This is a genomic window from Streptomyces sp. NPDC031340 (assembly GCF_055569945.1).
Map to the genome: position 1 here is coordinate 1 of NZ_JBVIIE010000040.1, position 56,789 is coordinate 56,789.

Consider the following 56,789-nt stretch of genomic DNA (forward strand, 5'->3'; position numbering starts at 1 on the left):
TTTGGACCGCAGCTTCGCAGACGAGCCCCCGGACCTCGGCAGACTTTGATGTTTACCGCCGCCCCCAGATCCACAGGTATTGACTATTCCTCCCGCAAACAGCACGTCTATGTTGAGGCCCAAGACATCGTGAGTGTGCGGTCCGACCGGCATGAGGTGAGCGAGTTCTGGCTTCGGTATGGGACGCTGCGGACGCAGCCCCTCAGCACCGAGGAGTCCTGGCGTCTCATCAAGCGCATGGCAGGGGAGCTATGAGCATCGACCAGCACATTGTGCAGCCCGGCGACCTCGCATGGTTCAAGAGCAGCTACAGCGGGACGAGCGGTGGCGACTGCGTCGAGGTGGCCGCCGGAGCGGGCACCGTGTACGTACGGGACTCCAAGGCCGTGGGCGACGGCCCCGTGCTGCGGGTGGGCCGGGCCGAGTGGGCCGCCTTCGTGGCACTCGCGGCCGGGTAGTTCCGGAGCGTATAGCGGCGGAGGCTGCCGAACGTCGGGGGCTTCACGCCTCGATGCGCAGCCAGGTGTCGCCGGTGCGGAGCCAGAGGGTGCCGTCGCGGCCCTGGCCGCAGCGCAGGACGACCCGGCCGGGTACGTCGAGTGTGCGGCGGTCGGTCACCGTCCAGGCGGTGCCGTCGAGCTCGGCGCGGGTGAGTTCGACGGTCCGCTTGTTGTGGTGGCGGCGGGTCAGTACCGCCCGGTCGCCGCGGACTGCGAAGCCGTCGGGGTTGCGTACGGGGCTGCGGTGGCTGGTCACTTCACCGGTGGACGGAGTGATCCGGGTCAGGTGGGTGCCGGACCGGCTGCCGGAGTACCAGACAAGCCACACGTGGTCGTCCTCGGTCGCCGCCGTGCAGCCCTCCAGCGGGTGGTCGGGCAGCCGGCCGCGAGGGTGCCAGGTCGCGCGGCCCTCGGTGTTCCAGCCCGCGAGGCCGGCCGCGGATTCCGGGTGTCCGCCGTAGATGCCCTCGTCCCCGTAGGCGGTCCAGATCCCTCCGCGGCGGTCGGTCACCAGGGCGGGGATGTCGTCGCCGACGCAGAACTCGCCCTCGGGCGTTCCCGAGGCGGAGTACACCACGGCGTTGGGCTCCCAGGCGCCTTCGGTCCCACCCCGCCGCGTACGGCCGCTCACCAGCAGGAACCGCGACTCCGGGAGCAGGGCCAGGTGGCTGGGCCAGATCCGGATGTCCCCGACGAGGGTGCGCCGCTCCCCCTGCCCCGTGACGGTGAGCAGCTCGCCGGTGAACGGGGCCTTCGGCCGCCACCCGACCCACCCTTTGATGTAGGGGCTGCGCTCCAGGTACCGCCGGTGAACCAGCATGACCGCCAGCTCCCCGGCCGGCCCGACCGTCCACCACAGGGCCTCGTACCCCCGCGAGGCATAGACGGAGGGCAGGCTCCACGCCTCCTGCACGGCGGCATCGGCGTGGTCGTTCATCGCGTGACGTGACATCGGGAACGGTCACCTCGGGGACTCCGGGGGCCGACGCCGCCCGAAGATCCCCACCTTACCGATGGCGAGTCCGGTGTCATACGGGTTTCTGTACGGCCGTTGTACGGGTCCCGAGGCGTGTCCCGGCCCTCGCGACCCGCGTTGGACAAGGCCCTGGGGGTGGTGGGGGCGGGTGGGTGTACTTCGGAACGAAGGGGCGTGAGGGCGGTGCAGGAGACGCGAGAAGCGCGGGAGCCGCGGAACGGTCGTACGGTGCGGACGAAGGACGAGGGACGAGGGACGCGACCTGCCGGGAGCGTGGTCGGCCTACGGCAGGCTGCTCCAGCACCTGCGCAAACGGGCCGGGATGAACCAGCAGGAACTCGGGGAGGCGATCGGCTACTCGCAGGAGCAGGTCGCCTCGGTCGAGCAGGGACGCCGGCCGGCGAAGGCGGCGTTCACGAGGGCGGCGGACCGGGCGCTGGAGGCGAGGGGTGTACTGGAAGTCCTCCAGGACGAGGTGGACCGAGCGAAGCTGCCCCGGTTCTTCCGTGACTTCGCCCTCATCGAGGCGGAGGTGCTGAGCCGCTTCTCCTACGACCCGCTGCTGGTGCCTGGGCTGTTGCAGACGGAGAGGTATGCGCGAGCGGTGTTCGCGGGCCACTGCCCGCCGCTGAGCGAGGAGATCATGGACCAGCACACGGAGGCCCGGCTGAGTCGACAGAAGCTGCTGACGCGGGTGCCGATGGCGGAGTTGTCGTTCATCATCGGTGAGGAGGCGCTGCGCGATCCGGTGGGCGGTCCAGAGGTGATGCGCGAGCAGTGGCACTGGCTGCTGGAGGTCACTGCGTTTCGGAACGTCGAAGTTCAGATCATGCCTGCCGGGCGGGGGTTCCACCCCGGCAAGAACGGTCCGTTCGTGGTGGTGGAGCCGGAACAGCATCGGCACATCGGGTACTTCGAGTCCCAAGGTGTCGGGTGCATGGTCCAAGATCCTGCCGACGTCAGCGCGTTCGCGTTGCGCTATGGCAAGCTGCGATCGCAGGCCCTGAACGTCGAGGAGTCTGCGCGGCTCATCAAACGGCTGGTGGGAGAGACATGAGCATGGAGCTGGTGACCGGTAACAAGGACGGGCTGCGCTGGTTCAAGAGCAGCTACAGCGGGTCGGACGGCGGTGACTGCGTGGAGGTGGCTGCCGACCTTGACGCCGTGTACGTGCGGGACTCCAAGGCTGCGGGCGTTGGGCCCGTGCTGCGGGTCGACCGGGACCGGTGGGCGGCTTTCGTGACGCTCGCGACGAGGTAGGGCATAGGGGAGACGGGCTTGCTCGGGCCACTTGGGGTGACCCGAGCAAGCCCGTTGTCATGCCAGCGGTTCAGAAGAGGGCGCCCTCAGCGCCCTCACCGAAATCCGAACCACCCCGTGCGGCCAGCTGCTCCTTACGCTTCCGGATGGCCTCCGGGGAGGGCGGGGGCAGATCGGGGTGCTTCTCCCTCGCCTTCTCCTCCGTTACTCCCTTGTGCAGGCCGAGGTGGACCTCGTCGGCGTACGCCTGGTGGTTCAGCTGGCGCAGCCGGTCGATGATCTCGGTCCGGGCGAGCAGGCCGATGGTGTAGCGGGTGCCCTGGTCGGTCTCATGGAAGCCGTGGTCGAGCGGGAACGTCTCGTGAGTTGGATCGGCGGGCGGTGTCTGCCCGGAGCCGTCCAAGAGGTCGTGCCAGCCGTACGCCTCGACAGTGAACCTGTCAATCTCCTCGTGCGTCCGACGCAGCTCTGTAACATCGTCATCCGAACAGTCGGGGTCATGAAACAAGTTGTAAGAGGCAGTGAGACCGATATTCCGCCGTCTCATCAGATCGCGACGGAGACTATCGAGGCGCCCCCCAAGGATTCGAAGGTTCGAATGCACAGCCGGACGAACCAGCGTATCAAACACATCCGATGGGGCATAATTTGGCACTTTAGGTTGTGCAATTCCCCGATCAATCGCCCACCAATAATGCACCGAACTAGACAAGAAGCACAACTCACCCAGATCGTCCGTGGCAAATGCGATCACTTTTTCAGAGAAGATTTGCTTCGCTGACACGAGGGCAGGCATTACCAGGTCACTCGATCTCGCCAGAACGACACACCGGTCCAAATTGCGCAGCGCGCGGTAAAGATTGGGCCGATGGGCGGCGAATCGCCACCAATACTCACGGTAAGCTTTGATCGGATCCTTGTCTCGCTGAGGCTTAACCAGCGATCGCACTCTTTCCAGGAGCTCTGGGTACTTCTCGGCTTTTTCCAGAGGCCAATCCCAGAAGGAGATCACCCATCTACTGGCCATTGAGTCGATCCGCGAATTCAGATCTTGGCCATTCAAGTAACGGAAGAGAACCGCCGAATTTCTTCCATCGACCGCAGTGTAGCTTGCAGCCTCGCCCGGAGAGAGAGTGAAACCTGTACCCAGCAGGTTGGATCCCTGGAATGCGATTCCTTGATTGCACAACAACCGACCCACGAGCCCTGAGGAACGCGTCATCGGACTCAGAGACGCGTCAATACCTGCGACTGGTGCACCATCCAGGACACGGCGCAGTAGGCTGGAGAGTCGAGCTTTAGTCAACCACGCAATACAGTAATGAAGCGCTGCCGAGCGGGATGGCCAGGGCCTACTTCTGACGGCAGCTCTTATTTGGAAACCGTCATCCACCAACTGCTGAAGACCAACGGCTCGAGAATCGCCTTGCGCCAACGTATTGGTGGAGATTACCGCCACCTGCCCCTTTGTATTGAGCAGGCCAGCCTGCCTGAGCAAGAAGTATGCAACCAGGTCAGCGGTGCCTCGAACGCCTCGAACGCCACGGCCAACTGTCTCAACCAAAAAATCGCGGTACGCTTCACCGAAAGAAGTCTTCAATTTAAGTCCGCCAAGGAATGGCGGGTTACCTACAATCGCATCGAACCCTCCCCTCCGCGTAAACACCTCCGGAAACACCAACGGCCAATGCACCGGCCGCCGCTCCAGCGCCCCCTCCGGCAGCTCAGCGCCCAGCCACTCCTCCGCCTTGGCCCGGGCCTTCCGCACCACCTCGGAGTCGTCCTCGACTCCGTCCTCCATAACCTGCTGCACGATCCACGCCGCCTGCGGGAACAGGTCCCGGACGCGCTCGCCGCCGTCCTCCGCGTACCAGGGCACCCGACCCGCGGCGCACGTCGCCAGTGCCGCCCCCGCGATCAGGTCGCCCACCAACCGCAGGCGCCGCGAGTGCCGGTTAACCTCCTCCAGGCGCTCGCGTTTCCTCTTCAGCGCCGGCAGGTCCACGCCCTTGATGGCGGTGATCGCCAGGCGCTCCCGCGTGAGCTGGTCCACCAACTGCCGGGCCTGCTCAGCCAGGATGTCGGTCTGCTGCTCCGGCTTCATGTGGACGCCCTGGATCTGCTCCATACTGTGCACGCCCAGCAGCGAGTCGCCGCACACCAGCCGGTCGTCCAGGAACGTGAACGGGCGCCCCGGGTCCATCGACACCAGCCACAGCGACAGCTTGGCCATCTCCACCGCCATGGGGTTGATGTCCACGCCATACAGGCAGTGCTCGATGATCTGGCGGCGGGCCTCGATGACCACCGGGTCCTGTTCCGCGTCGGCAGCCGTCACGGCCTCCACGGCGCGCCCCGCCCGGTAGGCCATCGCGTCGGTGCGGCCCTCGTTCTCCCAGGCCTCTATCAGGCGGTCGCCCAGGTAGCGGCAGGCCGCCACCAGGAACGCCGCCGAACCCATCGCTATGTCCGCGACCTTGAGGTCCAGGATCTGCTCGGAGGACTTCAGCCGCCACTCCGCCGTGTCCGCCGTCTGGAGCGGGCCCGGCTCGTACACCAGGGGCTCCAGCGCGTGCAGCACGACCTCCTCCGCGAGGAAGCGGGGGGTGTAGTGCGTGCCGGTGTTCTTCCGGAGGGAGGACTCGGTGACGTACAGGGCGCCGTTCGGGATGACCGTCGGGAGGCCCCGCAGGTCGTCGCGGAGGATGCCGGCGAACGGCAGCAGCCGCTCCGTCAGGCCGGCGTGGCTCTTGGTCACCGCGTTCAGGCGGCGACGCGTCTCCGCCGCGGCCTCGGCTCCCACCGGGGCGAGCTTCTTCTCCAACTGGCCCGCCGTCGCGGGCGGCTTCGGGTCCTTCCACTTCTCGTGGATCGCCTTCGCCAGCGCCTTCAGCGAACCGCCGGACTTCGCAGCCAGGGACTCCAGCTCCCGCAGCGGGACCTCGTGCTCCAGGCCCTCGGGGCCGATCAGCCCGACCATGTGCTCGGTCGCGCGGCGCCCGTCGTAGGACAGCAGACCCTCGTAGACGTAACCGATCTGCTCCACATCCAGCGCGCGGAAGCTGAGCGTGCGGACCTCGCGGTCCTTGCCCTTGCCGACGCGGACCTCCTGCACGGCCTGGAGCATGTGCAGGACCGTGCGGTCGTCTATCGGGAGGAGCGGGGTGGTGCGCTCCAGCCAGGGGTAGGCGTCGGGGTCGAAGATCGAGCCGTCGTACGCCGGGAGGTGGAGTCCGGAGCCGGGGTGGTCCACTCCCCCGTGCACGGCGTGGAACAGGGCTATCAGGCGGTGCCAGGCCGACCTGGTGTGCTCCAGCGACGCCTCGCCCTCCTCGTCCGCCCGTGCCTTCAGCTCGTCGCGCAGGAAGCGGGCGGAGTACGACCGGGCGTACACCTCGTTGTCCGCCGGGAGCAGACCGCGTTCCTCGGCGAAGAGCAGGAACACTATGCGCATCATCACGGCGACCGAGGCTCGGTACACCTCGCCGGCGCTGACACCCGTGGCGTGCAGGCCGGGGGCGCCGTCCTCCATCGCCCGTACGTCCGCGCGGCCGATCGCGTCCACCAGCAGTTCCACCGCCTGGCGGACCTGGACGCCGAGTGCCTCGGTGACGTCCTCGCCCGCCGCCAGGCTCTCCTTGAGCAGGCCCACCAGCGTCTCGGGCTCGTCGTACTCGAAGAAGCGGCGGCGGCGCAGCAGCGAGACGAAGGCGCGGACGACGTTGCGTTCGGCGGCCTCGTTCCAGCCGATCGCGTCGAAGACAGCGGTGGTCGTGACGCCGCCGAGCGGGGCCCATACCAGGCACCACCAGCGGCCGTCCGTCACCAGGCCGAGCGGCACGCCGTGGTGGCGGAGCAGGCGGGCGAGGCGGTCGGCGGGGGCCGCCGCCCAGTCGCCGCCACCGCCCGCGCGGGCGGTGGGCGCAGTGCCTGCCGGGACCGTCATGCCGAGCAGCCGGACCCGCTTGGCGGCGGCCTCGGTGCTGGGTTCGGTGGCGAGGTCGGTGCCCGGGTCGGCGAGGGCGAAGTCGGGGCGGACCTCGGTGTTGTGCTCGGCGACGCGCAGGGTGAGACGGTCGAGGCCATCGTGCTCCGACTCGCCCACGCGGAGCGTCAGGGCGTCGTTCCAGCCGAGGAGGCGGCTCAGGATGTACGCCACCCACTCGTCGCGGCCCGCGGTGGTGTCGGTCTGCCAGTCGGCGTGGCGGGCGCGCAGCCTGGCCCGCTCGTCCTTCTCCAGCGCGTCGAGCTGGGGCCAGGCGCGCAGCAGGACGGGCATGGTGAGGAAGGGGCCGGATACCTCGGTGAGGTCCAGCCACTCCTGGTGCTGGCGGCGGCCGTCGGCGGCCTGGGCCTTGGCTGCGGCTATGCCGGAGCTCGCGGTGCGGCGGGGGCTCATCGGCGGGCCTCCTTTGCGGGAACGACGAAGACGACGGCGGCGGGGAAGAGGTGCGAGCGGGGCTCGCGGTAGCGGGCGGCGATGGCGGCGAGTTCGCGCTCGCGCTCGGCGGGCAGGCCTTCTAGGCGTTCCCGCCAGCGGCGGCGGTCGTCCTCGAACTGGCGGCGCTCGTGGCCGGTCAGCTCGTGGGTGGACAGCAGGGCGAGCTGTTCGCCGTCGCCGTCGCCCTCCTCCTTGAGCTTGGCGCGCAGGGTGGCCTCGAAGCGGTCGAGGGTGGCGGTGATGCGGCGCTCCTCCTCGGCCCGGCGGTCGGCGAGCCGGCTCTCCAGCTGGCGGCCGAGTTCGGCGGCGCGGGCTTCCAGGGACTTGTAGAGGCGGTCGCGGAGCACCGGCCAGGCCTCGGTGAGTTCCTTGCGCAGGTGCGGGGCGGCCTCGGTGCCCTCGGTGAGCGCCTGGGAGAGGACCCGGCCCTGTTCGTTCACCGACTCCCAGCGGCGGAAGCGGCCGGTGTCGCCGAACCAGCCGCCCGCGTAGAGGACTTCCTCGTGCAGGCGGGTGCCGTCGGTGCCGACGAGCACGTAGCGGGCGTAGGCGGAGACCAGGGTGGTGGTCACCGCCGGGTCGTCGGTCACGACGGCGGTGACGCGGCTGAGGCCGACCGAGTCGGCGTTCCAGACGGCGGCGGTGAGCAGGCGGGTGGACAGGGCGACCAGCGGGTGCTTCAGGTGGGCGAGGACCACGTCGTCACCGGCCTGCGCGGCCACCACCGAGGAGAACGTGAGCGGGCGCTGCTCGCCCTCGCGGAGTTTGTGGGCGAGGCCGCGGGTGGCGCGCTCCCAGCTTCCGGAGAGGGGCTGCACCTCGAAGAGGTCGCCGGGCTCGAACTGCTCGGCGCGGAAGTCGGAGGGCAGCAGCGGCGGCTGGTGGTCGAGGGCGAGGGCCGTGTCCACGACGCGCTTGACGTTGGCCGGGGTCAGGCCGAGGGCGGTCACGGTGCCCTCGTACTGGTCGGCGAGCCGCTTGGTCTGGGCGGTGACGTTCTGCTCGGGCGCGACCTCGCCGCCGGTGCGGCGGCCCTTGATCGGCTTCGGCCTGGCGTTCTCGATGTCGACGGGGGCGGTGTCGCCGGTCATGCGGCGCTGTACGGCGTCGGCGAGGACGGCGTTGACGGAGCCGAGGTCGTGCTCCATGCGCGCGACCTTCTTGGCGACGCGGGAGAGGAATTCGAGGTCGGCCTCGTAGGAGCCGGCCTGGGCCTGCTGCCAGCCGGAGCCGATGAAGTGGGTGATCTCCGGGTCCTGCTTCTGGCCCCAGCGGTCGATGCGGCCGATGCGCTGTTCGAGCTTGTTGGGGTTGAAGGGTATGTCGTAGTTGATCAGGCGGTGGCAGTGGTTCTGGAGGTCGATGCCCTCGCCGGCGGCGTCGGTGGCGAGGAGGATGCGGACCTTGCCCTCGGGCTGGGCGGGGTCGGCCTGGAAGCCGAGGCGGATGCGTTCGCGCTCCTCGGCGGACAGGCCGCCGTGGAGGCGTTCGACGCGGCCGCCGTCGGTCAGTTCCTCCTGCTGGAGGAGGTCGTGGAGCCATTCCTGGGTGTCGCGGTACTCGGTGAAGACGACGACCCGTTCGTTCGTCCAGTGCTTGCCGTCGGGCGTGCGGCATATCGCCTTGAGCGCGCGGATGAAGGCCTCCGCCTTCGAGTCGGGGGCGGCCTCGTGGGTGAGGGCCCAGCGCTCCATCTCCCGCAGCAGGTCCAGTTCCCGGCCGTCCTCGGCGGGGGTGAGCGAGGTGGAGCGGGTCAGGGCGTCGTCCTCGGCGTCGACGAGGCCGGTGTCGTCCAGGTCGGCGACGAGGTCGGCGAACTCCTCCAGCCACTCGGGGACTTCGGCGGCGGCCGCGCGTCCCTTCGCCGGGCCGGCGTCCTCCAGGTGGGAGAGGTAGACCCGGACGGTGTGCAGGAAGGCGGCCGGGGAGGAGAACAGACGCTTCTTCAGCAGCAGGGTCACCAGGTCGGCGGCGCGGCGCCCGCCCCGGGCCTTCGGGGTGAGCTTCCTGCGGCGCTGCTCGGCGAACTCCCCGAGCAGCCCGTGGATCCCACGCTCCTGCGGGGTGTAGTCGACGGCGAGTTCGCGGGTGCGGCGGGAGCGGAAGCGGAGCGTCACACCGTCGCGTTCGGTGATGGTGGACTTCAGGCGCCGTACGACGGTGTCCTTCAGGGCTTCCTTGTCGGGGTCGACGCCGCGGGCGAAACGCTGGTCGTCGATGAGTTCGAGCAGGGCCGTGTACGACTCGGGGTAGCCGTTGTGCGGGGTGGCGGAGAGGAAGAGGCGGTGCTCGAAGTGCGGGGCGAGGCGCCGGATCAGCTTGGTCTGCTGGGAGTCGACGGCGTACACCTGCTTGGGCGCGGCGGGCGCGACGTGGTGGGCCTCGTCGAGGACGAGCAGGTCGAAGAAGCGCTTGTGCTCGCCGTCGGGGCTCTCCTCGGGGGCGCCGATGACCTCGTCGAGGAGGCGCTGGGCCTTCTGGCCGCGCAGCCAGGGCAGGGAGACGATGGTGAGCGGGTGGACGCGGAAGGGGTTCGCGGCCGTGCCGTGGGTGCGGCGCAGGCGGGCACAGTGCTCGGAGTCGACGATGGTGAACTCCAGGCCGAACTTCTCGGCCATCTCGTCGCGCCACTTGAGGGTCAGGCCCGCCGGGCAGACCACCATGGCGCGGCGGGCCCGGCCGCGCAGCAGGAGTTCCTGCACGACGAGACCGGCCTCGATGGTCTTGCCGAGGCCGACGTCGTCGGCGAGGAGGAGGTTGACGCGGGGGGCGCCGACCGCGCGTGACACCGGCTCGAGCTGGTACGGCTCCACGGCGACACCGGAACGGAACGGCGCCTGAAGGGTCCTGGCGTCGGCGGAGGCGACGGCGGACCAGCGGACGGCGTCGAGGAAGGCGGCGAGGCGGTTCGGGGGATCGTAGGAGTCGGTGGAGGCGTCGGGGAGGGAGCCGGCGGGCAGGACGCGGCGGCCGGGCTCGACCTCCCAGATGACGGAGAGGGTGTCGCCGAAGCGGCCGTCGGCGACGGACTGGAGGTGGACCAGGGTCGCGCTTCGGCGGTCGTTGTCTCCGTCTCCGGCTCGCGGGGAGGGCTCGACCCGGGCCACCACCCATGACTGTCCGCGGACTTCGACGAGCTTGCCTTCCTCGGGGAGCTCTTCGGCCCCCGTCCGCTCGGTCGCACGCTGAACTGCCGACGTCATGAGCGCTGTTCCCCTCGGTGTCTGCTGCGCCGTCCGTAGACCGTGATCTGTCTCCCCGATCTGTCTCCCCACCGGAACGGCGCCACGGAGCGTAACACGATCCGTCAACTGTGAACAGAGCTAACACATTTGGGCTGCGGCTGAGGCGACGCCGCGTCAGCCCATCCTCCGCAGGCGCTCCAGCAGCGCCCGGCTGCGCCCGTGCCCGGTGGCGGAAGCGGGCCGGACCGCGTCCTCCTCGTCGACCAGGCGGCGCAGCAGTTCGGCGGCGGCGTGCCGTTCCCCGGCACGGATCAGCAGCACGGCGATCTCGTAGCGGGTGTCGAGGACGGCGGGGTGCCCGGACCCGAGCAGGCTGCGCTGTTCGGCGAGGACCGACCTCAGCTCCTCCAGGGCCTCCTGGGTGCGTCCGAGCGCGCCCACGCACAGGGCGGCTCCGGCGCGTGCGGCGAGCAGGCCCGCGCGGTCGAGGCCGGGGGCGGCCATCAGGCTCTGGTACTCCTCCAGGGCGCGGGCGGGGCTTCCGGACCGGCGCAGGGCCTCGATCTCCGCGAGGCGCGGGTGAGCAGGCGGGGCCTCGGTGGCGGGCGCCGGCCGGGGCGCCCACGCGGCGAGCAGGGCGGCCACCTCGGCGGCGGAGGCGGGCCGGTCCTCGGGCTTCTTCTCCAGCAGCCGCTCGACCAGGGCGCGCAGGCCGTCCGATACGCCGGAGCGGCGGTCGGCGAGCGGCGGGACGGGCTCGTTGGCGTGCCGGTGGTAGAGCATGAACGGGCTGCCGTCGGTGAAGGGCGGTGCGCCGGTGAGCATCTCGTACAGGACGCAGCCCAGCGAGTAGAGGTCACTGGCGGGGACGGTGCGGCCCACGGCCTGTTCGGGCGCCATGTAGACGACCGTGCCGGGGGTGGCGTCGGAGGCGGTGAACCGGGTCTCGCCGGGCTGGGGCTCCAGAGCGGCGGCGACCCCGAAGTCGAGGACCTTGACGTCACCTTCGGGGGTGATCATCAGGTTGGACGGCTTGAGGTCGCGGTGCACGACGCCCTGACCGTGGGCGTAGGCGAGCACCTCGGCCGTGCGGCGGGCGATGTCCGCCGCCTGCCCGACGCCGAGCGGGCCGTCGTTCTTCAGGACGGCGTCCAGGGCGCGGCCCGGGACGAGGTCCATCACCAGGTAGAGCTCGCCGTCGTGGTTGCCGTGGTCGAGGACGGCCGGGATGCCCGGGTGGAGCAGGCGGCCGGTCAGGTGGATCTCGCGCAGGAAACGGCGTTCCAGCGTGCTCGGTTCGGCTCCCCTGCCGCGGGTCGCGAGGAGCTTGACGGCCACGTCCCGGTGGTGGTCGCGGTCTCGGGCGGCCCAGACGACCCCCATGCCGCCCCGGCCCAGTTCGTGCGTGAGCTCGTACCGTCCAAGGCTTCGCCGCATCGCGCCCCGTCCCCAGTCCCGGCGCCTGCCGCGCCCGCCGCCTCCCGGCTGCCGGGAACGCCACGGCACCCGGCCGACAGGGCCATTCTGTCACCGGTCACGGCAGTCCCATGCCGCACCGGAGCACAAAGGTGGCCCCCGCAATCATCTCGTGACCGCAGCTGTGTTCAGCCGGCCCGGCTCACCGGGGAACCGGGCCCTGCGGGACCCAGAACGGGCGGCGGGGATCCTCGGGGACCGTACGCCTGACGGCCAGTTCGGGACGCGGATCCGGCAGGTGCGGCGCGAGGGCCGCGTAGACCTCGGCGGCGGAGGAGGGGCGGTCGTCGGGTCGCTTGGCGAGCAGGGCGGTGACCAGGTCCTGAAGGTCGCCGGGTACGTCCACCCCGAAGTCGGCGACGCGGGGCGGGGGCGAGGCGAGATGGTGGGAGGCCAGGAGGGCCGGCTGACGGCTGGGGAAGGGTGTCTCGCCCGTCAGCATGTGGTGCAGCAGGCAGCCCACGGCGTACAGGTCGCTGCGGCCGTCGAGTTGATCCCGCCCCGCCAGCAGTTCGGGAGAGGCACAGAAGAGGTTGCCGACGCCCTCACCGGTCGCCGTCAGGCGAGGGTCCGCGTCGGTGAGCACTTTGACCAGTCCGAAGTCCAGGATCTTCACGACGCCGTCCCGGCGGACCATGACGTTCTGCGTCTTCAGGTCGCGGTGGACGAGGCCGGCCGCGTGGACGGCGGACAGTCCCGCGCACATCTGGGCGGCGACGGCGACCGCCGAGGGGACGTCGAAGCGTCCGTCCTCCTGCTGGTCGAAGAGGTACTCGAGCGTGGTGCCCTCGATCAGTTCCATCACCAGGCAGCAGGTGTCGTCCGTGAGTGACGCGTCGAAGACGGTGGCGACGTTCGCGTGGTCCAGCCGCGCGGCCGCCCGGGTCTCCCTCCTGAACCGTCTGAGGGCCGCGTCGCGGCTGCTCGGCACGGCCAGCAGCTCCGTGGCGACGGTCTTCACGGCCACCGGCCGGTCGAGCGGCAGGTCGCGGCCCTGCCACACCTGCCCCATCACGCCCCGGCCCAGGATCGACTCCAGCCGATAGCGGTCGCAGAGCACCGATCCCGGCACCAGACCCGGCATCCTTCTTGACCTCCACATTCCCCACACATCACAGTGGAACGTGAATCTTGTGAACAGAGTCAATGAGGGTAGTAGCCTTCCCAGCAACACGGCGACCGGGACGCCGACCGGCCCAGCCGCCCAGTACCTCGGAGACCGATCGATGAGTACCCCCGACGTCGTACCCGTCAGCCTGGCCGAGATCGCCCGGATCGCAGGCGTCGGCCGGGCCGCGGTGAGCAACTGGCGCCGGCGGCACGACTCCTTCCCCACGCGGATCGGGGGCACCGACGTCAGCCCGCAGTTCTCCCTGGCCGAGGTCGAGAAGTGGCTGCGGGACAACGGGAAGCTGAAGGACATCGGGGGCCGGGAGCTGCTCTGGCCGCGTTTCGAGGCGCTGGGCAGCAGGAACGAGTCCGGTCTGGCCGTCGCCGAGGCGGCTTGCCGGATGCGTTCCTCCCGAGCGCGCATCACCCATCCCGAACTCTCCTTGCAGGCACGTGACTTGGTGGCCGATGCGGCGAAGCTGGGGCGTGCGGAGGGGCCGCGCGGGACCTTCGAGTTCCTGCTGCAACGGTGGCTGGAAACCCATGTCCGGCAGCTCAGCACCACGCCGCCGCCGCTCGCCACACTGATGACCCGGATCGCCCTCACCGTCCGTCTAGGTCCGCGGGACGGCGGACTGACCGTGTTCGATCCGGCGTGCGGCACGGGACACCTGGCCGCGGCGGGCGTGCAGGAGTACGACGGCCCGGGCCTCGAACTGCTCGCGTGCGAGCGTGATCCGGCGCTGGCGGCGCTGGCGTCCGCCCGGCTCGGCTTCGTCACGGACGGCCGTGACATCCGCACGCGGGTCGCCACGGCCGACGCGCTGCGGGAGGACCCCTTCCCCGGAGCCAAGGCCGACATCGCGCTGTGCAACCCGCCCTTCAACGAGCGTGACTGGGGATACGAGGAACTCGCCACCGATCAGCGGTGGGCGCATGGGCTGCCCCCTCGGACCGAGCCCGAACTGGCCTGGGTGCAGCACCTCCTGTCTCATCTCAAGCCCGGGGGCGTCGCCGTGGTCCTCCTTCCGCCCGCGGTCGCGTCACGCAAGGCGGGCCGGCGCATTCGCGGCTCGCTGCTGCGCACCGGAGTGCTTCGGGCGGTGGTGTCCTTGCCTCCGGGCAGTGCCCAACCGCACAGTGTTTCCCTGCAGTTGTGGGTCCTGCGAGCAGCGGCGGACGGCCCCGCCGCCCCTTCCCCCAGTCAGGACGCCCTCCTGGTGGACGCCACGGGTTTCGCACGACCGGGAACGCGTGAGCCGAGCCCCGACTGGGACGTTCTCGGTTCCTTCGTGCTCACCGCGCTGTCGTCCCTCGACCACCCTGTCCGGGAGCCGTTGGAGAGCGCCGTGCGCGTTCCCCTGCTCGACCTCCTGGACGACGAGGTGGATGTCACCCCGGGGCGCTACACCGCTTCGGCGTCGGAACCGTCCTCGAAGGAACTCGCTAGGAAGTGGGACGAGTTCGGAGCCCTGCTGACCGATCTGGCCGATCACGCGCGGCGTCTTTCCGCACTCGACGTCGAGACCGGCACCCAGCAGACCACGACGACGGTCGGAGACCTGGTCAAGGCAGGCGCCCTGACGCTGCGCGCCGGTCAGCAGCCCCCGGAGACGACGGCACCTGTCAGTGGCAACGCCGTGCCGCTCCTCACCGTCGGCGACCTGCTGGCCGACAGTGCTCCCGGCGGACTGCTGCGCACCGGCTCGGCCCACACCGTCGCCGAAGAGGGCGACGTCGTGGTAGCCGGGGTGATCCGGGCCTTCACGGCGTGGGTCCACGAAGGACCACCGGTGGCTCTGGGCCCTCAGCTCTACGCCTTGCGGGTGGATCCCGAGAAGCTGGACGCCCACTTCCTCGCCGGATGCCTGCGCGCGCCGGCCAACGGACGCCAGGCGGGCACGCACGCCTCCAGTTCGTCCCGGGTCGACGTCAGACGTCTCCAGGTACTGCAGCTCCCCTTGGAGAGGCAGGCGGCCTACGCCGAGACGTTCCGCCGTCTCAGGGCGTTCGAAGCGCTCGTCACCAGGGCCGGGATTTCCGGCAAGGGGCTGGTGTGCGACATGAGCGATAGCCTTGCAGCAGGCGGGCTGACCATCTGACCCTTGTCGGCCGGTCGGCCCAGGCACAGCGGGCGCGGCGGACCGGCTCGCGTCACGTCGGTCGTGGCCGTGCCAGGCCGTCCGCGCTGCCGTGCGTCCTCGCGAGACAGGAGCGCCCTTCATGAGTCGTCTTCGCCTCCCCGGAGCGGGCCGTTCGGCGGCCCTGCGTGCGGGGGTCCCGCTCGTGAGCATGATGCTGGCCGCGACCGTCTGCGGCGCACCCGGCGCCCGGGCGCAGGCCCTGCGCCCGGTGGCCGGACCGGCGGCCGATCCCGCCGTCGCCGCGGCCTCCTGCGCCGACAGCGTGTACAACGACATGACCCAGGCGCAGCGCATCGGGCAGTTGTTCATGGGCGGGGTGTCCGCGAGCAGCCCCAGCACGACCGACCTGCGGACGCTCCGTGACCAGCATGTGGGCTCGGTCATGCTGACCGGGCGCAGCAGCGCCGGCGTCACGGCCACGCGCAACGTGGTGGACGGCATCCGCGGCCAGGCGGACACGGTCTCCGGGAAGCGGGTGGGGCTCTTCGTCTCCACCGACCAGGAGGGCGGCCAGGTGCAGGTGCTGAGTGGTCCCGGCTTCTCGACCATGCCGAACGCGCTGACCCAGGGCGGCTGGTCGACCTCCACGCTGCGCAGCCGGGCCGCGGGCTGGGCGAGCCAGCTGAAGTCGGCCGGGGTGGACCTCAATCTCGCGCCTGTCGCGGACGTGGTGCCGGCCAGTCTCGGCACGCGCAACCAGCCCATCGGGCGCTACTACCGCGAGTACGGCTACACACCCGACGTCGTCGCCTCGCACAGCAAAGCGTTCGCGGTCGGGTCCAAGCAGGCCGGCGTGATGACCACGCTCAAGCACTTCCCGGGGCTGGGCCGGGTCATCGGCAACACCGACACCACCGCGAACGTCGTCGACTCGGTGACGACCACCACCAGTTCCTACCTCACGCCGTTCAAGTCCGGGATCCAGGCCGGTTCGCCGTTCGTGATGATCTCGCTGGCCACCTACACCAAGATCGACCCCAACCACATCGCGGCGTTCTCCCCCACCGTCGTCCGTAATCTGCTGCGCACCCAGCTCGGCTTCAAGGGCGTCGTCATCTCGGACGACCTCGGACAGGCCGTCGCCGTCCGGTCCTACACGCCGGCCCAGCGCGCCACCGCCTTCCTCGCGGCGGGCGGCGACCTGGTCCTCACCGTGAAGCCGTCCATCGTGCCCGCGATGGCCCAGGCGGTCAGCTCCCGCATGCAGACCGACGCCGCGTTCCGCTCCGGCGTCGCCGACAGCGTGCACCGCGTCCTCGCCGCGAAGGCCGCCGCCGGGCTGCTCAACTGCGGCTGAGCAGCCCGCACAGCGCTCACACCACCTCCTTCCGCCGACAGCGGACGGAAGTCGACGCCATCACTCCCACCTATGTGCAACATCAGCTTTCTTAGGCATGAGCCGCGTTGACTTCCTCCGATTTTCTACAGAAGTATGAGCCTGCGTGGCTGGAAGCCACGGCTACTCCTGTGGAGGTCTCTGGTGGTCGATCGCGTCCGTGCCGGCATCGTCGGTGTCGGATTCATGGGTAAGGTGCACGCACGTGCCATCCGTCGGACGGGCGGTGTCGTCGTGCGCGCCGTCGGTTCCGGGCCGGAATCCTCCCGAAGAGCCGCCGAAGATCTGCGTCCGGAGATCGTCGCGGGAACCGTCGAGGAGCTCCTGGCCGACGACGGCATCGACGTGGTGCACATCTGCACGCCGAACGCCACGCACGCTCCGCTGGCCCGGGCGGCCATCGCCGCCGGCAAGCACGTGGTGTGCGAGAAGCCGCTGGCCGTGAATCCGGCCGAGGCGGAGGAACTCGTGCGCCTCGCCGCCGAGGCCGGTGTCACGGCGACCGTGCCGTTCGTCTACCGCTTCTACCCCACAGTCCGGGAGGCCCGCGCCCGGGTCGCGGCGGGTGCCACCGGGCCGGTGCGTCTGCTGCACGGTTCGTACCTCCAGGACTGGCTCGCCGCGGACACCGACGACAACTGGCGGGTGGACGCCGCCGCCGGCGGCCCGTCCCGCGCCTTCGCGGACATCGGCGTGCACTGGTGCGACATGGTGGAGTTCGTGAGCGGGCACCGCATCGTCCGGGTCGCCGCGCAGACGATGACCGCCGTGCCCGAACGCGGCGGCCGTGGCGTCGAGACCGAGGACGCCGCCGTCGTGATGTTCGAGACCGACCTGGGGGCGGTCGGCAACGTCACCGTCAGTCAGATCTCGCAGGGCCGCAAGAACCGCCTGTGGTTCTCGGTGGACGGCGCGACGGAGAGCCTGACCTTCGACCAGGAGAACCCCGACACGCTGTGGATCGGCGGCCGGGACGTCAACCGGCAGCTCATGCGCGGCAGCAGCGAATCGCCGGCGGCCGCCCGGTACGTCACCGTCCCCGCCGGGCATCCGCAGGGCTACCAGGACTGCTTCGACGCGTTCGTCGCCGACAGCTACGCCGCCCTGTCCGGCGCCGCGCCCGACGGACTGCCCACCTTCGCCGACGGACTGCGTGCCGCCCACGTGACCTCCGCCGTACTGGAGGCCGCCGAGAAGCACACCTGGGTCGAGGTCACCCCGTGCTGAACGAAGGGCTGGGCGAAGGGCTGAACGAGCGGCTGAGCGAGCGGCTGACCGTCGGCGACGCCGCGCCGCTGTTCGAGCTTCCCGACAGCGAAGGGGCCCTGGTGCGGCTGACGCCGCGGGACTCGGCCGCGACCGTGGTGGTCTTCACCGCGAACGGCTGCCCCTTCGCCCTGGCCTGGCACGACCGCGTGCAGCAGGTCGCCCGCGACTACGCGGCACGGGGCGTCACGGTGCTCCAGGTGGTGAGCAACGACGAGACCGACCACCCGCAGGACTCCGCGGTCGTGATGCGGACGCGGGTCGCCGCCGGGGAGCTCGCCGGTCCCTTCCTGCGCGACGCCGACCAGTCGGCCGCCCGGGCGTTCGGGGCGACGGCGACTCCCGAGGTCTTCGTGCTCGACCCCGCGGGCGTGGTCCGCTACCAGGGCGCTCCCGACGGCGACCACGACGACCCGGCCCAGGACGCCCGGTGGCTGCGCGACGCGCTCGACGACGTCCTGGCGGGCCGCGAGGTGGCCCGGCCGCTGACCTCTCCGGCGGGCTGTTCCGTCAAATGGCGCGTGGAGCTGCTGTGGTGGGAGGGCTGCCCGACGCACGCGCGCGCCGCCGCCCTGCTCCGCGAGACGCTGGCCGAGCTGGGCCGGGGCGAGGTCCACGTCGCCGAACGCCAGGTGACCTCACCCGAGGAGGCGGCGCGGCTGGGGTTCCCGGGCTCGCCGACGTTCCAGGTCGGCCGCCGGGACCTCTTCCCGTCGAGTGCCGCGCCCGCCCTCACCTGCCGTGTGTACCGGCGCGCCGACGGACGGCCCGCGCCGCTGCCCGAGGCCGCCGACCTGGCGCAGCGGCTCCGTGACGCGCTCGCCCGCCCGTGGGACCTGCCGCACTGGGTCGACCCGCGCAAGCCGCGTCGACCGTAGAACCGGAACGAACGCCGAGGAGGCGTCCATGACCACCCATCCGAGCGTCCTGATCATCGGCAGCGGGCCGACAGGCGCCACCTACGCGCGGCTGCTGCTGGAGCGGGTCCCCGGCGTGTCCGTCCTCATGGTCGACGCCGGTCCCGTGGTGACCTCGCCGCCGGGTATGAACGTGAAGAACCTCCCGTCGGCCGAGGAGCAGACGACCGCGCGGCTCGCGTCGCAGGGGCGGGCCGGCGCGGACGGCGTGTCCGGCATCCCGGCCGGGGTTGTCGTCGAGGGAACGATCACCGCCCGCCAGGGCACGCACCTCATCGGCCGTGCCGCCGAGGGCTCGCCGGGCATGCCCGCGGCGGCCGTCGCCACCTGCGTGGGCGGTCAGGGCGCGCACTGGACCTGCGCCACGCCCCGGCCGCGGGGCGGTGAACGCATCCCGTTCATCGACGAGGCCGAGTGGGAGGAGCACGTCACAGCCGCCGAAGAGCTGCTGCACGTCACCAAGGCCGCCTTCGGCGACTCACCGCAGGCCGCGGCGATCCTGGACCGGGTCGGCGAGACGTTCGCCCGGGACGGGATCGAGGTCGGCCCGCTGCCGGTGGCGGCCGACCCCCGCCCGGACGGCACCCTGCGCTGGGGCGGCTCCGACGTCGTCCTCGCGCCCCTCTTCGACGACCCCCGCTTCACGCTGCGGGCGGACACGCTGTGCGTGCGCCTGGTCCGTGACGGCGACCGTGTGGTCGGAGCCGTACTCCGCGATCTGCTCAGTGGGGCGGAGGAGCAGGTCGGCGCGGACGCGGTCGTGGTGGCGGCCGACGCGATCCGCAGCCCCCGGCTGCTGTGGGCGTCGGGGGTCCGGCCGCCGGCCCTCGGCCGCTACCTGACCGAACATCCGCTGATCTTCGGTGTGGTGGCACTCCGCGACGGCGTGCTGCCGCCCCCCGAGGAGGCCGCCACGCCGGCGGACCCGATCCGCGGCGTGGTCTCGGTCCGGTACGACGAGGAGCGGCACCCGTACCACGCGCAGATCATGTACTCGCCCGTCTGCCCGGTGCCGCTGCCGGAGGACAGCCCCTACCGCGACAACCCCGCGGGCTACGTGGGCATGGGCTGGGGCGTGCGCAAGTGGCCGCGGCCCGAGGACCGGCTCCTGTTCGACGACGAGCGGCCCGACGAGGACGGACTGCCGAGCGTCCGCATCGCCTACGAGCTCACCGAGCGGGAGCACGCGGAGCTCGACCGGGCCCGCGTCCAGCAGGCGCGCGCCGCGGCCGCGCTGGGCGAGTTCGTGCCGGGCACGCCCGTGCTGATGCCGTCCGGCAGTTCGCTGCACTACATGGGCACGGTGCGGATGGGTCCGGCGGACGACGGCACGTCCGTGTGCGACCCCTGGTCGCGGGTGTGGGGCGTGCCGGGCCTGGTGCTCGCCGGCAACGGCCTCATCCCCACGGCGAACGCCTGCAACCCGACGCTCACCAGCGTCGCCCTTGCGGTGCGCGGCGCGGCAGCGCTCGCGGCCGAACTCGGGGCCGACCGGGCCGCGGAGATCAACTGACGACGGAGCCCCTGCGGGGCTACGTGCGTACCCGGGCGGCGGTCCTGTCGACGGGTGGCGTGTCCCGCGTGCCGTCCATGAATGGAGTGGAATGTCCAGAGTCTTCCCGGACGCCGTCGACGTGGCGATCGTCGGCAGCGGTCCCACCGGCGCGGCGTACGCCCGCATCCTGAGCGAGACGGCGCCGCATGCCGTCGTCGCGCTGTTCGAGGCGGGGCCCGTGCTCGCCGACCCGCCCGGCCTGCACGTGAAGAACATCGCCGACCCCGCGGCGCGGCTCACCGCCCAGCGTCTCTCCGAGGGGGCGAACCCGCACACCCAGGACGCCTCCGGCAGCTACCCCAACCCCGAGCGCCGGGTGGTCCGCGCCGGTACGCACCTGCTGCCCGACGGCTACCGGCAGCCCGGCGAGGACGGCCTGCCCGCGCTGGCCATGTCGACCAACGTCGGCGGCATGGGCGCGCACTGGACCGCCGCCTGCCCGCGGCCCGGCGACGCCGAGCGCATCTCCTTCCTGCCGGACCTGGACGCCCTGCTCGACGAGGCGGAGCGGATCCTCGGCGTCGACCGCCACCCGTTCGACGACGCCCCCTTCGCCGATGAGGTGCGCACCCGGCTGAGCGCCGAGTTCGACGCCGGCCGGAAGGAGGAACGGCGGATCCGGCCGATGCCGCTCGCCGTCCGCCGCCGCGCCGACGGGGCCCTCGCCTGGAGCGGTTCCGACGTCGTCTTCGGCGACGTCACCAGGAACAACCCGAACTTCCAGCTGTTCGCCGAGGCGCAGGTGCGCCGCGTGCTCGTCGAGGACGGCCGGGCCGTCGGCGTGCTCGTACGGGACCGGACCGACGGCGGCGAGCACGAGGTGCGCGCCCGTCACGTCGTCGTCGCGGCCGACGCGCTGCGCACTCCGCAGGTGCTGTACGCCTCCGGGGTGCGCCCGCCCGCCCTGGGCCGCTATCTCAACGACCAGCCGCAGACGATCTTCGCCGTGCGGCTGAGGGACGTCGACGCCGCGCTGGCCTCCCGGCCCGGAGGCGGCGCGATCGCGGAGGAGTCGGGCGTCTCGTGGGTGCCGTACACCGACGACGAGCCCTTCCACGGTCAGGTCATGCAGCTCGACGCCTCGCCCATTCCGCTGGTCGGCGAGGACGAGCCCGCACCGGGCACGATCGTGGGACTCGGCTGGTTCTGCGGCAAGGACCTGCAGGCCTCGGACCGCGTCGAGTTCGACGACACCGAGACCGACGACTACGGCATGCCGAAGCCGCGCATCCACTACACGCTCACCCCGCGCGACCAGGAGACCCTGGCCCGGGCCCGCGAGTCCGTCCTGCGCGCGGCACGGGCGCTCGGCGACTTCATCGGCGACGAACCCATGACCCTCTCGCCCGGCGCGTCGCTGCACTACCAGGGCACGACCCGGATGGGCCCCGCCGACGACGGCACCTCCGTGTGCGGCCCCAACAGCGAGGTGTGGGGGGTGTCCGGCCTGTACGTGGCCGGAAACAACGTCATCCCGACCCCGATCGCCTGCAACCCGACCCTCACGTCGGTGGCCCTGGCGATCGGCGGGGCCCGCGACATCGCCGCCCGGCTGAACGCCGGGACGGCAGCTACGACAGGAAGGCGGTGACCATGCTGGAGGTCCCGATGATCCAGTCCCGGGGGTTCCGCAACCGTCCGGCCGGCGACGGCTTCGAGGTGCGGCTGCGCAACCCGTACTACCGGGGGCTGTGGACCAGCCTGATCGAAGGAGCCGCCATCACCGTGGACGGTGAGCGCTTCGCGGCGGAGGACATCGGCTGGAGCATCGGCGGTGTCACCTGCTCCGCCGCCGAGCTGAGCTCCTCCGACACCGCCCGGTGGCCCGTCGACGTCCCCGCGGTCCTCGTGGTGCCGCGTCCGGAGCCGCTGTCGACCGGCTTCCACACCGTGGCCGCGGAACTGCGGCTGCGCATGTCGTACATCCCCGAAGAACTCCAGCCGACGGTCTGGACCGAGGAGCGCGGACTGGTGATCACGCGATGACGGAACCCCTGCTGCGGTACGGCGTCTCGCTGTACAGCTACACGAGCGAGTACGGCGTGACCATGACCCTCGACGACTGCGTCGAGGACGTCGCCGACCTCGGCGCGACCGGCCTGGAGATCCTGGGCGAGGCCCACGTCCAGGACTACCCGAACCCACCCTCCGCCTGGCTCGACGCCTGGTTCGCCCGGCTCGACCGGCTCGGGCTCACGCCCACCTGCTACGGCTCGTGGGTGGACACCCGGCGTTTCAAGGGCCGCACCCTGACCGTGGACGAGGCCACCGAGCAGCTGGAGACCGACATCCGGCTGGCGGCGACGCTCGGCTTCCGGTTCGTCCGGCCCAAGCTGGGCGTCGGCACCTCGGACCTGGAACCGGACCCGGTGTGGGAGCCCGCGACCGAGCGGGTGCTGGACCTGGCGGCGGAGAAGGACATCGTGCTCTGCCCGGAGATCCACTGGCCGTCGGTCATCAAGTCGAAGGTGGTCGACGACTACCTCGCCTTCATCGAGCGCACGGGCACCGAACACTTCGGGCTGCTGATGGACACGGGCGTGTTCCACAAGCGGATGCACCACCGCCGTGGCGGCACCGCGAGCCGGCTGGGCGACGGAAACGCGCGGCCGCCCGAGGTGGAGGTCGTCCCGGTCTCCGACCTGGAGGACGTCCTGGACCACGTCGTCCACGTACAGGCGAAGTTCTACGAGATCGACGACGACCTCCAGGACCACTACATCCCCTGGGCGGAGATCCTGGAGATCCTCGTGCGCCGCGGCTGGTCCGGCTACCTGTCCAGCGAGTACGAGGGCGACTACGGCGTCGGACGCGCCTCCGACCAGCTCCGGCGCCAGCACGCACTCATCCGGCGTCTCCTCTCGGACCTCTCGGACAAGGACCAGTGATGTCGCGCCCGATCACCCTGTTCACCGGCCAGTGGGCCGACCTGCCGTTCGAGGAGGTGGCCCGGCTCGCCGCCTCCTGGGGGTACGACGGCCTGGAGATCGCCTGCTGGGGCGACCACCTCGACCCGAACCGCGGCGCCGTGGACGACGCCTACCTCGACGAGAAGCGCGCCGTGCTCGACAGGTACGGCCTGAAGGTCTACGCGATCTCCAACCACCTCAAGGGACAGGCCGTCTGCGACGACCCGATCGACCAGCGGCACCGGGCCATGCTCCCGGACTCGGTCTGGGGCGACGGCGACCCCGAGGGCGTGCGGCAGCGGGCGGCCGAGGAGATGAAGAACACCGCCCGCACGGCCGCCCGCCTCGGGGTGGACACGGTCGTCGGCTTCACCGGTTCGGCGATCTGGAAGTACGTGGCGATGTTCCCGCCCGTCCCCCAGGAGCTGATCGACGCCGGCTACCAGGACTTCGCCGACCGCTGGAACCCGATCCTCGACGTCTTCGACGAGGTCGGCGTGCGTTTCGCGCACGAGGTCCACCCGTCGGAGATCGCCTACGACTACTGGACGACGAAGCGGACGCTCGAAGCCGTCGGCCACCGGCCCGCGTTCGGCCTGAACTGGGACCCCAGCCACATGATGTGGCAGGACCTGGACCCGGTCGCCTTCATCCTGGACTTCGCCGACCGGATCTACCACGTCGACTGCAAGGACGTGAAGCTCAACACCGGCGGCGGCCGCAACGGCCGCCTCGGCTCCCACCTGGTCTGGGCCGACCTGCGCCGCGGCTGGGACTTCGTCTCCACCGGCCACGGCGACGTGCCGTGGGAGCAGTGCTTCCGCGCCCTGAACAGCATCGGCTACGCCGGCCCGATCTCCGTCGAGTGGGAGGACGCCGGCATGGACCGCCTCGTCGGCGCCCCCGACGCGCTGCGCTTCGTCCGCGGCAAGCTGTTCACCGCCCCCGAGGCCGCCTTCGACGCCGCCTTCGCGCAGAAGAGAGACTGACGACAGCCATGGCATGGGAACGCTGGTCCTACATGGACCACTGGGTGACCGAGACGCCGCAGGGGCCGCAGCCCCCGTCGTTCAACCGCGCCTACATGGACCGCTATGTGAAGCAGTTGTCCGCCCTCGGATTCCGCGGGTTCGACACCTTCTTCTTCTACCTGCCGATGCTCGCGGGCATGTACGGCTCGGTGAAGAAGTTCGAGGAATTCCTCCAGGACAACGGCTTCGACAAGATCACCGGGATCTTCTCGGCCTACCCGTACGCGACGAAGTACACGGCCCCGCACGTGCCCGAGACGCACGACCGGATCTTCGCCGACTGCGAGGCGACCGTGCGGGCCGTGGAGGGCCTGTCGGTGGAGAACTTCATCGTCATGCCGACGACGACGTACTTCCAGGTCGAGCCGGTCACCGACGACAAGATCAAGATCATGGCCGACCTGTGGAACCGGGTCGGGCGGATGACCCTCGATCACGGGATGAAGACCACCTGCCACTTCGAGTTCTGGGGGGCGATCCGCACCCGCCCGCAGCTCGACCTGTTCTTCGAGTACACCGACCCGGAGTACGTGTACTTCTTCTGCGACACGGCCCAGCACACGATCGCCGGCGTCGACCCCCTGCAGATGTTCCGCGACTACCGCGACCGCTGCACCGGGTTCCACTTCAAGGACACCCACACCGTGGACACCAAGGAGGCGTACCGCACGCCGCCCGACCCGGAGCTGATGGCCCCGGACGTGACGCGCTGGTTCTACGAGATGGGCACCGAGGGCGGTCTCGTCGACTTCCCGGCGCTGATGCGGGAGATCGTGGCCTCCGGGTACGACGGCTGGCTGACGGTCGAGCACGACAAGGCCGAGCTGGGCGGCAACACCTACGCCGAGGCCACCTGCGTCGCCAAGTGGTACATCGACAACGTGCTCGCCGAGGCACAGGCGGAGGTGCGGGCATGAGGGACACGCTGCGCTGGGCCTACGCCCTGAACCAGTGGAACATCCGCATGGACGTCTTCGTCCGGCACGAGGATCAGCGCCGGGCGCTGAAGACGCTGTCCGCGCTCGGCTTCGACCACGTGGAGCTGGCCGCGGGCTCCGGCAGGTGGGAGAACCTCGGACGGCCCGAGATCATCGAGCTCAACCACGGCGGCCCCGCCGGATTCCTCGGCTTCCTGCGCGGCTGCTCGGTCAACGGCGTGGCCGGCATGTACTGGGATCCCGGACAGCCGGTCGAGGAGGAGGGCTGGGCGTTCCGCTCCACCAGAAACCCCGCCGACCATGCCGCGATCGTCGAGTCGGCACGGCCGTTCGTCGACTTCCTGGCCGCCGTCGGCGCCGAGCAGCTCGTCGTGCGCCCCGTCGGACCGGCGTGGATGCAGCCCCCGCTCGCCCATGACGACATCGCGGTCATCGGGGACGTCTGGAACGAGGTCGGCAAGGTGGCCGCCGCCGCGGGCGTCGGGCTGGCCCTGCACTACGACTGCCTGAGCGCCGTGCACACGGCCGACGAGCTGGGACGGCTGCTCGACGCGACCGACCCGGAGCTGGTCGGCCTCGCGCTCGACACCGCCGAGCTGACCATCGGCGGCATCGACCCGGTGGCGTTCTACGAGGAGTGGCACGCACGGGTCACCCACGTGCACCTCAAGGACACCCGCTACACCGACCTCGGCGACGAGTACCGCATGCCGGGCGCCGAGACCACGATGCTGCGCGGCGGCGGCGGGCGCCGGATCGAGCGCTGGTTCTTCGAACTCGGCACCGAGGGCGGCCTCGTCGACGTCAAGGCGTTCGTCGCGGCGCTGCGCCGACGGGAGTTCCCGGGCTGGGTGGTGGTCGAGAGCGACCACGGCGGCAACCCGGCCGAACTCGCCATGCTCAACAGCTGGTACCTCCAGCACGAGCTGAACGTCGCCCGCGCCTGACGGCAGCGGCACACCGAAGCCGCCGGCGGCGAACCCTCCTGGTTCGCCGCCGGCGGCTTCCGCGTTGCCGCGACGGATGTCCGGTCGAGGACCGCACCGGCCGGACGACTCCTCTTCGCCGCCGGCGGAGCCGGCTGCGCCGCCTCGCACCACCTCGCCGACCGCGAGCAGCCGGGGCGCCGCACGCCGCTGCCGGCCGGAAGGGCTCCGGCTCCCGTCCCGGTCCGGGTGTCCCGCGGCGAGCTGTCCCCCGCCCGAGAGCGCTGGTGCGGGACAGGCAAGAGGCCGGGCACGCCGTGGCTGTCAGGGACCACGCGTGCCCGGCCGGTCCTTCGCGGGCCGTGCTGTTCTCGCCGGCTCCGCCGCGGGTGGGCGCGGGACGTACGCACGGGTGCCCGGCGCACGCCGTGGAGCGCCGAAGGGCCCGTCGGCCACCCTGGGCGGGTGGCCGAAGGGCCCCGGTCTCAGCGGCTACGCGTCGCGTGCCACGGCCTTGATGTGCGCCAGGGACTCCACCGACGGGGTGGTCGGGAAGTACTCGAGGCCGATCGGACCGTCGTAGCCCGAGGCGCGGAGCACCGACAGGCGCTCGGCCCAGTCGATCGCGCCGCTGCCGGGCTCACCGCGTCCGGGGGCGTCGGCGATCTGCACGTAGTCGACGAGGCCGGCCGCGTTCGCCAGCTCCGCCGCGGGGTCCTCCCCCTCGGTGATCGAGTGGTAGAGGTCGTACAGGAGGCCGAACGACTCGGAGCCGACCTCGCGCGCGACCAGGACGGCGTCGGCCGTGCGGTCCAGCAGCGCGCCCGGGTGGTCGACGCGCGTGTTGACCGGTTCGAGCACGAGCTTCACACCGGAGTCACGCGTCCGCTCTACGGCCTCGGTGAACACCTCGACCAGCCGGGCCAGGTTCTGGGGGCGCTTCGCGCCGGGGAAGCCGATGCCCGAGCCGAGGACGACGCGCGGGCAGCCGAGCAGCCCGGCGTTCTCGACGGCCCGGTCCAGGCCGGTGAAGAAGGGCCCGAGGTCGGTCCCCGGCAGCGTGAAGTTGGTCCGCGGCTCGGCGAGGAGGGAGGTCAGGCCGACCCCGGTCTCCTTGAGGGCGGCGGCGAGCGAGGCCACGTCCTTGTCGGAGGTGCCCCACATCTCCACCGCGTCGAAGCCGGCGGCGGCCGCCGCGCGCACCCGGTCGGCGGCGTCCGGGCCCGCCTCGGTGAAGATCAGTTCGATGTTGGGTGCCAGCTGGTACATGGTCAGGCTCGGCTTTCCGTGAGGGCGTCCGCGACGGAGCGGCGGATGAGGTCGTGCTGCTTGCGCACCAGATCGACGGGATCGGCCTCGTCCAGGTCGGCGAAGGCGTGGCCCTCCCACTCGCTGGAGAAGAAGCCCGTGTAGCCGCCGGCCACGAACTCGCGGACGATGGCCGGGTAGTCGATGGCGGGCTCGTCGCCGGCCTCGTCGATGTCGTAGAACTTGGCGTGGACGTGCACGATCTGCGGCATGATGTCGGACCACTCGCGCGGGTCGACGTGTCCGTGCATGTTGAACGCGAGCCGGGCGAACGAGCCGAGGCTCTCCGGCGCGATGCCGCGGGTGTGCAGGTGGTCGACGAACTCGGCGTGCCGTTCGTTGATGCCGGAGTCCTTGGCCCAGATCTCCTGCAGCCGGGTCAGGTCCTCAGGGGCGAGGCCCTTCTTCGCGAGACCGCGCAGCAGCGTCGGGGACATCGAGTGCATCGTCGAGCTGAAGTCGGCTACGAAGCCCAGGCGCGGCGAGCCGATCTCGTCGTACAGCTCGCGAATCCGCATCACCTGCGGCGAGTTGGGGCCGAGCGGGGCGTGGATCTCCCAGCCGAGCGTCAGGTCGAGTTCCTCGGCCAGTGGCATCAGCCGGCGGATGAGCTCCGGCTTGGCGCTCTGGATGCGCACCAGCGGGAAGCCCAGCGCCCGCGCGCTGCGGAACTGGGCGGCCGTGAACTCGTACTCCTCGTCGAGGGTCATGTCGCGGTCGCGGCGGCGGCCCATGTCGAGGTTGGCGCCGAACGAGCTGGGGGTGAACCCGTGCCGGTCGAAGGCCGCGTGCCATTCGCGCACGAACTCGTCGGTGACTTCCGGGTAGGTGCGGATCGTCTGGGAGGCGACGATCTCGATGCCGGGGCCGATGCCCGCTTCGGCGACCACGTCGAGCAGGCCGCGCAGGTCGTAGCGGCCCGCGGCCCACTCGCTGGTCAGTGAGTAGAGGGTGAGGCCGAGCTTGATGGGGGAGGTGAGGGTCGTCATCGGGGCCTCTCAGCGAGCGGTCAGCGTACGGCGGTTGGTCGCGTGGTTGGTCACGTACTTCTGGGGGGCGATCTGCATGTACGGCAGCCGCAGTTCGACGGCCACCTCGACCTCGACCTCGCTTCCCTCGCCCGGCGGCTGGTCGCGCGGGACCACGACCTGGAGGCGGTCCTGGATGAACCAGAGCGTGTCCCACTGGTCCGGCAGCTCGTCCACCCGGTAGGTCCGATCGCCCAGTTCGACCCGGAGTTCGTCGCGCGGGACGCGCTCGCCGTCGAGCGTCACGTCGATGGAGCTGACGCTGGACAGCCACAGGCTGCGGTACCAGGGGACCTTCAGGGCGACGGCCAGGCCGTCGGGGCGCCGGGTCAGGCTGTCGTCGGTCAGGACGGTGTCATCGGTGGACATCTAGTTGTTCCTCTCTGCCGGCCGGCCCACCAGGGCGCGGGCCTCGGCCGGATCGACGATCACGCGCGAGCCGGCCGCTTCGGCGCTCGCCCGGACCAGGGCCTGCTTTCCCGCGACGACGTCGAAGGGGTCGTCCCAGTCGTTCCAGTGGAAGCCCTCCCACTCGCTGGAGATCGCCCCGGAGTAGCCGCTCCTGACCCAGAGGTCCACCAACTCCCGCACGGGCACGGAGGGTTCGTCGCCGTCGGCGTCGATCTCGTAGAACTTGCCGTGGGTGTGGACGGTCCAGGGCAGCACGTCGGCCCAGTCGGAGGCGGGGGCGTGGCCGAACAGTCCGGTGATGTTGACGGCCATCTCGATGGCCCGTCCGCCGGCACCGTGGCGGTGCGCCAGCTCCATGACCTGCCGGAACCAGCGCCCGTGCTGGGGCTCGGTCATCGGCGGGCCCTCTGCGTGGTGCTCGCGCCAGAGCCGTTCGAGTCCCTGCACGAGGTCCTCGGGGTATCCGGCGGCGCGGTACTTGCGCAGCAGCGTGGACGGCACCGCCCGCAGCGACGCGCCCCAGTCGGGCACGAAGCCGAGCAGCGGGGAGCCGAGCTTCTCGTAGCGTTCCAGCAGGGCCTGGATGCGGGGGTGCCGGGGGTGCTGGTGGGAGTGGATCTCCAGGCCGAGCCGCACGCCGTACCGCTCGGCCACCGGGAGCAGCCGCTCCATGTCGTCGGGGGTGAGCGAGATCTGCACGCGCACGACGGGGAAGCCCAGTTCCCGGGCGACGGCGATCTGGGGGCGCATGTAGTCGACGAGTTCGTCGTCGGTGAGCATCCGGTCGCGGCGCAGCCCGGAGTCCGCGTTCGCGCTGAGGCAGGTCGGCACCAGGCCCGTCTCGTCGGTCAGCGACCGGAAGCGGTCCACGAACGCCGGGTCGACGTCCGGGAAGCCCTTGATGCTCTGGAAGCCGACCAGTTCCAGGCCCGGCCCGAGGCCGCGCCGGGCGACCTCCCGGACCAGTTCCTCGAAGGAGTGGCGGCGCCCGTGGAAGGCGCGGGTGAAGCTGTACAGGGTGACGCCCTGGACGGGCGTGCCGAGAGTGCTCATGCCTCCGCCATCGTCTTGGTGTCGCTCTCCTCGATCCGGAGGACCCCGAGATCGGTCGTGATGTAGGGGATGTAGAGGCTCAGCGTCACGCTCACCTCGTGCTCGTCCCGGTCAGCGAGCGCCGGCAGCGCGCCCTCGATCTCCGCGGAGTCGAGGACGTACCACCACAGGCCGTGGCGGGCGGGCAGCTCGTCGAGCCGGTAGGTGCGGCCGTCCACGGTCCACGTGATCGACTCCTGCGGGACCTCGGCCCCGTCCACGGTCCAGCCGACACCGGCGACCGACGACAGGGGCAGCGCCCGGTACCAGGGCATGCGGACGGAGACGCGCACCCGGTCGCCGCGGAACGTCAGGGTTCCGGGTTCGATTATCTGTTCGGGCATCATGCGGGGTCAGCCTTTCAGTCCGCCTGCGTAGCCCTGGATGAACTTCTTCTGCATGAAGAAGTAGAAGACGAGAATGGGGATCATGGAGATGATCACGACCGCGAAGATCAGGTTCCACTGCGAGACCAGCGAGCCGACGTAGTTGTACATGACCACCGGCAGCGTCTGGTATCCGGAGCCGTTCAGGAAGATCAGCGCGGTGAAGAAGTCGTTCCACACGATGAGGCCCGCCAGGATGGCGACGGTGCCCGTCGCCGGGGCCAGCAGCGGGAACACCACCTGCACGAAAACCCTGGTCCGGGACGCCCCGTCGACCGTCGCGGCCTCCTCGTAGTCGCGCGGCAGCCGTCGGACGAACCCGCTGTACAGGAAGACGGCGAGCGGGATCAGCATCCCCGTGTAGATCACGACCATCCCGAACGGCGTGCCCACCAGCCCGAGGTTGCGGGCCTCGACGTACAGCGGCACGACACCGAGCTGGGTCGGCAGCAGAATCGCGATCGTGAAGAGGTAGAAGGTGTAGGTGCTCCAGCGGCTGGTGCTGCGCGCGAAGACGTACGCCGCCGGCGCGCCGATCACGATGAGGGCGACGATGGTCCCGGCCGTGATGAGGACGCTGCTGAACAGTCCCTGGAAGATGCTCGACGAGGCGTCGCCGGACGGAGACAGCAGTGTGGTGAAGTTCTCGAAGGTCGGGCTCGTCGGGAAGGACAGTGCCGAGGTGCCGAGCACCTGGCTCTGGGTCTTCAGCGAGGTGGAGATCAGGAAGTAGAACGGCATCAGCATCGCGAGCGTCGCCAGCAGCGTGGCGATCTCGAGGACCAGCGTCTTCTTCGTATAGCGGAACACGGCTCGAGTCCTGTCTAGAGACGGTCGCGGGTGAGGAACTGCTGGACGGCGGTGAAGATGAGGATGAGGACGCTCAGCATCAGGGCCAGGGCCGCGCCGAAACCGAAGTTGCCGAAGACGAACGTGTGCTGGTACACCTCGGTCGCCAGAGTCTGCGTGGCCCCCGACGGGCCGCCACCGGTCAGCGCGAGCACCTGGTCGAAGATCCGCAGGCCCTGGATGAGCGACAGCGTCGTGGCGATGGCGACGGACGGCTGGATGATCGGCAGCGTCACCGACCGGAACCGCCGCAGCGGGCCCGCCCCGTCCAGGGCGGCGGCCTCCTCCAGTTCCTCCGGCACGCCCGCCAGTCCGGCCAGATAGATCACCATCGTGAAGCCGATGCTCTGCCAGACCATGACGACGAGGACGGCCGCGAGCGCGAGCTTCGGCTCGGCCAGCCAGTCGTGCCGCCAGCTCTTCAGTCCGACCGCCTGCAACGTGTCGTTCAGCGGGCCGTCGTACGCGAAGATGAACTTCCAGATGTACGAGACCGCGACCGGCGCGATCACCACGGGCATGAACAGCAGGGTCCGCAGGACGAACCGGCTCTTCAGACCGCGGTTGAGGGCCAGCGCGAACAGCAGCCCCACCACGTTGCTGAAGAACAGGAAGCCGAACGCCAGGAGCAGCGTGTTGACGAGCGCTCCGGTGAGCTCCTCGGTCTGGAAGATCCTGGAGAAGTTCTTCAGGCCGACGAAATGGAAGGAACCGATCCCCGACCAGTCGGTGAAGGCGTAGAACGCGCCGCTGGCGGTCGTCGCGTAGATGAAGGCCAGCATGAGCAGCATGGCCGGCAGCGCCCACCACCAGTAGCCGTAGCCCATGTGGAACGGGCGTGGTTCAGCCGCCGTGGTCTTCACCTTCACGGCCGCGGCGGCGCGGCTCTCCGTCGTCGTCATTCTGCCGTTCCTCGTCCTGTTCACGGTCACGGTCCGGCCGGTGCGCGGGACGGGCCTGACCCGTCCCGCGCAGCGGTCGGCTTCAGCTGGTCCAGGCGGCGTCGGCCGCCTTGAGCACGTCACTGATCGACTTCTGGCCGGTCAGCAGGCCGGTGACGCCGCTGCCGAGGGCCTCGTAGATCTGGCCGTTCGGCCAGGCGTCGATTCCGTACGGGCGGTACTGCTTGTTCTTGAGCATGTCCGCGATCGGCTGGTACTGCGGCAGCAGGTCGGACGGCGAGATGCTCTTCCCGACCGGGATGCTGCCCTGCGCGTCGGCGAACTTCTTCGCCTCGGCCGGTGAGACGGCGAACTTGATGAAGCTCTGGACGAGCTTCGGGCTCTTCGTCTTGCTGTTCCCCGCCAGGCCGATGTTCGCGGTCAGCGCCGGGTAGGTCTTCGTGCCCTTCGGCGCCGGGAACGGCAGGGCGGTCAGCTTCACGTGGCCGCCCGCGGCGTCCATGATGTCCTTGGTCGCGCCGCTCGGCGCGAAGAACCCGAAGAGCTTGCCCTGGCTGGCGCCGTTGGTGAGGGCGTCGAAGCCGGCCCCGGCCGCGCCGTCCTGGAAGCAGCCGGCCTTCTTCAGGTCGACGATCGCCTGCAGGGCCTGGCGCCAGCCCTCGGTCTTCGCGAACGAGGTCTTACCGGCGGCGCGGTCCTTGTTCCAGTCCGGGTTCACGCCGTACACCGTGGAGGAGGCGATCTCCATCGTCAGGATGCCGGTGTTCTGCGAGACGGAACCCGCCAGACCGAAGACCGACTTGCCGGCCTTCTTGGCCTTGGCGCACTGCGACAGCACTTCTTCGAGGGTGGAGTCGGGCGTGATGCTGACGCCGCTCCCCTTGGCCAGGTCGCTGTTGTAGACCATTCCGCTGATGGCCAGGGAAACCGGGACGCCCAGGAACTTCCCGTTGGCCGAGTAGAGCTCCTCCGTCCCCTCGGGCAGGACGCTCTTCAGGCCGGCGTCGAGCTCCAGCAGGAGGCCGGCCTTGCCGAGCTGGCCCACCGAGCCGGCCTGTCCGGTACCGGCGTTCACGTACATGACATCCGGGCCGTTCCCGGCCTGCATCTGCGTCGTCAGGGTCTGGTTGTAGGTGTTCAGCGCGATCCGGTTCGTCTTGATGTGGACTCCGGGGTGCGCGGCCATGTAGTCCTTGGCGAGGGTCTCGAACGCCTTCTCCCCTGTGTTGGCGCTCGCGTAGGACAGCGTGATGGTCTTGGGCTCCTCGCCGTTGGCCGAGGTACCGCCCCCGTTTCCGCAGGCGGTCAGAAGGAGTCCGGCGGCCAGAGGCAGCGCCACGGCCGTGGCGCTGCGGCGGCGCCGGGCGATCGAGAACGTCATGGGGAGCCTTTCGACGTGGCCAGGGGGCGACCGGAGGAGCGGGTGCCCGCCGGGTTCACTGACTGTGTGTCGCGAGTGTTACAGAGCTTCCGCCGCTCATCAACAAAAGTTTGCTGATAGCGGCCATAGGATCGGCCTATCCGCATCGCAGGCAGTTCCCGGTGCGCCGCCGCACGGGAACCCCGGGAAGATCACCGGGAGACCCTCGGGAGATCGCCGGGAGGGCGGCCGCCACGCCGTTTCCCGGGGAGCCGGGACCCAGCCGAGCCCGCCCCCCGGGCTTCCTCCGTTCGACCATGCGGTTGATCCGGAACCGGTGGTACTTTTGCCGGGCAACGGAAAAAATGAAGCCCGCGCCGGACAGGACGGGTCGATGAAGGAGGGGCCGTGCCCTCTGGGCGAATCGACAGCCTCGCCGCCGTACTGGCGGCGATCCGCGGCAGTGACGGCATGACGCAGCCCCTGCTCACCCAGCAGGTCGGCCTCGGCCGCAGCGTCATCGCGGCACGCATCGCGGAGCTGGAGTCGGCGGGGCTCGTGACCCGCGCGGGAGTGGGGCCCTCCAGCGGCGGCCGCGCTCCCCGCATGCTCCGCCTGCGCACCGAAGCGGGCCTGGTCATCGGCGTGGCCATCGGCGCGACCGGCATGGAGCTCGGCCTGGCCGACCTGTCGGGCCGCATCCTGGAGAGCACGGCCGAACCCATCGACATCGCCGACGGCCCCGAGGTGGTTCTCACCCGGGTCGAGGAAGTCATCGACGGGATGCTGGCCAGGACCGGCGAAGGACAGGCCGTCTGGGGCATCGGCATCGGCGTGCCGGGCCCCGTCGAGTTCAGCACCGGCCTCCCGGTGGCCCCTCCGATCATGCCGGGCTGGGACGGCTACCGGATCCGCGAGCGGTTCTCCCGCCGCTACAACGCCCCCACCTGGGTCGACAACGACGTCAACCTGCTCGCGCTCGGCGAGCTGCGCGGCAACCCCGCCGCCGACGAGACCACCGACCTGCTGTACGTGAAGATCGGCACCGGTATCGGCGCCGGGCTGGTGTCCGGCGGCCGCCTGCACCGCGGGGCCAACGGCTGCGCGGGAGACATCGGGCACGTCCTGGTCGCGGAGGCCGAGAACGTCACCTGCCGCTGCGGCAACGACGGATGCCTGGAGGCGGTCGCGGGCGGGGCGGCACTCGTCCGCGAAGGCCGCCGGCTGGCCAAGAACGGCGGCAGCCAGGCCATGCTGGAGACGCTCTCCACGACGGGCACGCTCACCTCGGCGGACATCGCGCGGGCCGCCGCGAACGGAGACGCCGCGGCCCGCGCCCTGCTGGCCCGCGCCGGACGCCTGGTCGGGACCACCCTCGCCACGCTCGTCAGCTTCTACAATCCGGCGCTCGTCGTCCTCGGCGGCGGAGTGGTGAGCGCCGGCGACTACGTGCTGGCGGCCATCCGGGAGACCGTATACCGCCGCTCGCTCCCGCTGGCCACCCGGACCCTGCGCATCGAGCCGTCGTCCAGCCTGCACGCGGGCCTCGCCGGGGCCGTGCACCTCACCCTGGACGAGCTGTTCGCACCGTCCCGGCTGGAGCGGTGGCTCTCGTACTCGACCCCGGCCGGACACCCGGACCTGGCCGGTACGGCGGTCTGACACCCAGCGACACGAGCGACATCTTGCGGGAATTGCCGGAAAGTGGTTCGTATCGGCGTCACTGAGAGGCGGGAGCGGTGCGGCTCGCGAACATGAACCTCAACCTGTTGGTGTCCCTCGCCGCGCTGCTCGACCAGCGCAGCGTCACGAGGGCCGCCCAGCAGCTCGGCCTGAGCCAGCCGTCACTGTCGGCCTCCCTGTCCCAGCTCCGCAGGCATTTCGGCGACGAACTGCTCACCCGGGTGGGCAACGAATACCGTCTCACCCCCCTGGCCGAACAGCTCAGGCCCTGGGTCCGGCTCGCCCTCGACGACGCCGAGCGGGTGTTCTCCGCGCGGCTTGCCTTCGACGCGAAGGAGACCACGCGGGAGTTCAGCGTCATCCTCAGCGACTACGCCTGCGTCGTCCTCGGCAGCCCCATCGCCGAACTGCTCGGCCTGGAAGCGCCCAACGCGCGGCTGCGGCTCGTCCACTCCACCACCCAAGCCGTCGACCAGGCCGAGCAGACCCTGCTCACCGCCGACCTGATGGTGGTCCCGCACGGATTCGTCACCGACCTTCCTCACGCGAACGTGCTCACCGACACCTGGGTCGTCGTCGTCTCCGTCGACAACCCCGACATCGGCGACACCCTCACGGTCGAACAGTTGGAAGCCCTGCCGTGGGTCGCGACCTATCACGGGTTGACGTCCTCCACCTCGGCCGCCCGGCAGATGCGCATCCTCGGGATCGAACCGCGGGTCCAGGTCGTGACGGAGAGCTTTCTGGCCGTCCCCGACCTGGTCGCCGGGACGCGCCGGATAGCGCTGCTCCAGGAGCGGCTGGTGCGCCGGCTCCCGGCCGACGCGGGCATCCGCGCGCTCCCCTGCCCCATCGGCGTCGGCCCGCTGGTCGACGCCATGTGGTGGCACCCGGTCAACCACGCCGACGCCGAGCACGTCTTCTTCCGCGGCCTGGTGCTGCAGGCCGCCGAGCAGGTGCGCGGGGAGTCGGGTGACCCCCCGCGCGTCACCGGGCCGTGACCCTGAAGACGCCGCGGGCTCCCCGCTCGGCGTCGCTCATCAGGTGCGAGACGAACGGGTAGTCGCCCGCCTGCGGGAAGGAGAGCTCGACGAACCCTCCCGATCCGGGGGCCAGGTCGAGGATCTGCGCACCGCCGTGTCCGGGGTCGTCCGGGCGGAGCCGGTAGGCGCCCTCCTGGTAGACGGTGTCGAACTGGCCGCCGACGACGTGGAACGCGCCGGGCCGGTCGGGCCCCGCGTCCAGCACCCACACCCGGACCCGCTCGCCGACGCGGGCGGTCGGCCGGTCGCGGGTGTACTGGTTGGCGTAGCCGTTGAAGACGACGGCGTCGGGCCGCCCGGCCGACAGTTTCTCCGGGTCGGCCGTCCCGCCCTGCGCACCGAGGTACAGCTCCGACTGGACGATCACGTACTCCCGGTCGACGTGCGGAAGGCCCGGGGGGTCGATGACGACGGCGCCGTACATGCCGTTGGCGATGTGCAGCGACATCGGCATCGTGGAGCAGTGGTACATCCAGATCCCGCTGCGGGTGGCGGTGAACCGGTACGTCAGCGACCGGCCGGGCTGGATGGTGCGCATCGGCCGGTCGGGAGCCAGGGCTCCGGCGTGGAAGTCCACCGAGTGGCCGGTGGTCCCACGGTTGACCAGGGTGATCTCGAAGGTGTCGCCGACGCGGCCGCGCAGCACGGGGCCGGGGGCGGTCCCGTCGAAGGTCCACAGCTTCTGCCTGACACCAGGGGCCACCTCCCGTACGACGTCCCGCACGGTGAGGGTCTCGCGGTGCACGGTGTGCCCGGGACCGCCCCGGGCGGGGAGCAGCCGGGGGTCACGGCCGGTGAAACCGGCGGGCGGTTCGGCCATCGGGTCGAACGCCTTCGCGGCCGAGTCGCGCGCCGACTCGCCGCCGGAGTCCGCCGGGCCGCCGTCCCCCCGCGCCATGGAGTGGCCGGGGGCGGACGGGGGCGCCGTACCGGTGGCGTGGACGGTGAGGACCATGCCCATCTGCCGGTGTCCCACCACCGAGCACCACCCCTCGAGGTCGTGTCCCACGGTGCCCGCGTCGAGTACGGCCCGCTCCCCCGGGGCGATCCGGCCGGTGCGGGCACCCGTGTCCAGGACGAGGTCATGCCGGTCGGTGCCCAGGTTGTGCAGCTTGATCACCAGCCGGTCGCCTCTCGGCACCTTGATGGTGTCCGGGGTGAAGCGCATTCCGTGGATGGTGACCGCCACGGTGGTGGTGCGGCCGGTGGGAACCACCGTCCGCCCGTCCTCGGTGGCGGCCGCGGCGGAGGGCAGGGACCGTACGTCCGCCGCGCCGCCGGCGACCACGGCCAGCACCACGACGGCGACCCCGGCGGCCACCCCGCCCAGCACCCGGTGCGGCCGCTGCGGCTCTGCCGCAGGTTCGGTACGGACGCCGCGGACCTCGGACGTCGTGCTCCGACCCCGCGCACGGTGGTGCAGGACGGCCCGGACCAGCAACGCGAGGAACGCCACCAGCACGCCCAGCAGCACCACCGAGCAGGTCACCCGCACCGTGCCGGGCACCGGCAGCACGCACAGCAGCAGCGCCGCGTTGGCGGCGGTCAGCCTGGCGGCGCCGCCACGTTCCAGCTCCGCCGTGGTGGCCCGTACGGCGGCGGGTCCGCCGCCGAGCACCACCGGCACCAGGAAGCTCAGCGCGCCCAGCAGCACCTGCGCCATCCACCCGGCGGCCAGCGGGGCGGTCAGGGCCGAGGTCCGCTCCGCCGCCGCGGGCCAGGACGGCGACGTCAGCAGCGTCAGCGCCAGTGCCGCCAGGGTGCCGAGCAGCCAGGCGCTGCCCGCCGCCACCGACCAGGTGGCGAACGTGGACGGCGGCTTCCCCCGTGCCTCGCGGACCCAGGGGACGCCCGCGACGACCAGCCCGCCCGCGATGACGGCGACACCGGCGGCGGCCGCGGGCGGCGGCAGTACGAGTACCGCGGCGACGGCCGCGCCCAGGCCACCGAGCAGGATGGGCAGGGCCCGGCGGGCCGCCCGCTCGGCACCGTCCGCCACGCGGGTGCGCAGCATCGTCGGCCAGAGGGTGACCAGCGTGCCGGCCACCGTGAGGCCGAGCCAGCCGAAGAGGTTGATCAGCTTGTGCGCCGTCAGCACGCGGGCGGCGAGGTCGTCGGAGAGACCGCCGCGCGCCATGATCACGCCCAGTGCGGCTCCCAGGGGCAGCAGGGCGGCGGCCGCGACGTAGTAGCGCACGGTCATCGTGAAGCGACCGGGCAGGGCCCGGCGCGCCAGGCCGGCCAGCCGGACGGCGTGCACCGTGACGGCGGCGGCGACCGCGGTGCCGCCCGCGAGCACCGTGGGCCAGGAACCGGCGACCAGGCCGGCCGTCACGGCGACGGCCCCGGCGTTGAGGGCCGCCAGTCTGAATGCCGCCGGGGCCCCGCGGTCGGACTCGGGCAGCCGCAGCACGGAGGCGGCGAAGTGCCCCGACCAGATCACGACGGCGTTGCTCACCGCCCCGAGCAGCAGCAGATGCACGAGCAGCCAGCGGGCCTGCGGCACGAACGGGTGCGCCAGCGCGGCGACGGCGAACAGCAGCAGCCAGACCGCGACCACGGCGTTCACCCTCAGGTGCCAGGCGGCTCGCGGCAGGCGCCCCGCGGCACGGGGGCCGTGCGGGTCCGCGGGCGAAGGGGGCGGCGCGACGGAGTGCTGCCCGGTCACCGGATCGTCTCCGAGGGCTGCGGCCGGGGGCGTCGCGCCGAGCCGGCGGTCACGGACAGGGTCGCCGCCGTCGCCACGAACAGCAGCACGGCGACGATGTCGAGTACCCCGCCCGTCCGCCAGGCCAGGGTGGAGTCGCGCAGGTCGCCGACCAGGACGCGCAGCGCCAGCGAGAGGTGCAGCAGCCAGGCGGGGACGGCGAGCGCGGGGTGGTACGGCAGCGGGCGGCGCAGCACGGCGGGCAGGATCACCGGGGCGTGAGCCATGATCATCGAGATGACGAAGCCGAGGAAGACGCAGTGCACCACCGCGTCGTAGCGGCCGCCGTCGGTGATCGGGCCGTCCAGCAGCCACAGCGCGCCCGCCAGCCCCAGCCACGCGTACCCGGCCAGCAGGCAGGCGGCCGAGAAGCGGGGCAGGCCCGTGGCGCGGAGCATGCGGCGTGCGACGTCGTGCGCGGTGAGCCAGGCGACCAGGGCGAGCAGGGCGGCGGCCAGCAGCAGGGTGCCGGGGGCGGGCCACAGCAGGGTGGCGACGGTGCCGGTCAGCACGGCGCCCACGCAGGCCAGGAAGGCCTGCTCGGTACGGGGGGCGAGGACGGCGACCCGGGCCAGTTCCAGCCGCTCGCCCGCGATGGTCAGCACCAGGAAGGCGGCGAGCCAGGGCAGCAGACGGGGCACGTCCAGTCCGCCCAGCCACAGCAGCGCCGCGCCGAGCCCGGCGACCGCGCCGGCCGCCTGGGCCAGCAGGGCGGGGCCCGGCTGGCGGCGCCAGAACCGGACGTACAGCACGCCGAGCACCGCGGTGCCGAGGACCAGCAGCGACTTTCCGGCGCGCGGGTCGGCCGGGGTGAGCAGCAGCAGGCCGCCCGCGCCGAGGAAGAGCGGGGAGAGGTGTCCCCAGCGGCGCCCCAGGGCGACGGCGCGTTCCAGCGCCACCAGCGTCCCCACGAAGCCCAGGACCAGCAGCACGCCGTGCACCCGGGGCAGCCGGTCGGCGCGTACCGGGGCGGGCAGCCCGAGCAGCAGCAGCGCGGCGTCGAGACCGGCCAGCAGCGCGATACCGGCGGGCAACAGCAGCACGGCCCGTCCCGTGCCGGTGCGCCGGGCCCGGTCCGCGGTGGTCGTCACGGGAGCCTCCGGTCCGGCTCCCGCGGCCCGGCGGTGACGAAGCTCAGCCGGCAGGCGCCGGGCTCGGCGAAGGGGCGCAGGGACACCTCGTCCGGGGCGCCGCCGAGAGCGGCGTAGCCCGCCCGGACCAGCCCGGCGTGGACGCCGCAGATCACGCCCGGGTACTCGCGGGCGATCTCGATGAAGGGGCAGTGCGGCAGCCGCACGCGGAACTCCCGCCGTCCGTCGCCCGCGCCCTCGGTTTCCCCCTCGGCCTCGCCGCCGGCTTCGACTTCGGCTTCGTCCTCGCCGTTGCCGTGGGCTTCGACCTCGATCTCGACCTCGGGGGCGAAGCCGATCTCGTCGAGCAGGGCGACGATCCGGTCGCGTGCCCGCGCGGTGTCGCCGGACGGTTCCTGTCCGGCGACCAGGGCGCGGCCCCACTCCTCCCCCGCGGCGCGGGCGTCCGCCTCCGGGTCGGCACTGGACCTGGCGATCTGCCCGGCGAGCACGGCGGCCAGTCCGGCGTACTCCCGCACGGCGGACTGCTGCGGGGGCCGGGAGAGGTAACGCCAGGCGGGGCGCCCACGCCCGGCGGCCGCCCCGCGCTCGCGGACCGCGAGGCCGCTGTCCACCAGCGCGTCCAGATGCTCCCGGACGGTGTTGACGTGCAGACCGCACTCCTCGGCCAGCGCGGCCGCCGTGACCGGGCGCGGCCGGCTGCGCAGGTGCTGGAGGACGGCGTGGCGCTGCCGGGAGACGGGAGGCCGGTCACCGCCCCCGGGGAAAGGAGCCTTATTTTCCACGGACATGTCCGTAGTATATTCGAAGCGCAGTCCCGCACCCGGCCATCCGGCCGCCATCCCCCGCTGGAGACTCAGCATGAGCACTGTCACGTTCGCGTCGGACCCCCAGGACGCCCGGGCCGTCGAAGCCGTCGAAGCACACCACGCCCAGCTGGCGGGCGAACTGGGCGGACGGGTCACCCTGTTGATCGACGCCGTGGACCGCGATCCCGCCTCGGCGGAGGACCTCCGCGCCGGTCTCGTCACCTTCTGCGAGCGTGAACTCGTCCCGCACGCCCTGGCCGAGGAGTCCGCTCTCTACCCGGCCGCACACGGCACCGTGGAGGCCCGCCTGCTGATCGACGGCATGCTCGCCGAGCACCGCAGGATCACGGACCTGGTGGACGCGCTGCGCACCGCCCCCTCCCCGGCCCGCGCGGCGAGCGACGCCCGCGCGCTCCAGGTGCTGTTCGAGGAGCATCTGGACAAGGAGAACGAGCTCGTCCTGCCGTTGATCGCGGCCTCTCCCGACATCTCCCTGACCGAACTGCTGGGCGGGATGCACGAGTTGCTGGGCGGCCACGCCCACGTCGAGAGCACGGGCGAGGGGGAGAAATCCGGTGGCTGCGGCGGCGGTTGCGGCTGCGGCGGCTCGGACGAGGCCGACGTGCCCGAGCTGGACGCCCGCGCCGTCCCGCACGCGCTGCGCCACGCCACCGTCTTCGGCGCCCTCGACACCGTCACTCCGGGCCGGGCCATGGTGCTCGTCGCCCCGCACGACCCGCTGCCGCTGCTGCGCCAGCTCGAGGCCCGCGACCCCGGCGCCTTCGAGGTGGAGTACGTGGAGCGCGGCCCGGAGACCTGGCGTCTGCTGTTCACCCGCCGCGGACGCCGCTGACCGCGCGGCGGGCGGATCCCGGCCGGGTTTCCGGCCGGCTCGGCGCCGCCCACTCGATTCCTGCTGGTTCGGTTCAGTGCCCCTGGGCGTCCAGGGCGTCGCGCCGGCCGGTGTCCTCCTTGGCGTCGTGCCGTGCCACCTCCGGGTGGTGCAGGTCGAAGGCCGGGGACTCGGAGCGGATCCGCGGCAGGGTGGTGAAGTTGTGGCGCGGGGGCGGGCAGGAGGTGGCCCATTCGAGGGAACGCCCGAAGCCCCAGGGGTCGTCGACCTCGACCCGCTCGCCGTGCCGGGCGGTCTTCCAGACGTTGTAGAGGAACGGCAGGGTGGACAGCCCCAGCAGGAAGGCGCCGATGGAGGAGACGGTGTTGAGGGCGGTGAAGCCGTCGGCGGCCAGGTAGTCGGCGTAGCGGCGGGGCATGCCCGAGACGCCCAGCCAGTGCTGGACCAGGAAGGTGGTGTGGAAGCCGACGAACAGCGTCCAGAACTGGATCTTCTCCAGGCGCGCGTCGAGCATCTTCCCGGTCATCTTGGGCCACCAGAAGCTGAACCCGCCGAACATCGAGAAGGCGATCGTGCCGAACAGGACGTAGTGGAAGTGCGCGACCACGAAGTAGGTGTCCGTGACCTGCCAGTCCAGCGGCGGGGAGGCCAGGATGACGCCGGTCAGGCCGCCGAAGAGGAAGGTGACGAGGAAGCCCATCGCCCACAGCATCGGCGGTTCGAACGACACGGACCCGTTCCACATGGTGCCGATCCAGTTGAAGAACTTCACCCCGGTGGGCACGGCGATGAGGTAGCTCATGAAGGAGAAGAACGGCAGCAGCACCGCCCCGGTGGCGAACATGTGGTGGGCCCACACCGCCATGGACAGCCCGGCGATGGAGATGGTGGCGCCGATCAGGCCGATGTAGCCGAAGATCGGCTTGCGGGAGAACACCGGGATGATCTCGGTGATCACGCCGAAGAACGGCAGAGCGAGGATGTACACCTCGGGGTGGCCGAAGAACCAGAACAGGTGCTGCCACAGCAGCGCTCCCCCGTTGGCGGCGTCGAAGACGCGGGCGCCGAAGCGCCGGTCGGCCTCCAGCACGAGCAGGGAGGCGGCCAGCACCGGGAAGGCGAGCAGCACCAGCACCGAGGTGAGCAGCACGTTCCAGGTGAAGATCGGCATGCGGAACATGGTCATGCCGGGGGCGCGCAGGCAGATGACCGTGGTGATGAAGTTGACCGAGCCGAGGATCGTGCCGAACCCGGCCAGCGCCAGCCCCATGATCCACAGGTCACCGCCGACGTAGGCGCTGCGGACCGGTCCGCTGAGGGGGGTGTAGGCGGTCCAGCCGAAGTCGGCGGCGCCCTGCGGGGTGAGGAAGCTGCCGAGCACGATCAGACCGCCGAAGAGGAACAGCCAGTACGAGAGCATGTTCAGCCGCGGGAAGGCGACGTCCGGGGAGCCGATCTGCAGCGGCATGATCTCGTTGGCGAACCCGGCGAAGGTCGGGGTCGCGAAGAGCAGCAGCATGATCGTGCCGTGCATGGTGAACGCCTGGTTGTACTGCTCGGTGGACATCAGCTGCAGACCCGGCCGGGCCAGCTCCGCCCGCATCGCCATGGCCAGCGCCCCGCCGACCAGGAAGAAGCAGAACGAGGTGATCAGATACAGATGGCCGATCTTCTTGTGGTCGGTCGTGGTGAGCCAGGTGACGATCATCTGGGTCCTGCCGCGGGACTTCGCCGCCGGGACGGGTGCGACCGGTTCGGTGTGTGTCGCCATCAGCTACCTCGGGATCCGTCTGTCCACGGAAGGTTCGGCTGCGACCGGGAATCGAGCGCCCACCGTCCCTCGGGGTGTCGGGCATTGCGTTACCAGGACAAGGGAATCCATGCGCGTTTTTCGACGCCACGCCCTGATCGACTGAGCGATTGAGCTGTACGGCCCCCGCGAACGGGTACTCGACGGGCTGCCGTCGCCGGCCGCGCGGACGGCGACGAGCCGATCGATCGAAGGACCGAGATGATGAACCGGCTGCTCTCCGTCACCCGCCACCAGGACTCGTCGCCGGGCGGTGTCTCGCCTCTGCTGGGCATCTATCTCAACGATCACCTGGCGGCCGCCACCGCCGGCGCCGGGCGGGCGCGCCACATGGTGCGGTCGTACCGCGGTTCGGCCCTCGCCCGCGCGCTGGAGCCGCTGGCCGCCGACCTCGCCGAGGACCGGGCGGCCCTGCTGGACATCATGCGGCGGCTCGACATCCCGGTACGGCAGTACAAGGTGTACGCCGGGCGGGCGGCCGAGCGGGCGGGCCGGTTCAAGGCCAACGGCCGCCTCGTACGCCGTTCTCCGCTGACCCCGCTGGTGGAGGTGGAGGCGCTGCGGCTGGGGGTCGAGGGCAAGGTGGCCGCGTGGCGGGCGCTGCGCGAGCTCGTCGACGGCGGTGAGGAGCGGCTCGACGCGGATCTCCTGGACGGCCTGCTGGAACGGGCCGACCGTCAGCGGGACGCGCTGGAGGAACTGCGCCGCCGGCAGGTCGTCACGGCGTTCCGGGAGCGCTGAGCGCCGTTCCGGGAGCGGCGGGCGTCCTTGCAGGAGCGGCGGGCGCCCTTCCCGGGGCGGTGAGAGATCCTTCGGGGCCGCGGGTGGGTCCGCCGCCGGACCCGGGGTCCGGCACCGTCCGGCGCGCGGCGGGCGGGTGTGGCCGAGCCCACGTCGGTGGCGGCGGCTCGGGCATGTCCCGGGGCGGGTGCCGCGGGCTACCGTTTCAGCAGTACCCCGTTCTCTTCGGAAGCAGCTCGGACGGCCCGCTGTGCTCGCAGACCTCTCCCCCGTCATCGCCGCGACCACGCAGTGGCTGATACGCGCCTATCCGGCGTCCGGCGGCGCGCTGGCCTCCGCCCTGTGCGAGGTGCAGGCGCGTCAGGCGGTCACCGTCGCGGCATGGCTGCGCTATCCGACGGAGATGGACGCCGCGCTGCTCGGCATGACGGGCCCGGGCGGCTCGGCCCGGCTCGACTGGGTCATCGGCTCGGACGTCGGCCAGGACGCGCCGGACGCTCAGGACCCGGAGGACTCGGCCTGGCGCAGCTGGGTCGACGAGGTCGTGGCGAGCTGGGCGGCCTGCCTGCTCACCGATCCCGCGCTCGCCGCGTCGGCGGTGGCCGGGCTGGCCGACGGGGATCACGCGGCGGGCGTGCCCATGGAGTTCCGGCGCCTGGTCCGGCCGGACGACCGCGACCGCCGGGCAGCGGCGCTGCTGCGCCACCCCGACCTGCTCGCCCCCGTGGCCAGCCTCCATCGGACCCCGCTCCTGGACCGGCTCGGACCGGATCAGGCACTCATCGCCTGAGACGGACGGGACGGACCGCCGCACGGCACCGGCCGGCGGTGGACGAGACAGACCACCGCGCGGTCCCGGACGGCGGTGACGAGACAGACCAACGCCCGGGAACGGCCGGCGGTGGACCAGACAGACCACCACCCCGGGAACGGGCGCGGTCAGGCCGCCGTCCCCAGTGCCTTCCAGGCCGCCTTGTCGGCCGGCTCCGGTGCGAGTGAGACAAGGGCCCGGGTCCGCCGTGGGCGGTTTCTAGGGATCGTCGCAACACGTGGCGTGTTGATCAGGCCGCGAGCAGTTTATGCAGGCGCTCGGCTGGGGTTTCCCAGCCGAGCGTTTTGCGTGGGCGGCCGTTGAGTTCGGCGGCGACGGCCGCGAGGTGCTCGCGGGTGGGCACCGGACAGGTCGACACACCCAAAGAGAGCCAGCCCCTGCGGGCGGCAGGAAGTACTCGAGTCAGCCTGCCCGGCGTCCTGCGGCACGTTACGGGCGGCCAACCCGATCACGAACACCGCTGCCCCCAATACAAGTCGGGAAGTACTGCCGCAGCAGGCCGTTGGTGTTTTCGTTGGAGCCGCGCTGCCAGGGGCTGGCCGGGTCGCAGAAGTAGACCGGGATGTCGGTGGCGATGCTGAAGCTCTTGTGGGCGGCCATCTCGGAGCCCTGGTCCCAGGTCAGAGAGCTGACCAGGTGACCAGGCAGGGTCTGGACCGTCTCGACGAGGGCGTCGCGGACGTGTTCCGCGGTGCGGCCGTGGGGCAGGTGCAGGAGCATCACGTAACGGGTGGCCCGTTCGACGAGGGTTCCGATGGCCGAGACGCCGTCCTTGCCGATGATCAGGTCGCCTTCCCAGTGGCCGGGCACTGCCCGGTCTTCCGCCTCGGCGGGACGTTCGCTGATCATGACCATGGGGTCCTTGAACCGGGGCTGGCGGCAGTTGGCCTGCCGCTGGGGCTTGCGGCGGGTGCGTCCGGAGCGCAGAGCGCGGGCAAGCTCACGGCGCAGTTCACCGCGGCCCTGGATGTAGAGAGCCTGGTAGACGGTCTCGTGAGCCACGTGCATCTCCGGCCTGTCTGGAAAGGTTGTACGCAGAGCCTGGCAGATCTGCTCGGGGCTCCACCGCCGGTCCAGGCCGGCCTGGACGAAGTCCCGCAACTCGGGGTTCTGCTGGATCTTCCGCAGTTTGGGGCGTGGACGGCGGCTGTCCGCGCGGGCCTGGGCGGCATAGGGCCGGTAGTTCCACTGGCCGCGGGTGCCCACCGTGCGGTTGCGGCGGATCTCGCGGCTGACGGTGGAGGGGCTGCGGCCCAGCTCGGCAGCGATCGCCCGGACGGTACCCCCTTCCCGCAGCCGGTCGGCGATGTAGAGCCGCTCGTCCTCGCGCAGATATCGAGAGCAGGACGCGGAAGGCGGCACCACCGAGCGAACCGGTGGTGCCGCCTTGTTCCGGCCGGACGGCCTGCGGCCGTTGCGCCAGCGCCTGCCGGTCTTCGGGTTCACCCCGACGATCCGGCACGCGTCCTCGTTGCTCACACCCTGCTGCATGAGCTGGAAGTATGCAGCCCGCTCAGCAGAGAGCTTCTTGCGCCCTTGCGGGCTCCGCACCTTCCGGATCTGGAAGTCCATCGCATCCCCTGAACTGGGGTGTTGCGATGGCCACTAGAACCTAAGGTGTCGGCGGACCCGGGCCCTGTGGTCGGTGTCTGGGGTCAGTCGTGCGTCCTGCCGCGGCCGGTCAGCGCGTCGCGGACCCGGTCGACCAGTCCGGCGCCCGGCGCCAGGAGCTTGTTGGCCGGCGGCTTGTCCGGAGCGGACGGGTGGGGACGGGTCGGGGCGGTCTTCTTCGCCTGCCGGACCTTGTCGCCGATCTCGTCCAGCGCCTCGGCGGGGCACGCGGCGCGCAGCCGGGGGAAGAGGTTCCGCTCCTCGTCCGCGACGTGCTCGCGGATCTCGCTCATCAGCATCCCGATGAGCCGGTCGAACTCGATGTCGCCCGGCTCGCGGCTCTCCAGGTCCTTCATGATCTGCTCGGCCCGGGCGTGATCCTGGAGCTCCTTGTCGGCCAGCGCGTCACCGCCGTCGACGTGCTTGCGGACGGCGGGGTAGAGATAGGCCTCCTCCGCCACCGAGTGCCGGACCAGCTCCATCGTGGCCTGCTCGGCATAGGTCTTGCGGTCCTTCGCACCGGGCGGCAGCGCCTCGATGCGGCCGAAGAGCTCCTCGACCTCGCGATGATCGGTCATCAGCTCGTCGATGACGTTCCCACCATGACCCATGTCCACCACCTCCTGGCTGCGCACGGCGGGCCCGGCCGGACCCGCCTCGGCCCCCCGGGTGCCCCGCGTCGGCACGGCCACACCGCCTGATCGGCGGCGCGTCCCGGGGGCCGGTCCGACCGGGTGGCGCCCAGCGGTCGGCCGCCGTCGGCCGACGGCTGCGGCGCCTTCCGGCCGGGCGCGGTCACTCCTCGGCGGCCCGCTGGGTCCACGTCCAGGCGTACTGCAGCCAGTCCGCGATGGTGACCGCGCCGAGGCCGGCGCAGACCAGGCGGGTGGCGCGGGGCGCGGCGGTGTAGCCGCAGACCAGGGCGCCGGCCAGCCAGACCGAGGTGCAGAACGGGCACGACACCAGGTCGCCGACGGCATGGCGCACGCCGTCCCCGCGCGGTTCGTCCATGACCTCGGGGCCTTCGCCCTCACCCTTGCGGCGGGTGAACGGCGCCCGCAGGAAGCTGGTGATCTTGTCGTTGGACAGCAGCCTGGACGCCTTGTACGTCGCCGCTCCGAGCAGCGCCACGTCCCACGGGGGCACCCGCTGCGGCAGCCGTACGCCGCGGCGCCACGCCACCGCGGTGAACGCCGCGAGGCCGGTCGCGAAGACGCCGCTGAGTACGGCGTAGCCCGCCAGCGGCTCGTCGGACTCGTCGTCGTAGCGCGCGGCGTCCGTCGTCATGGGACCTCCCTGGAACCTGCCCGTCCGGTGTGCCGGCCCCGGGTTCCCCCGCGCGGCGACGGCCACACCTGGCCCCAGGAGGCGGGGTCAGGCCAGGGACAGGAAGAGCTTCTCCAGGCGGGCGCGCATCTGGACGGAGTCCCGCACCTCGGGGTCCTCGCTGGTCATGCACTGTTCCAGCCCGGTCGCGATGATCGAGAACCCGGCCCGGTCCAGGGCCCGGGAGACCGCCGCGAGCTGGGTGACCACGTCTTCGCAGTCCCGGCCCTCCTCGATCATCCGGATGACACCGGCGAGCTGGCCCTGGGCGCGCCGCAGCCGGTTGAGGGCCGCCTTCAGCTCGTCGGCCGACATGTCGAGTTGCACACTTCCTCCTCGTATATACCCCCGCGGGTATCTTAACCCGCTGAGGGAACACGCCCCGGAAGCATTCTGTTCCCGTGACGGCGGCGACAGCGGCCGGGCGGCCTGACGCCGCCCGGACCGATTGTGACCCGCCCGCCCGTGGCCGCGTGCGGGATCAGGCCAGCTCGACGAGCAGGTCACCGCCCTCCACCTGCTGGATGCGGTTGATGGCGAGCCGGGCGACCGTGCCGGCCTTGGGCGCGGTGATCGCGGCCTCCATCTTCATCGCCTCGATGGTGGCGACGGTCGCCCCGGCCGCCACCTCGTCCCCCTCGGCGACGGCAAGGGTGACCACACCGGCGAACGGCGCGGCGACGTGGCCGGGGTTGCCGCGGTCGGCCTTCTCCGTCACCGGCACGTCGGAGGCCGCCGCCTTGTCGCGGACCTGGATGGGGCGCAGCTGGCCGTTGAGCGTGGACATCACCGTGCGCATGCCGCGCTCGTCGGCCTCGCCGACCGCCTCCAGCTCGATGAGCAGCCGCACACCGGGTTCGAGGTCGACGGCGTACTCCTTGCCCGGGCGCAGGCCGTAGAAGAAGTCCTTGCTGTCGAGGACGCTGGTGTCGCCGAAGGCCTGCCGGTGGGTGTCGAAGTCGCGGGTCGGGCCGGGGAACAGCAGCCGGTTGAGCGTGGCGCGCCGGTCCTTGGCCAGGCCCGTGCGGTCGTCCGCCGTCAGTTCCTGCACCGGCCTGGCCTCGGCACGCCCCTGCAGCGCCTTGCTGCGGAAGGGCTCCGGCCAGCCGCCGGGCGGGGTGCCCAGCTCGCCGCGCAGGAAGCCGATCACGGAGTCGGGGATGTCGAACCGGTTCGGCTCCGCCTCGAAGTCCTCCGGCGTCACGTCCGCGCCGACGAGGTGCAGGGCGAGGTCGCCGACCACCTTGGACGACGGGGTGACCTTGACCAGGTGGCCGAGGATGCGGTCGGCGGCGGCGTACATCGCCTCGATCTCCTCGAAGCGGTCGCCGAGGCCGAGGGCGACGGCCTGGGTGCGCAGGTTGGAGAGCTGGCCGCCGGGGATCTCGTGGTGGTAGACGCGCCCGGTCGGGGAGGCGAGGCCCGCCTCGAACGGGGCGTAGATCCTGCGGACGCTCTCCCAGTACGGCTCCAGGTCGCCGACGGCCTGCAGGTCGAGCCCGGTGGGCCGCTCGGAGTGGTCGGTCGCGGCGACGATCGCCGACAGCGAGGGCTGCGAGGTGGTGCCCGCCATGGAGGCCACCGCCCCGTCGACCGCGTCGGCGCCGGCCTGGATCGCGGCGAGGTAGGTGGCGAGCTGGCCGCCCGCGGTGTCGTGGGTGTGCAGGTGCACCGGCAGGTCGAACTCGCGGCGCAGCGCGGAGACCAGCTTCGCGGCGGCCGGCGCGCGCAGCAGGCCCGCCATGTCCTTCACCGCCAGGACATGCGCCCCGGCCTCGACGATCTGCTCGGCCAGGCGCAGGTAGTAGTCGAGGGTGTACAGGCGCTCGTTCGGGTCGGACAGGTCGGAGGTGTAGCACAGGGCGACCTCGGCGATCGCCGTGCCGGTGGCCCGTACGGCGTCGATGGCGGGGCGCATCTGGCCGACGTCGTTGAGCGCGTCGAAGATCCGGAAGATGTCGATGCCGGTGGCGGCCGCCTCCTCGACGAAGGCGTCCGTCACCTCGGTCGGGTACGGGGTGTAGCCGACGGTGTTGCGGCCGCGCAGCAGCATCTGCAGGCAGATGCTGGGCACGGCCTCGCGCAGCGCGGCCAGCCGCTCCCACGGGTCCTCGGCGAGGAAGCGCAGGGCGACGTCGTAGGTGGCGCCGCCCCAGCACTCCAGGGACAGCAGCTCGGGCAGCGTCCGCGCGACGACGGGCGCGACGGCGAGCAGGTCCTTGGTGCGCACCCGGGTCGCGAGCAGCGACTGGTGGGCGTCGCGGAAGGTGGTGTCGGTGATGCCGATGGTCGGCGACTCGCGCAGCCGGCGGGCGAAGCCCTCGGGGCCGAGCTCGACGAGCCGCTGCCGGGAGCCCGCGGGCGGCTCGCCGGCGGGCAGCGGGGGCAGCTTGGTGACCGGGTCGATCAGGTCGGGCCGCTCGCCGTGCGGGCGGTTCACGGTGACGTCGGCGAGATAGGTGAGCAGCTTGGTGCCGCGGTCGGCCGAGGAGCGCGCGGTCAGCAGGTGCGGACGCTCCTCGATGAACGCCGTCGTCACCCGGCCGGCCTGGAAGTCCGGGTCGTCGAGGACCGCCTGCAGGAACGGAACGTTGGTGGCCACGCCCCGGATGCGGAACTCGGCCACGGCGCGCCGGGCCCGGCCGATCGCGGCCCGGAAGTCGCGTCCCCGGCAGGTGAGCTTGACCAGCATCGAGTCGAAGTGGGCGCTGATCTCCGTGCCGGCGTGCGTGGTGCCGCCGTCCAGCCGGATGCCGGAGCCGCCCGGGGAGCGGTAGGCGCTGATCCGGCCGGTGTCGGGGCGGAAGCCGTTGGCGGGGTCCTCGGTGGTGATACGGCACTGCAGGGCCGCGCCGTGCAGCCGCACCGTGTCCTGGGAGAGCCCGAGGTCGGCGAGCGTCTCGCCGGAGGCGATGCGCAGCTGGGCCTGGACGAGGTCGACGTCGGTGACCTCCTCGGTGACCGTGTGCTCGACCTGGATGCGCGGGTTCATCTCGATGAAGACGTGGTTGCCGTCGCGGTCGAGCAGGAACTCCACGGTGCCCGCGTTGCGGTAGCCGATCTCGCGGGCGAAGCGGACCGCGTCGGCGCAGATGCGGTCCCGCAGCTCCGGGTCCAGGTTGGGCGCGGGCGCCATCTCGATCACCTTCTGGTGCCGGCGCTGGAGCGAGCAGTCGCGCTCGAAGAGGTGGATGACCTCGCCCTCGCCGTCGGCGAGGATCTGCACCTCGATGTGGCGGGGGTCGACGACGGCCTTCTCCAGGAAGACGGTGGGGTCGCCGAACGCGGACGCCGCCTCCCGGGACGCGGCCTCGATCGACTCGCGCAGCTGCGCCGGCTCCATCACCCGCCGCATGCCGCGGCCGCCGCCGCCCGCGACCGCCTTGACGAAGACGGGGAAGCCGATCTCCTCGGCGGCGCGGACCAGTTCGTCCACGTCCGTGGAGGGCGCGGAGGAGCCGAGCACGGGAACGCCGGCCGCGCGGGCGGCGGCCACCGCGCGCGCCTTGTTGCCCGTCAGTTCCAGGGTGTCGGCGCTGGGGCCGACGAAGGTGATGCCGGCCTCCTCGCAGGCGCGCGCCAGCTCGGGGTTCTCGGACAGGAAGCCGTACCCCGGGTACACCGCGTCCGCGCCCGCCCGCCGCGCGGCGCGGACGATCTCCTCGACGGAGAGGTACGCCCGCACCGGATGCCCGGGCTGGCCGATCTCGTACGCCTCGTCGGCCTTGAGCCGGTGCAGCGAGTTGCGGTCCTCGTGCGGGAAGACGGCGACGGTGCGGGCTCCCAGCTCGTAACCCGCCCGGAATGCCCTGATCGCGATCTCACCACGGTTGGCGACCAGCACCTTGCGGAACATCGCCGCTCCCTTCAGCCTGCCGATGACTGCACCATGGTGGCGGTGGCGCCGTCGGCACGCCATGTGAGCAAGGCCACTCCGTGACCGTGCGCGCCCCCTCGCCACCTCTCGGTCATCGCCTCCGGGCCCCGGCGAGAGCGGTCGGTCAGTCGCGGTGGTAGGGGCGGTCGAGGAAGACCAGGGCGTCGCCGACGGCCCGCTCGCTCGCCCCGCTCGGCCGGTTGACCAGCTGTCCGCGGACCGACATCGCCGTGGAGCCGCCGCCGTCGAGGTTGACCGCGTCCCGCAGGCCCAGCGCCCGGGCGACGGCCGCGGTCTCGTCCATCGTGGTGCCGACGCTGGTGGTCATGCGGCCGTCGATGGTGGCGAGCACGATCCTGCCGCCCTTCGTCGTGCCGGCGATCGTGCGCGGGTTGCGGTCGAAGAAGCCGCCGGTGCCCGCCGGGACGACGACGCGGCCGTCCCGGGTGAGGCGGTAGCGGCCGTTCACGCCGAACAGGCCGGGCCGCAGCGGCAGTTCGGCGCCGTCCTCGTCGGTGAGCACGGACGTCGTCCGCAGGCATCCGCCGTCCGCCACCCGCAGCAGGGCCGCCGCGTCCTGGCCCGTCGCCTGCAGCGAGGTCTGGCCGACGGCCAGCTCCGTGCCCCGCCGCGCCGACGTGCGCACCACGCAGCCGCGCCGGTCGAGGACCACCTCCACGCCGGCTCCGGGCGGGGTGGCGGCGGCGAAGTCGGGGGTGAACTCGACGACGTCGCCGGGGACGGCGCACCGCGTCTGGTCGTCGAGGCCGGCGCAGGCGGCGGGCACGACCGGCGGGTGGTCGACGTACTCCAGCGGCAGCACGGCGCCGGTGCTCCGGTTGCGCACGCTGCCGGTCCAGCCCAGGTGGCCCATCAGCACCCGGTTGCTCCGGGCGTCGACGACGAAGTCGGCCTCGGCCGGGTCGCCGGCCGGCTCGCTGAGCAGACGTCCGCCGTACAGCCCGAGCCCGACCGGGTCGCCGGGGTAGTCGCGGCTGGCGGTGAAGGTGAAGAACGAGGCGTTGACGCCGGCCAGGGCGCCGGCGGAGGCCACGAGTTCGGTCGTCCGCTCGACCCCGGCCAGGTCCGGCCCGTACGTGGCCTCCAGGTGCCCGCGGGTGCGGTGCGGGTCGACGGTGAGGACGTTCACCCGCCACGGGCCGCGCGGGGTGGTGTTGATCCGGTCCGCCGGGGCGGGCTCGGTGCCCCGGACGATCCGGGTCAGCGTGACGCCGTCGGCGAGCGTCTCGGTGGAGCGGGTCTCCACGAGGTCGGCGTCGCCGAGCGGCAGGGCCGCCGCCCCGCCGCCCGGGGCGCCGGTGGCCGTGGCGTGGGCGGCCGGGGCGAGCACCAGGGTCAGCAGCGCGGCGGCCGTGACGGCGGCGGCGCGGACCGGTCCGTGTCCGGAGCCTCTTCTGCGGGGGGAGTCGGCAGTCATGCCCGTCAGGGTGGCCGCCCGTGGCGAACCCTCGCCACGGTGCCTTTCGAGCCACCGGCGGCGGGTGCGTGAACACTCGGGGGCCGCGGCGCGCAACCCTGTCGCAACGTCGCGTGTGCTGCGCTGGGTTCATGTATGAGGAGATCCCCCGCGTCGAGTTGACGCCCGCGGCCGCCGACCTGGTGCGACGGCTGCGCGCGATGCACGGCCCGCTGATGTTCCACCAGTCCGGCGGCTGTTGCGACGGCAGCGCGCCGATGTGCTACCCGGAGGGCGAGTTCCGCACCGGCGGCTCCGACGTGCTGCTGGCGGAGCTGCGGGTCGACGGCGTGGCGGAACCCGTGACGTTCTGGATGTCGCGCGCTCAGTACGAGGCGTGGAGTCACACCCGGCTGATCGTGGACGTCGTCGAGGGACGGGGCAGCGGTTTCTCGCTGGAAGCACCCGAGGGAGTGCGTTTTCTCACTCGTTCTCGCGTAGTCGACGCCTGACCGCTCCCGCGGGCCGTCGCCGTCTGCTGCACTTCACCGGAAGTGCTGGACAGGTGACGAGACCTCAAGGGGCAAGGGTGACGTTACGTCAGAGGCATGTGACTGCATACGGATCCGGCAGAGCGGCACTGGCGTTCCTCGCGGCGCTCGGCGCGCTGGCCGGTGCGTCCCTCACGGGTGCGCCGGCGGCCGGCGCCGCGCAGCGGGCCACGGTGATCGCGCCGGGTGTCGTGTACGAGAAGGTGGACCTCCAGGGCGCCAAGGGCCCCGCCCGCGCCCATGTGCTGAGCGTGGACCTGACCGACTCGCATGTGCGGACGGGTCTGCTGTATCCGCGGGCGGTGGCCGCGCGGGCCGCCGTGTCCGCGCTGGCGGACGCCCAGGGCGCCGTCGCGGGCGTCAACGGCGACTTCTTCGACATCACCGAGTCCCAGCACCCGGGCGTCGAGGCGACCGGCGCGAGCGTCGGACCGGCGATCGCGGACGGGCGCGCGCTGAAGGCCGCGGTGCCGGACGGGCAGCGCTTCGGCCCGGCGCTGCCGCCGGGGACCAGCACCCGGGACGTGTTCGGCGTGGACGCCGACCGCCGGGCCCGCCTCGGCCGCCTGTCCCTGGACGGTTCGGTCCGTACTCCGGAGGGGAGTGTGCCGCTCGGGGGGCTCAACCAGTACGCGCTGCCGGTGGGTTCGATCGGGGCCTTCACGTCCGACTGGGGCAGTGCCTCCCGGGTGCGCGCCACGTGCGGCACGGACACCGACCGGGCGGCGCCGTGCAGCACCGACACCTATGAGGTGACGGTCCGTCACGGGCAGGTCGTGGAGACGTCGGACGCACCGGGCGGGGGCGCCATCGCCGCCGGGACCACGGTGCTCGTCGGCCGGGAGGCGGGCGCTCAGCGGCTGCGGAAGTTCTACGAGGGCGAGCCGGTGACGGTGTCGCACCGGCTGGTGGCGGCCGCCGCGGGCACGGCCTTCCGTTTCGCGATCGGCGGCTACCCGGTCCTGAAGGACGGACGGCCCCTGCCGGGTCTGGACGACGTGGCCTCGGCCGTGCGCACCGCCGTCGGCGCCGCGGACGGCGGACGTCGTCTGCTGTTGTTCGCGCTGGACGGCTCCGCCGAGTACCGCAGCGGCCTCACGGTCGCCGAAGTGGCGCGGGCGATGCGGTCGTTGGGGGCGGAGGACGCCTTCAGCCTGGACGGCGGCGGGTCGACGACCCTGGTCGCCCGCGCGTCGCGGGCGGACTCCGTGACGGTGCGCAACCATCCGTCCGGGGGCGCCGAGCGCCCGGTCCCGAACGGCATCGGGGTGTTCAGCACGCCGTGAGCCTCACGGTCGCAGACGGCCGACGATGTCCGCCGTCGCCGTGAAGCCGCTGTGGATGGTGGGCGCGATGCTGGAGCTCGCCAGGTAGAAGCCGAGCAGCCCGCACACCAGGGCGTGCGAGAACTTCAGTCCGCCGCTGCGCACGAAGATCACCGCCAGGATCAGGAGCAGCAGCACCACAGAGATGGAAATCACCATCGTCAACCTCCTCCGCCACGCCCGTTTCGCGGCGTTCGGCCGCAAGTGTGGCGCAGCGGAGGGGCGCTCCGTGCGGCTGACCTGTCCCCCGAACGTGTGGTTCTACGCCGCTTCGTGGGCGTCCAGGAACGCCTCCAGACCGGCCAGGTCGTCCGTGTTGAGGTAGTCGACGCCGGCGGCGAGCAGTTCGGCCCACAGCGCGTCGCGGGCCGGTCCCGCCACGTCGGGCGTGGCCCAGAAGCGCACTCGCCGGCCGCGCGCATGGGCCTGCTGGACGATGCCGCGCAGCCTGGCCCGCTCGGCGTCGGGGAAGGCGCCCACGCCGAGCCAGCTGAAGTTGAGGGTCCAGTTGTCGCTGATCAGCGGGATGAAGGAGGCGGGCGCGGAACCGCCGAGGTCGGTGAGCCGGCCGTCGTAGAAGGCGCGGCGCACGGTCTGCGCCTCCATGGGCGCGCGGGCCGCCCGGTCGCCGGAGACGACGGCGGTGACCGGTCCGGGCCGGACCCGGCCGTGGGCACAGGCGGTGAACAGGTGTGCATGGCGCCGGAGGTGGCGGTCGAGTTCGAGGTAGGTCGACGAACCCTCGGTCTTGATGTCGATCAGCAGTTGCAGCGGCCTGTGGTGACCCCGGTACACGGAGCCGTGGTTGGCCCTGACCCGGGCGGCCAGCGGTGCGAGGTAGAGGGATTCGAGGGTGCGGGCCGGGTCGAGGTCGACCGGGTCGTGGGCGACCAGGAGTTGGTCGCCGACCAGGTAGATGTCGGCCTCGACGCTGCCGAAGCGGTGGTCGAGTGCGTCCAGGAGGGGGCGCGGGTGCTCGTAGTCGTTGTGGGCGTGGGCGCGCCACAACGGGTGCGGTGCGCGTCCGCGTTCACCGGCGAGTGCGCGGGTCGCGGGCAGCGCGACGGTGCCCGCGAGGGCGGCGCCGAAGGTGGTGAGGGCTCTGCGACGGGTGGTGAGGGCCATCTCTGCCTCCCTTTGAGGGCCAGGGGAACCTCAAGGAGTATGAGGTGCCTGAGCCGTCAAAGGAGCTGCGCCGCAGAGGAGTTGGCCGGAGTGCCGCCGTGCGTTCACCGCTGCCGCCGCCCGGGGGCCGGGCACGCGGAACAGGCCCGCCCCGGTCGGGGCGGGCCTGTTCCGGCGCTGTCTCAGGGGGCCTGGAGGTCGACCGGTCCGGCGAGCGAGGCGCGGTGGGCGCCCGCCGTGCCGTAGGCGATCGAGTCGGCCTTGGCCCGCTTGAGGTACAGGTGGACCGGGTGCTCCCAGGTCATGCCGATGCCGCCGTGCAACTGCAGCGCCTCCTCGGCGGCGTGGACGGCGACCGGGGCCGCGTACGCCTGGGCGACGGCGACCGCGATGTCGGCGTCCTCGCCGGCGGCGAGCGCGTCGGCCGCGTTGCGGGCGGCGGCCCGGAGGCCGACGACCTCCAGCCAGAGCTGGGCGAGCCGGTGCTTGAGCGCCTGGAAGCCGCCGACGGGCCGGTTGAACTGCTTGCGCTCCTTCAGGTAGCGCACCGTCTCGGTCAGCGTCCAGTCGGCGAGGCCCAGTTGCTCGGAGGCCAGCAGCCCGGCGCCGGCCCGCAGGGCACGGTGGACGGCGGGTTCGGCGTCGCCCAGCCGGCGGCCCGGGGCTCCGTCGAGGGCGACGG

The 56,789-nt window shown here is 71.7% G+C and carries 46 protein-coding genes and 1 pseudogene (1 of these 47 running past the window's edge); 21 read left to right on the top strand and 26 right to left on the bottom strand.

All coding sequences use genetic code 11. From position 1 onward, the window contains the following. Nucleotides 1-251 precede the first annotated feature (251 nt). Entirely contained in the window at nt 252-458 is a 207-nt protein-coding gene (locus tag ACZ5GT_RS27540; RefSeq protein WP_469031603.1) for a DUF397 domain-containing protein, read from the top strand. A gap of 43 nt (nt 459-501) precedes the next feature. Here ACZ5GT_RS27540 and ACZ5GT_RS27545 read toward each other — a convergent pair whose 3' ends face one another. Beyond that, nucleotides 502-1,452, bottom strand: a complete 951-nt coding sequence (locus ACZ5GT_RS27545; protein ID WP_469031604.1) for a hypothetical protein — start codon at nt 1,450-1,452, stop codon at nt 502-504. Between the two features lie 346 nt (nt 1,453-1,798). On the opposite strand from ACZ5GT_RS27545, the gene ACZ5GT_RS27550 reads away from it, so the two are divergent. Continuing rightward, on the top strand, nt 1,799-2,533 hold the full coding sequence (locus ACZ5GT_RS27550) for a helix-turn-helix domain-containing protein (RefSeq protein ID WP_469031605.1): 735 nt from the start codon (nt 1,799-1,801) through the stop codon (nt 2,531-2,533). After that, nucleotides 2,530-2,736: a DUF397 domain-containing protein gene (locus ACZ5GT_RS27555; RefSeq protein WP_469031606.1), complete on the top strand. Its 207-nt coding sequence runs from the start codon at nt 2,530-2,532 to the stop codon at nt 2,734-2,736. The genes ACZ5GT_RS27550 and ACZ5GT_RS27555 overlap by 4 nt, the downstream gene beginning before the upstream one ends. 70 nt (nt 2,737-2,806) lie before the next feature. On the opposite strand, the gene ACZ5GT_RS27560 is transcribed toward ACZ5GT_RS27555, so the two are convergent. From ACZ5GT_RS27560 to ACZ5GT_RS27575, 4 genes are all read right to left on the bottom strand, one after another. After that, the gene (locus ACZ5GT_RS27560) at nt 2,807-7,135 is read right to left on the bottom strand and encodes an Eco57I restriction-modification methylase domain-containing protein (protein WP_469031607.1); all 4,329 of its coding nucleotides are present in this window, start codon (nt 7,133-7,135) and stop codon (nt 2,807-2,809) included. Beyond that, nucleotides 7,132-10,380, bottom strand: coding sequence for a DISARM system SNF2-like helicase DrmD (gene drmD / locus ACZ5GT_RS27565; RefSeq protein WP_469031608.1), 3,249 nt, complete (start codon nt 10,378-10,380; stop codon nt 7,132-7,134). Before drmD ends, ACZ5GT_RS27560 begins: the two co-directional genes overlap by 4 nt. A 156-nt stretch (nt 10,381-10,536) precedes the next feature. Further along, on the bottom strand, nt 10,537-11,799 hold the full coding sequence (locus ACZ5GT_RS27570; protein WP_469031609.1) for a serine/threonine-protein kinase: 1,263 nt from the start codon (nt 11,797-11,799) through the stop codon (nt 10,537-10,539). 181 nt (nt 11,800-11,980) lie between these two features. After that, a complete protein-coding gene (locus ACZ5GT_RS27575; RefSeq protein ID WP_469031610.1) occupies nt 11,981-12,910 on the bottom strand; it encodes a serine/threonine-protein kinase in 930 nt (309 codons plus the stop codon). A 154-nt stretch (nt 12,911-13,064) separates the two neighbouring features. Between ACZ5GT_RS27575 and ACZ5GT_RS27580 the strand changes: the two genes are divergently transcribed. The 11 genes from ACZ5GT_RS27580 (at nt 13,065) to ACZ5GT_RS27630 (ending at nt 25,991) form a co-directional block, all read left to right on the top strand. Continuing rightward, nucleotides 13,065-15,050 (top strand): N-6 DNA methylase, encoded by a 1,986-nt coding sequence (locus ACZ5GT_RS27580; protein ID WP_469031611.1) that lies wholly within the window; start codon nt 13,065-13,067, stop codon nt 15,048-15,050. Nucleotides 15,051-15,171: 121 nt separating this feature from the next. Then, nucleotides 15,172-16,389, top strand: coding sequence for a glycoside hydrolase family 3 N-terminal domain-containing protein (locus ACZ5GT_RS27585; protein ID WP_469031612.1), 1,218 nt, complete (start codon nt 15,172-15,174; stop codon nt 16,387-16,389). A gap of 183 nt (nt 16,390-16,572) precedes the next feature. Then, nucleotides 16,573-17,655: a Gfo/Idh/MocA family protein gene (locus tag ACZ5GT_RS27590; protein ID WP_469031613.1), complete on the top strand. Its 1,083-nt coding sequence runs from the start codon at nt 16,573-16,575 to the stop codon at nt 17,653-17,655. Continuing rightward, on the top strand, nt 17,649-18,572 hold the full coding sequence (locus ACZ5GT_RS27595) for a thioredoxin family protein (RefSeq protein ID WP_469031614.1): 924 nt from the start codon (nt 17,649-17,651) through the stop codon (nt 18,570-18,572). Before ACZ5GT_RS27590 ends, ACZ5GT_RS27595 begins: the two co-directional genes overlap by 7 nt. Before the next feature lie 28 nt (nt 18,573-18,600). Continuing rightward, the gene (locus ACZ5GT_RS27600; protein WP_469031615.1) at nt 18,601-20,124 is read left to right on the top strand and encodes a GMC oxidoreductase; all 1,524 of its coding nucleotides are present in this window, start codon (nt 18,601-18,603) and stop codon (nt 20,122-20,124) included. 91 nt (nt 20,125-20,215) lie between these two features. Continuing rightward, complete coding sequence (locus tag ACZ5GT_RS27605; protein ID WP_469031616.1) at nt 20,216-21,757, top strand: GMC oxidoreductase; 1,542 nt, start codon at nt 20,216-20,218, stop codon at nt 21,755-21,757. A 2-nt stretch (nt 21,758-21,759) separates the two neighbouring features. Continuing rightward, nucleotides 21,760-22,152 (top strand): C-glycoside deglycosidase beta subunit domain-containing protein, encoded by a 393-nt coding sequence (locus ACZ5GT_RS27610; RefSeq protein WP_469031670.1) that lies wholly within the window; start codon nt 21,760-21,762, stop codon nt 22,150-22,152. Continuing rightward, nucleotides 22,149-23,054, top strand: a complete 906-nt coding sequence (locus ACZ5GT_RS27615) for a sugar phosphate isomerase/epimerase family protein (protein ID WP_469031617.1) — start codon at nt 22,149-22,151, stop codon at nt 23,052-23,054. The genes ACZ5GT_RS27610 and ACZ5GT_RS27615 overlap by 4 nt, the downstream gene beginning before the upstream one ends. Further along, nucleotides 23,054-24,064: a sugar phosphate isomerase/epimerase family protein gene (locus tag ACZ5GT_RS27620; RefSeq protein ID WP_469031618.1), complete on the top strand. Its 1,011-nt coding sequence runs from the start codon at nt 23,054-23,056 to the stop codon at nt 24,062-24,064. Before ACZ5GT_RS27615 ends, ACZ5GT_RS27620 begins: the two co-directional genes overlap by 1 nt. An 8-nt stretch (nt 24,065-24,072) precedes the next feature. Next, complete coding sequence (locus ACZ5GT_RS27625; protein WP_469031619.1) at nt 24,073-25,023, top strand: sugar phosphate isomerase/epimerase family protein; 951 nt, start codon at nt 24,073-24,075, stop codon at nt 25,021-25,023. Next, the gene (locus ACZ5GT_RS27630) at nt 25,020-25,991 is read left to right on the top strand and encodes a sugar phosphate isomerase/epimerase family protein (RefSeq protein ID WP_469031620.1); all 972 of its coding nucleotides are present in this window, start codon (nt 25,020-25,022) and stop codon (nt 25,989-25,991) included. The genes ACZ5GT_RS27625 and ACZ5GT_RS27630 overlap by 4 nt, the downstream gene beginning before the upstream one ends. Nucleotides 25,992-26,462: 471 nt before the next feature. Here ACZ5GT_RS27630 and ACZ5GT_RS27635 read toward each other — a convergent pair whose 3' ends face one another. The 8 genes from ACZ5GT_RS27635 to ACZ5GT_RS27670 form a co-directional block, all read right to left on the bottom strand. After that, nucleotides 26,463-27,239 carry a TIM barrel protein gene (locus ACZ5GT_RS27635; protein WP_469031621.1) on the bottom strand — a complete coding sequence of 259 codons (777 nt, stop codon included), beginning with the start codon at nt 27,237-27,239 and terminating at the stop codon, nt 26,463-26,465. A gap of 2 nt (nt 27,240-27,241) precedes the next feature. Beyond that, complete coding sequence (locus ACZ5GT_RS27640) at nt 27,242-28,267, bottom strand: sugar phosphate isomerase/epimerase family protein (RefSeq protein ID WP_469031622.1); 1,026 nt, start codon at nt 28,265-28,267, stop codon at nt 27,242-27,244. A gap of 9 nt (nt 28,268-28,276) precedes the next feature. Then, a complete protein-coding gene (locus ACZ5GT_RS27645) occupies nt 28,277-28,675 on the bottom strand; it encodes a C-glycoside deglycosidase beta subunit domain-containing protein (RefSeq protein WP_469031623.1) in 399 nt (132 codons plus the stop codon). After that, entirely contained in the window at nt 28,676-29,770 is a 1,095-nt protein-coding gene (locus ACZ5GT_RS27650) for a sugar phosphate isomerase/epimerase family protein (RefSeq protein ID WP_469031624.1), read from the bottom strand. Then, nucleotides 29,767-30,153, bottom strand: coding sequence for a C-glycoside deglycosidase beta subunit domain-containing protein (locus ACZ5GT_RS27655; protein WP_469031625.1), 387 nt, complete (start codon nt 30,151-30,153; stop codon nt 29,767-29,769). Before ACZ5GT_RS27655 ends, ACZ5GT_RS27650 begins: the two co-directional genes overlap by 4 nt. Before the next feature lie 9 nt (nt 30,154-30,162). Continuing rightward, entirely contained in the window at nt 30,163-31,005 is an 843-nt protein-coding gene (locus ACZ5GT_RS27660) for a carbohydrate ABC transporter permease (RefSeq protein WP_398265235.1), read from the bottom strand. Between the two features lie 14 nt (nt 31,006-31,019). Beyond that, nucleotides 31,020-31,946, bottom strand: coding sequence for a carbohydrate ABC transporter permease (locus tag ACZ5GT_RS27665; RefSeq protein ID WP_469031626.1), 927 nt, complete (start codon nt 31,944-31,946; stop codon nt 31,020-31,022). An 82-nt stretch (nt 31,947-32,028) separates the two neighbouring features. Then, a complete protein-coding gene (locus ACZ5GT_RS27670) occupies nt 32,029-33,327 on the bottom strand; it encodes an ABC transporter substrate-binding protein (protein ID WP_469031627.1) in 1,299 nt (432 codons plus the stop codon). Nucleotides 33,328-33,714: 387 nt separating this feature from the next. Between ACZ5GT_RS27670 and ACZ5GT_RS27675 the strand changes: the two genes are divergently transcribed. Next, nucleotides 33,715-34,968, top strand: coding sequence for an ROK family transcriptional regulator (locus ACZ5GT_RS27675; RefSeq protein WP_469031628.1), 1,254 nt, complete (start codon nt 33,715-33,717; stop codon nt 34,966-34,968). 77 nt (nt 34,969-35,045) lie between these two features. Next, nucleotides 35,046-35,990, top strand: coding sequence for a LysR family transcriptional regulator (locus ACZ5GT_RS27680; protein WP_469031629.1), 945 nt, complete (start codon nt 35,046-35,048; stop codon nt 35,988-35,990). Here ACZ5GT_RS27680 and ACZ5GT_RS27685 read toward each other — a convergent pair. The 3 genes from ACZ5GT_RS27685 to ACZ5GT_RS27695 all read right to left on the bottom strand — a co-directional run bounded on the left by ACZ5GT_RS27685 (nt 35,977) and on the right by ACZ5GT_RS27695 (nt 40,621). Beyond that, nucleotides 35,977-38,592: a multicopper oxidase domain-containing protein gene (locus ACZ5GT_RS27685; protein ID WP_469031630.1), complete on the bottom strand. Its 2,616-nt coding sequence runs from the start codon at nt 38,590-38,592 to the stop codon at nt 35,977-35,979. The two genes, ACZ5GT_RS27680 and ACZ5GT_RS27685, sit on opposite strands and share 14 nt — an antisense overlap. A 104-nt stretch (nt 38,593-38,696) precedes the next feature. Further along, entirely contained in the window at nt 38,697-39,830 is a 1,134-nt protein-coding gene (locus ACZ5GT_RS27690; RefSeq protein ID WP_469031631.1) for a hypothetical protein, read from the bottom strand. Beyond that, nucleotides 39,827-40,621: a helix-turn-helix transcriptional regulator gene (locus tag ACZ5GT_RS27695; protein ID WP_469031632.1), complete on the bottom strand. Its 795-nt coding sequence runs from the start codon at nt 40,619-40,621 to the stop codon at nt 39,827-39,829. The genes ACZ5GT_RS27690 and ACZ5GT_RS27695 overlap by 4 nt, the downstream gene beginning before the upstream one ends. 70 nt (nt 40,622-40,691) lie before the next feature. Between ACZ5GT_RS27695 and ACZ5GT_RS27700 the strand changes: the two genes are divergently transcribed. Then, complete coding sequence (locus ACZ5GT_RS27700; RefSeq protein ID WP_469031633.1) at nt 40,692-41,492, top strand: DUF2249 domain-containing protein; 801 nt, start codon at nt 40,692-40,694, stop codon at nt 41,490-41,492. A 73-nt stretch (nt 41,493-41,565) separates the two neighbouring features. Here ACZ5GT_RS27700 and ctaD read toward each other — a convergent pair whose 3' ends face one another. Next, a complete protein-coding gene (gene ctaD / locus ACZ5GT_RS27705) occupies nt 41,566-43,263 on the bottom strand; it encodes an aa3-type cytochrome oxidase subunit I (protein WP_469031634.1) in 1,698 nt (565 codons plus the stop codon). A 243-nt stretch (nt 43,264-43,506) separates the two neighbouring features. On the opposite strand from ctaD, the gene ACZ5GT_RS27710 reads away from it, so the two are divergent. Continuing rightward, complete coding sequence (locus ACZ5GT_RS27710; RefSeq protein WP_469031635.1) at nt 43,507-44,043, top strand: hypothetical protein; 537 nt, start codon at nt 43,507-43,509, stop codon at nt 44,041-44,043. Between the two features lie 250 nt (nt 44,044-44,293). After that, the gene (locus ACZ5GT_RS27715) at nt 44,294-44,833 is read left to right on the top strand and encodes a hypothetical protein (RefSeq protein WP_469031636.1); all 540 of its coding nucleotides are present in this window, start codon (nt 44,294-44,296) and stop codon (nt 44,831-44,833) included. A gap of 271 nt (nt 44,834-45,104) precedes the next feature. On the opposite strand, the pseudogene ACZ5GT_RS27720 reads toward ACZ5GT_RS27715, so the two are convergent. The 6 genes and pseudogenes from ACZ5GT_RS27720 to ACZ5GT_RS27745 form a co-directional block, all read right to left on the bottom strand. Then, nucleotides 45,105-46,354: pseudogene (locus tag ACZ5GT_RS27720) on the bottom strand (IS30 family transposase). A gap of 176 nt (nt 46,355-46,530) precedes the next feature. Then, nucleotides 46,531-47,097 (bottom strand): hemerythrin domain-containing protein, encoded by a 567-nt coding sequence (locus ACZ5GT_RS27725; protein WP_469031637.1) that lies wholly within the window; start codon nt 47,095-47,097, stop codon nt 46,531-46,533. Between the two features lie 184 nt (nt 47,098-47,281). Next, nucleotides 47,282-47,773: a DUF1360 domain-containing protein gene (locus tag ACZ5GT_RS27730; protein ID WP_469031638.1), complete on the bottom strand. Its 492-nt coding sequence runs from the start codon at nt 47,771-47,773 to the stop codon at nt 47,282-47,284. 87 nt (nt 47,774-47,860) lie between these two features. Next, nucleotides 47,861-48,127 (bottom strand): metal-sensitive transcriptional regulator, encoded by a 267-nt coding sequence (locus ACZ5GT_RS27735; protein WP_469031671.1) that lies wholly within the window; start codon nt 48,125-48,127, stop codon nt 47,861-47,863. A 166-nt stretch (nt 48,128-48,293) separates the two neighbouring features. Further along, on the bottom strand, nt 48,294-51,668 hold the full coding sequence (locus ACZ5GT_RS27740; RefSeq protein ID WP_469031639.1) for a pyruvate carboxylase: 3,375 nt from the start codon (nt 51,666-51,668) through the stop codon (nt 48,294-48,296). Nucleotides 51,669-51,813: 145 nt separating this feature from the next. Continuing rightward, entirely contained in the window at nt 51,814-53,127 is a 1,314-nt protein-coding gene (locus ACZ5GT_RS27745; protein WP_469031640.1) for a phosphodiester glycosidase family protein, read from the bottom strand. A gap of 131 nt (nt 53,128-53,258) precedes the next feature. Between ACZ5GT_RS27745 and ACZ5GT_RS27750 the strand changes: the two genes are divergently transcribed. Next, nucleotides 53,259-53,618 (top strand): DUF779 domain-containing protein, encoded by a 360-nt coding sequence (locus ACZ5GT_RS27750; RefSeq protein WP_469031641.1) that lies wholly within the window; start codon nt 53,259-53,261, stop codon nt 53,616-53,618. Between the two features lie 98 nt (nt 53,619-53,716). Beyond that, complete coding sequence (locus ACZ5GT_RS27755; RefSeq protein WP_469031642.1) at nt 53,717-54,943, top strand: phosphodiester glycosidase family protein; 1,227 nt, start codon at nt 53,717-53,719, stop codon at nt 54,941-54,943. Between the two features lie 3 nt (nt 54,944-54,946). Here the strand turns inward: ACZ5GT_RS27755 and ACZ5GT_RS27760 are convergent, their stop codons facing one another. The 3 genes from ACZ5GT_RS27760 to ACZ5GT_RS27770 form a co-directional block, all read right to left on the bottom strand. Continuing rightward, nucleotides 54,947-55,141: a hypothetical protein gene (locus ACZ5GT_RS27760; protein WP_469031643.1), complete on the bottom strand. Its 195-nt coding sequence runs from the start codon at nt 55,139-55,141 to the stop codon at nt 54,947-54,949. 102 nt (nt 55,142-55,243) lie between these two features. Beyond that, a complete protein-coding gene (locus ACZ5GT_RS27765; protein WP_469031644.1) occupies nt 55,244-56,107 on the bottom strand; it encodes a phosphatidylinositol-specific phospholipase C/glycerophosphodiester phosphodiesterase family protein in 864 nt (287 codons plus the stop codon). 182 nt (nt 56,108-56,289) lie between these two features. Further along, on the bottom strand, nt 56,290-56,789 hold the end of the coding sequence (locus tag ACZ5GT_RS27770; RefSeq protein WP_469031645.1) for an acyl-CoA dehydrogenase family protein. The gene runs 574 nt beyond the window's last position; only the last 500 of its 1,074 coding nucleotides appear in the window; its start codon lies off the right edge, out of view; its stop codon occupies nt 56,290-56,292.

What these genes read in the sequence shown, in the direction of transcription:
- ACZ5GT_RS27765 (WP_469031644.1), bottom strand. Translation starts at nt 56,107, where the DNA reads ATGGCCCTCACCACCCGTCGCAGAGCCCTCACCACCTTCGGCGCCGCC.
- ACZ5GT_RS27760 (WP_469031643.1), bottom strand. Translation starts at nt 55,141, where the DNA reads ATGGTGATTTCCATCTCTGTGGTGCTGCTGCTCCTGATCCTGGCGGTG.
- ACZ5GT_RS27585 (WP_469031612.1), top strand. Translation starts at nt 15,172, where the DNA reads ATGAGTCGTCTTCGCCTCCCCGGAGCGGGCCGTTCGGCGGCCCTGCGT.
- ACZ5GT_RS27630 (WP_469031620.1), top strand. Translation starts at nt 25,020, where the DNA reads ATGAGGGACACGCTGCGCTGGGCCTACGCCCTGAACCAGTGGAACATC.
- ACZ5GT_RS27550 (WP_469031605.1), top strand. Translation starts at nt 1,799, where the DNA reads ATGAACCAGCAGGAACTCGGGGAGGCGATCGGCTACTCGCAGGAGCAG.
- drmD (WP_469031608.1), bottom strand. Translation starts at nt 10,380, where the DNA reads ATGACGTCGGCAGTTCAGCGTGCGACCGAGCGGACGGGGGCCGAAGAG.
- ACZ5GT_RS27655 (WP_469031625.1), bottom strand. Translation starts at nt 30,153, where the DNA reads ATGCCCGAACAGATAATCGAACCCGGAACCCTGACGTTCCGCGGCGAC.
- ACZ5GT_RS27580 (WP_469031611.1), top strand. Translation starts at nt 13,065, where the DNA reads ATGAGTACCCCCGACGTCGTACCCGTCAGCCTGGCCGAGATCGCCCGG.
- ACZ5GT_RS27665 (WP_469031626.1), bottom strand. Translation starts at nt 31,946, where the DNA reads ATGACGACGACGGAGAGCCGCGCCGCCGCGGCCGTGAAGGTGAAGACC.
- ACZ5GT_RS27625 (WP_469031619.1), top strand. Translation starts at nt 24,073, where the DNA reads ATGGCATGGGAACGCTGGTCCTACATGGACCACTGGGTGACCGAGACG.
- ACZ5GT_RS27560 (WP_469031607.1), bottom strand. Translation starts at nt 7,135, where the DNA reads ATGAGCCCCCGCCGCACCGCGAGCTCCGGCATAGCCGCAGCCAAGGCC.
- ACZ5GT_RS27695 (WP_469031632.1), bottom strand. Translation starts at nt 40,621, where the DNA reads ATGTCCGTGGAAAATAAGGCTCCTTTCCCCGGGGGCGGTGACCGGCCT.
- ACZ5GT_RS27620 (WP_469031618.1), top strand. Translation starts at nt 23,054, where the DNA reads ATGTCGCGCCCGATCACCCTGTTCACCGGCCAGTGGGCCGACCTGCCG.
- ACZ5GT_RS27700 (WP_469031633.1), top strand. Translation starts at nt 40,692, where the DNA reads ATGAGCACTGTCACGTTCGCGTCGGACCCCCAGGACGCCCGGGCCGTC.
- ACZ5GT_RS27615 (WP_469031617.1), top strand. Translation starts at nt 22,149, where the DNA reads ATGACGGAACCCCTGCTGCGGTACGGCGTCTCGCTGTACAGCTACACG.
- ACZ5GT_RS27750 (WP_469031641.1), top strand. Translation starts at nt 53,259, where the DNA reads ATGTATGAGGAGATCCCCCGCGTCGAGTTGACGCCCGCGGCCGCCGAC.
- ACZ5GT_RS27645 (WP_469031623.1), bottom strand. Translation starts at nt 28,675, where the DNA reads ATGTCCACCGATGACACCGTCCTGACCGACGACAGCCTGACCCGGCGC.
- ACZ5GT_RS27600 (WP_469031615.1), top strand. Translation starts at nt 18,601, where the DNA reads ATGACCACCCATCCGAGCGTCCTGATCATCGGCAGCGGGCCGACAGGC.
- ACZ5GT_RS27555 (WP_469031606.1), top strand. Translation starts at nt 2,530, where the DNA reads ATGAGCATGGAGCTGGTGACCGGTAACAAGGACGGGCTGCGCTGGTTC.
- ACZ5GT_RS27725 (WP_469031637.1), bottom strand. Translation starts at nt 47,097, where the DNA reads ATGGGTCATGGTGGGAACGTCATCGACGAGCTGATGACCGATCATCGC.
- ACZ5GT_RS27545 (WP_469031604.1), bottom strand. Translation starts at nt 1,452, where the DNA reads ATGTCACGTCACGCGATGAACGACCACGCCGATGCCGCCGTGCAGGAG.
- ctaD (WP_469031634.1), bottom strand. Translation starts at nt 43,263, where the DNA reads ATGGCGACACACACCGAACCGGTCGCACCCGTCCCGGCGGCGAAGTCC.
- ACZ5GT_RS27710 (WP_469031635.1), top strand. Translation starts at nt 43,507, where the DNA reads ATGAACCGGCTGCTCTCCGTCACCCGCCACCAGGACTCGTCGCCGGGC.
- ACZ5GT_RS27540 (WP_469031603.1), top strand. Translation starts at nt 252, where the DNA reads ATGAGCATCGACCAGCACATTGTGCAGCCCGGCGACCTCGCATGGTTC.
- ACZ5GT_RS27730 (WP_469031638.1), bottom strand. Translation starts at nt 47,773, where the DNA reads ATGACGACGGACGCCGCGCGCTACGACGACGAGTCCGACGAGCCGCTG.
- ACZ5GT_RS27650 (WP_469031624.1), bottom strand. Translation starts at nt 29,770, where the DNA reads ATGAGCACTCTCGGCACGCCCGTCCAGGGCGTCACCCTGTACAGCTTC.
- ACZ5GT_RS27640 (WP_469031622.1), bottom strand. Translation starts at nt 28,267, where the DNA reads ATGACGACCCTCACCTCCCCCATCAAGCTCGGCCTCACCCTCTACTCA.
- ACZ5GT_RS27670 (WP_469031627.1), bottom strand. Translation starts at nt 33,327, where the DNA reads ATGACGTTCTCGATCGCCCGGCGCCGCCGCAGCGCCACGGCCGTGGCG.
- ACZ5GT_RS27610 (WP_469031670.1), top strand. Translation starts at nt 21,760, where the DNA reads ATGCTGGAGGTCCCGATGATCCAGTCCCGGGGGTTCCGCAACCGTCCG.
- ACZ5GT_RS27735 (WP_469031671.1), bottom strand. Translation starts at nt 48,127, where the DNA reads ATGTCGGCCGACGAGCTGAAGGCGGCCCTCAACCGGCTGCGGCGCGCC.
- ACZ5GT_RS27605 (WP_469031616.1), top strand. Translation starts at nt 20,216, where the DNA reads ATGTCCAGAGTCTTCCCGGACGCCGTCGACGTGGCGATCGTCGGCAGC.
- ACZ5GT_RS27740 (WP_469031639.1), bottom strand. Translation starts at nt 51,668, where the DNA reads ATGTTCCGCAAGGTGCTGGTCGCCAACCGTGGTGAGATCGCGATCAGG.
- ACZ5GT_RS27635 (WP_469031621.1), bottom strand. Translation starts at nt 27,239, where the DNA reads ATGTACCAGCTGGCACCCAACATCGAACTGATCTTCACCGAGGCGGGC.
- ACZ5GT_RS27745 (WP_469031640.1), bottom strand. Translation starts at nt 53,127, where the DNA reads ATGACTGCCGACTCCCCCCGCAGAAGAGGCTCCGGACACGGACCGGTC.
- ACZ5GT_RS27570 (WP_469031609.1), bottom strand. Translation starts at nt 11,799, where the DNA reads ATGCGGCGAAGCCTTGGACGGTACGAGCTCACGCACGAACTGGGCCGG.